The sequence below is a fragment of the Tumebacillus amylolyticus genome, from assembly GCF_016722965.1.
GTDB lineage: Bacteria > Bacillota > Bacilli > Tumebacillales > Tumebacillaceae > Tumebacillus > Tumebacillus amylolyticus.
Genome location: NZ_JAEQNB010000008.1, coordinates 1 through 57,671, shown reverse-complemented (window position 1 = coordinate 57,671; position 57,671 = coordinate 1). Strand labels below are relative to the sequence as shown.

Genomic DNA, 57,671 nt, shown 5'->3' with positions numbered 1-57,671 from the left:
GAGGTTGAAGGTGTTGGCTCCCGAAGCAATGCTGATTCAGAATCGCGGGTTTGATACGTTGCCGCTTGTAAAGTCATGGCTCGACGGCGTCCTCTGGGAAGACTGGCGGGGGGAGCTTTATCAGGATGCGTGGGTACAGGAGAGGCTACGGTTACTGCGGGATGTCCGAGTTTTTACCGTGTCGGCCAGCTCAGACCCCGTTCATGAAAAAACCTCGCGCAAGCTCGGGTTCACGCACTTGACCCGAGATACGGACTATCTTAAAAATCCCGTGTAACCGACAACAAAGAAACGCGCATACACGCCCCCGTTTGAGGAAACGTAATACCTAAGAAGAAACTTCCATCTCAGGAGGGACTATGGGAACTCCGACAAAATTCAAGCGTCTCCTCCACAGGCTGTATTCCACCACCGGTCCCGTCGATCGTTTCTCTCTGGGAGATCGGAAGGGATCGGAGGCACCTGAACTCTCCTCGCATCCTGAGCCGTCCTTTACTTCCAACGCCCGGGAAAATGCGAAGCTCTTGGAACAGTTGTTTCATTATCCAAAAAATAAAGGATTCACCTCCAGCACGCTCGCCCTGCCGAACAAGTCCGGACAATGGGGGGCTGCGTATCTTTTGTATGTCAAAGGGTTGGTGGATCAAAATTTCCTAAACGCACGGGTCGTTGAACCTCTGCAGAAAATCGCCTTGGATTGGGATCGAGACCGGACGAGAGCGGTTCAGACTTCGGTGCTCAAAACCACCTCCTCACTGCCAAGCCAGACGCTTCAGCAGGTACAGGAGATGATGCTGCGCGGTCATGCGGCCCTGTTTCTCCCGCACTCCCCCGTCTGCCTGCTCGTCGATGTGGCAAGTGTCATGGGTCGCAAAATCGGAGAGCCCAAGACCGAAATTGTCATCCGGGGATCGCATGAAGGGTTCGTGGAAAACCACGACCTGAACATCGGTCTGATACAAAAGGAAATGCTCAACCAGAATTTGATCGTGGAAAACATCATGAACAGCGGTACCGTGCAGGCGCGCCTGTCCATGCTGTACTTGGACAATCTCGCCAATCCAAAGCTGGTGGAGGAAGTCAGGAGACGTCTGTCTCTCATACAAGTCACTTCCTTGCTGACGTCCGGTTCGGTCGTTCAACAAATCGAGGATGCCCCGTATTCGTTGATGCCGACGTTGGCCGTCACGGAGCGGCCGGATCGTTCCTGCGCGATGATATTGGATGGACATGTCATCGTCCTCGTGGATCACAGTCCGTTTGCGATCTTATGTCCCACCACGTTTTGGACGATGTTTCACACGTCCGAAGAGTACAATCTGCGGATGTATTACGGAAATTTCATCCGCCTGATCCGCTTGCTTTCCTGTTTTTTCGCGTTGTACGCACCGGGCATCTACATCGCACTCACCAATTTTCAACCGGAGATGATCCCGACCGATTTGATGCTCGCCATCGCCGGGAGCCGGGAGACGCTTCCGTTTCCAACCTTCTTGGAAATTCTGATCATGGAATTTGCGTTTGAGTTGATTCGGGAAGCCGGGTTGCGCTTGCCTTCGGTGATCGGGTCGACGATTGGGATCGTAGGGGCGCTTATCTTAGGGCAAGCTGCGGTTCAAGCCAACATCATCTCTCCGATTCTCGTCATCTTGGTTTCGATTACGGGGTTGGGCTCGTTTGCGATTCCGAATCAAGACTTGAGCTTTGCCATTCGCATCTTCCGATTTGTTTTTCTCGCGCTGGGAGGTACGCTTGGCTTTCTGGGGATTTCAGTCGGTACGGTGTTTATGCTCGCCCATATCGTCTCTCTGCAATCGTTTGGAGTCCCTTTCATGGCTCCGCGTTTTCCCCACATGAAGTCCAATCGCGACTTTATCTTCCGGGGGCAAAATTGGCTGCAAAAAGTCTACGGGCAACACACGCGACCGCAACAGGAGGAGAGATTCCACAACGAGGAAGGCCGTCAATGGGATCATCCAAAGGAGGAGTAACCGGATGATACGCGATGGACATATCGGATACAAGGAATGGATGTCGCTTGTCGTGATCTCGGTTGCGGGGAAATTGTTCAATCCCAGTTCCCTCTTGATGATTTCGAGTGGGCAACGCGCTGCGTGGATGATGACGCTGCTCTCCGGATTCGTGAGCCTGGCCGTCGTGATTTGGATTCTTCAGTACATGGGTCGGCATCCGGGCATGAGTTGGTTTGAAATCTTGGAAATTCGGATTGGACGCTGGGCGGGGCAACTGTACATCGGGATGGCGGCGGTCGGGTTGATCATGAACGGGATGTTGAATCTGCGGCTGTTGGTGGATCAGATCAAGATCGTCACCCTGCCCGATACCCCCGTTTGGGCGCTCCTCATGACGACCCTTTTGATTATGCTGTACCTGTGTTACAAGGGGCTGGAGACCATCGCACGGGTGAGTCATATTTTTTTACCGTGGTTGCTGGGCGTCGTGGTCTCGTTGTTCCTCTTGCTGGGCAATCGGATCGAGTTCTCTCATTTGTTTCCCATCTTGGGACCCGGTGCCCCGTCTCTTCTGATCGAGGGTTTCAAACACTCCTTTTACTTCGGGGAGATTCTTGCGATGCCGTTGTTCGGTCATCTGGTTCGTGACCCTGCAAGTTTTCGAAAAGGCGTGTTGCGAGGCTCTCTCTACGCGGTGGGACTGACCGTGTCGTTGCTTTTTTTAGAAGTCACCGTGATTGGCTGGCCTTCGCTCGGGATGGTCTCGTTTCCCTTTCTGGAGTTGGCCCGCTTGATCTACTTGAGCCGATTCGTTCAGCACTTGGAGGGAATCTATGCGTCCGTGTGGCTGATGATCGCCTTCGTGCAGCTCGCTTTGGATCTCTATATGGCGTCGTACTTTTACGCCACGATGTTTGGGATCTCCAACTTTAAGCCGATGCTTCCCTCGTTCGCCTGCTTGATGTATATTCTCGCGCTGATCCCCACGTTTTTTTATCAGACGATCCAGTTCAAGGACACGTATCTCGTCCAGATGGGAGGAGCTGTCTTCTATGGCATGGTCGGATTGTTGCTTCTCCTGTTGGTCGTTCGGAAAAAAAAGACCTAACCCGTTGCTTGTGGGAGTCTTGCTGCTCGCGATCCTCTGCACGACCGGCTGTTGGGACCAAGAGGAACTCGAAGACTTGGCGTTCGTCACGATGATCGGGATTGAAGAAGGGAACGAAAAAGAAATGGTTCGCGTGACCTACGACATCTCGAATCCCAATGCGTACGGCCGACAGCAAGGAGGTGGGGATCGAATTTCCTCCTCCCAGATCATGACGCTTGAATATCCGAGTCTCACGGTCACGCGTGATCTTTTTAACATCACGATTCCCCGTAAGATTTCGCTCGTCCACACCAAAGTGTTGATCGTCTCCGAGTCGTTTGCGAGAAAAAATTCAGTGGTTCGGGCCATTGAGTCCCTCATCCGCGAACGGCAATTCAGACGTGACATCATCTTGATCACGTGCAAAGACTCCGCCGAGGAGTTCATCCGCAAAAACAAACGGGTGTTGTCGAAAGCGAACTACAAGTATTTTGATCTGATCTCGCAAACCGGGGATACGACCGGCTACATCCCCACCGCGCAGTTGCATGAGTTTCTGACCAGTTCTGAAGAATCGGGAGAGGTCGCGACCACGGTATACGCAGGGCTGAGGGAGAGCACGGACTATTCGGACTCGAAGAATCGAGATACGTTCTATGCGGGTGAACTCGTTTCGCATTACCCGAATCCTGTTCAATTGATGGGGACCGCCTTGTACCGCAGTGACGTGATGGTGGGCCGAATCGATGGCGCCGAGACCACCTACATGCGACTTCTGCGAGGGGATCTGAAACGGTACCATCAGATGTTTTCCGACCCTTTGAAAGACAAGAAGTACTTCGCCTGCTCGATTTTCCAGCAAGAAAAACCGGATATCCATGTCGATCTCTCTCATAAACCGTACCAAATCAAAGTGAAAGTTCCCATCGACGCAGACTTGGACGCCCAACAGTCCGATGTCAATTACGCCATGTCGGAAGATCGGATCAAACTCCTTCAAAATCAGATGAACAAATCGTTGGAAGCGGCATCCCAAGCCTTGATCCATAAAGCGCAGACCCAATGGAAAGGCGACATCTTTCGCTTCAATCAAAAAGCGAAACAGCAAGTCTGGACCGATCCCGAGTGGGACCGAGTGGATTGGGCGAACCAATTTCCCAAAGCGCGCATCACGGTGACGTTTGACTGCAAGATCCGACGAACCGGCAAGCAATTGGGGCCGTTTATCCCCCAACCCTAAGGAAGTTGAGGAGAGTTTCCTTTGAAAATCCTGGTACTCATCTTGCGTCTCTTGCCCCTCGTCGCCGTCCTCCTGTACACCATTGGGTACGGCGTTTCGTTGCATCGAAAAAAACAGAAGGGATTGTTCGCCTCCTGTCTTCTCGCGCTCCTCAATGTCGTGGCGGTCGTGCTGTTGTATTACATTCGTTCGTAACCGTACCGAGTTGGACGCCCTTGGATTTCAGTCTATCGAGAATACGAGTCCTGGCCTGTATGAGCGTCGTACAGGCTTTTTTGTCGTGCTCCTTCGACCTGTTGACGGTGAAGGTCGTGCAAATGCCTGGAAAGCTCTGCGCATTGGATGGCCTTGGGGTAGTTTTGCTTTTGGTGGAACTCTTTTGCGAGTTGGAGGCATCCGATTGAGTTTGGAGCAGTTCGATGGCTTTATGAACGGCACCAGTACGCATTTGTATTTTCGCAAGCTGGTGGATAAGTGAATCCTCCGAAACTCCACTGGACTCGAATATAAAGTCCACATTTACTCCCAACCGCTTCGCAATCTCAGACAGCATGTGAAAAGAGGGTCTCGCATTGTCCGATTCCATCCGGAAGATTATTTCATATGTGCACAGCCCGGTTGCCAATCCTCCCTGTGTCATTCCTGACCTTCCAGTAGTAAAGTAACTTCAAGCGTTCACCGACCACCGCCACCTCACGGCTCCTACGATCACCTTCGAACAAACTCGATGCATGGAAGCCGAAGGTAGCTGACGGTTATCCTCCAAATGGCTAACAAGAATCTTCGAGCAAATTCCTTCCGCAAGTTCAGTTTGCGAGAAGCCTTTTTCAATCCGAATATGTTTAAATCGCTGACTGATCGTCATCGTTTGATCCGATAACATTTGGCGTATAGTCTCCGCGAAACTCACATGAGTGAATTGTTTTTACTATATAAAAAAATAAATGGAGGTTTTTCTATTTCTCCGAGGAATGTTACTTGTATGCAATTCATTAATGACTAGGAGTGGTTCTTATGCTTGAAAAAAAATTCGTTATTCCAGCGGCATTACTTCTTATTTCTTTCAGTTCCTCAAGTACTTCTGCGAGTGAAGCAATTCAAGGGACACTTGAAGTAAAGGATAAGTACGTCACCGAAGGGAAAGGTCTTGAGGCTTCCTACCTGCCCCTTCCGGAGGATCAAGGAAAACAAGTAAAGAATCTTAAAGTCATGGTCGACAACACCTTCAAAGACAATATTCATAAACTGAGTGGAAAAAGCACAGATGGCAGCGTCCACAACAACTATATCCCCGAACCTGACCCTACGAGCTCACCTTACCTCAATACGAACGTAACGTGGAGCGGGAGTCACCAACTTGAATGGACTGTATCAAATGGACAATTCCTCTTTTTCAATCGTCCTGATACCTACTACTACACCCAAAATGCTACAACAACCGGCTTTGATGCCTTCACAGGTAAGGTTATGTCCACCGCCGCGAACGCAACCGGTACCTATCTGACGATGCGTTTAGCAACCGTATCCAAAATGGCACGATGGTTTGACTGGGCGAATGGCCTGGGAAAACCATTCAACTTCGGTGATTGGGCAGTAGGTGGTGCGAGTTGGGAGATCCAACAAAACATCCCGCTCCTTGGGAAGATTTGTACAGCTCCAGTACCCTATTCCGGTACTCAAACTGTGATTGTGTATGAGAGTAATGATGGTTCATACGGTAGCTGGCATGATCGGTATCAATTTGTAATAGATCCAACCGGAAAGGTTAGTATTACTACTTGGCAAGTATCTTAATGAAAAACGCCCCAACAGTCTAGAACTGGTTGGGCGTTTTTTTGCTTTGCTAATGAACCAAAAACTCTATCAGCCAAATAACAAAAGTAGTCATTGTAGCATCGAGTAAGAGCCCTACTTGTAAGATCGGTTTTTTGGAAAACCATCTCCTCGCGATGAAAACCAACAGCATACAGATAAACACGGTGACCACTTGTCCGATTCCCAATGTTGAGGTGCTCCTCCCATCAAATATTGTGGTACATGGATACTTCCTTATTTTCTTATTTATGTGTTACTTCCTTCTTTTTGTTCTAGGTCAAAAATTTTTTCAAAATCTTATGTGCACTTTTGGCCCTTGCGTGCATGGTAGGGGGTGTAAGGCCAAAACACCTCTGGAGGGATGCAACAATGATCAACACCAACCAAGGCTTAACGAGCATGGCGCTTCGTCTGCAAACCGGATTCGATGAGAAAGGCGCACCGCAGTTCAAGGACAAAACCTACTCCCGCGTGCTGCCGACCGCCACGCAGGACGACGTGTTCGCCGTGGGCGAAGCACTCGCTAGCCTCAGCTCCTACAAGCTCCACCACATCCAACTCCTCAGCCGTGAAGACCTGACCCGCATCTAATTTAAAACCACCCACTAGGAGGAACTCCCCCATGGAAAAACGCGATCTCGAACTCTACTTCACCACCAGCCTCAAGAAAAAAGTCAAACTCGTCATCCCGGAACCGAAGCCGGACATCACCACCACCGAAATCCACGCCGTCATGGACCTCGTGATCGAAAAAGGAATCTTCGGATTCCCCCAAGGTCTCGCCGTCGAGAAACTCTCGGCCCGCATCGTCGAGTCGAACGTGCAGAAGATCGAGATCTAGCACAACAGAACACCATGCGAAAAAAGAGACCCTCGACGTGAGGGTCTCTTTTTCATGCGGCGTTGCTCTCATGCGATTGCCGCTTACTGGTTCAAGATGCTGTCTTCAAGCACCGAGTGCTTGTCCCCATAGACTTTAATGATGTGCTTCTCTCCCCAATGGCACAGGGAATCGAGAATTCCGGTCAGACTCTGCCCGTACTCGCTGAGTTCGTACTCGACTTTCGGGGGAACTTGGTTGTAGGCGATGCGGTTGATGACGCCGTCGTGTTCGAGTTCGCGCAATTGCTGGGTGAGCATTTTTTGCGTGATTTTCGGCATGAGGCGGCGCAGTTCGCTGGTCCGTTTGGTTCCGTGGGTGAGGTGACAGAGGATGACCGTTTTCCACTTGCCCCCGATGACTTCCAGCGTTGCTTCGACGGAAATGTTGTATTTTTTCTGAGTCATGAAACATGCCTCCAGCTTCGTTTGAGGGAACTTTTTAGTACCTACCGTACAAAAAAGTACGTTCTTATCTTTTCGTACTCTCTCCTCCATAATACAGTTCATAGTTCATAACGACTAGGAGGGATTGAAATGGCTTTAGATAAAAAAGCAAGTACGTTGGCACTGCTCGCCTTGGCGGTCAGCGCATTTGCCATCGGCACCACAGAATTTATCTCCGTCGGCCTGCTGCCGCTCGTCTCTCAAGACTTGGGAGTCTCGATCACGACAGCCGGACTCACGGTGTCTCTATACGCTCTGGGCGTGACGTTCGGCGCCCCGATCTTGACGACGATGACGTCGGGGATCGCACGGAAAACGTTGCTCCTGTGGATCATGATCGTGTTCCTGCTCGGGAACTCCATCGCGGCGAGTGCGACCTCCGTTGGCATTCTCTTGCTGGGACGTGTGGTCTCCGCTCTGGCGCACGGTGTGTTCATGTCGATCGGCTCGACGATTGCGGCAGACCTCGTTCCGGAGGACCGCAGGGCGAGTGCGATCTCGATGATGTTTTCAGGATTGACGGTGGCGACGGTCACCGGGGTTCCGATTGGGACGTTCCTCGGACAGCAGTTTGGTTGGCGAGTTGCGTTTTGGGCGATTGTGGCGATTGGGATCGTCGCGTTGATCGCGAACCTGACGCTCGTTCCGTCCACGCTGCGCAAAGGCACGGCCTCGAAGTTCCGTGACCAACTCAAACTGGTGAAAAACGGCCGCTTGCTTCTGATGTTCATCATCACCGCGCTTGGCTACGGCGGGACGTTCGTTGTGTTTACGTACCTGTCTCCGTTGTTGCAAGAGATTACCGGATTCGGCGCTTCGACCGTTACTGTGATTTTGTTGGTGTACGGAATTGCCATTGCGATTGGGAACGTACTCGGCGGGAAAGCGGCGAACCGCAAACCGTTGAAAGCGTTGTTCTATATGTTTATCCTGCAAGCCGTTGTGCTCGCCGTGTTGAGCTTCACCGCGCAGTACAAAGTCGCTGGCTTGGTGACGATCCTCCTCATGGGCTTGTTCGCTTTTATGAACGTGCCGGGGTTGCAATTGTATGTCGTGTTGTTGGCAGAGCGGTATGTGCCAAGCGCGGTGGACGTGGCGTCGGCGATCAACATCGCGGCGTTCAATGCGGGGATTGCCATCGGGTCGTACTTCGGCGGGTTGATCACCGATTCGATCGGGCTTCGTCACACGCCTTGGATCGGGGCGTTGATGGTCGTGCTCGCGGTGTTGCTGACCGGCTGGAGTCTCGGTCTTGAGAAAAAAGCACAAAAAACGAATTCGGAGGTTTGATGATCATGACGACAAATCTGCAATCGACAACCACTTTGCATAACGGGGTAAACATGCCTTGGTTCGGCCTCGGCGTGTTCAAAGTAGAAGAAGGACAAGAGCTCGTGAACGCAGTAAAAACGGCGATTCAACACGGCTACCGCAGCATCGACACCGCCGCCATCTACGGAAATGAGCAAGGCGTGGGACAAGGGATTCGCGAAGGGTTGGGGGTCGCCGGAATTTCGAGAGAGGACGTGTTCGTCACTTCGAAGGTGTGGAATGCGGACCTCGGGTACGAAGAGACGAGAAAAGCGTTTGAGACCAGCCTGAGCAAACTCGGCTTAGACTACTTGGACCTCTACCTGATCCACTGGCCGAAAGCCGGGAAGTACAAGGAAGCATGGCGTGCGTTGGAATCTCTCTATGCAGAAGGCCGTGTCAAAGCGATTGGCGTGAGCAACTTCCAGATTCACCACTTGGAAGACTTGATGCAAGACGCGAAGGTCAAGCCGATGGTGAACCAAGTCGAGTACCACCCGATGTTGACACAAAAAGAACTGCAAGCGTACTGCACGGAGCAAGGCATTCAGTTGGAAGCGTGGTCTCCGCTGATGCAAGGGCAGTTGTTGGACAACCCGGTCTTGCAAGAGATCGCCGATGCTCACGGCAAGTCCATCGCCCAAGTCATCCTGCGCTGGGACTTGCAACACGGCGTCGTGACGATCCCGAAGTCTACCAAGGAACAGCGCATCGTGGAGAACGCGACTCTGTTTGACTTCGAACTGACGGCAGGCGAGATGCAGAAAATCGACTCCCTGAACCAAAACCACCGTGTCGGCCCGGACCCAGACAACTTCGACTTCTAAGACCCCAGCACATGAAAAAGGCGACCTGTAAACAGGTCGCCTTTTTTATTTAAGTATGCAAAAAACTTGTCTTCCATATATAAGGGTACTAAAATGGAAAAATATTGATGGTGTACAGAGATGAGATTCACTCGATGAGCTATGACATCTCAAGTACGCAACATACGAGGAGTAAGCGATAGCACAAGGAGGAGTGGGATTGAACAGATCACGCTGGTTTTTAGGTGCATTGGCAGGAGTTGTATTGGTTGTAGGTACTTACTGGGTTGCCGCGAATCAAGTCGATAAGCATCACCATCAGGAGTATTCTACTCATGTCTCCAAGGCGATAACGGATGTGAAAATGGCAGATCAAGCAGTACGAGACCTTCAGAGTCGTTGGGGAGACGTATCTCAACTGGAAGTCATGAATGCTCTGCTGAATGTTTCAAACTCCTTGAAAGCCGCAGAAGTTGAAGCTGACAGCCTGCAAGGGTACCTACTGTACCATGATGACCCAGATTTCGGTCCCAGTACCTCTTTTATTTCCGAACTATTCTTAGACTACAGAGAGGCTGTCGACTCACGATTGCGACAAACAGTAGATCTAGAAAAAGGGAGTGCAAAATGGAACACACTCCAAACAGATCTCAAATCGATGGGCGAAGACCTCCAGTACCTCTCAGAAGTTGATCCGTCCAAAATTCAAAACGCGAAGGCATCAGATATGCGTCAATACTGGTCGTCTTATACGGAGAACCTCAAGTTTCCGGAGGTCAAGAAACGTTACAAGGATACACATCCGCAATCGTAGACTGTACTCTCACCCTTTACGTAAAGGTAGGAGGCTCCCTTCCTATCGCTTGCGACAAAGGGTTTTTTTATAAAAAAAGACAGGCCCCGTTGAGACCTGTCTTTTCTTCCACGAACCAACTACTCCAACCTCTACACGACTTTCCCACCCAAGCTGGTCTTCCGAGCCATCGCTTCCGTGTAAACGAAGCACGACTCACACGACTTCCCGTGTGCTTGGCAGTTGTTGCGGTCCATCTCCCAGCAGTTCTGGTGAACTTGACCGAATGCCGGGCAGTTGGCGCAGACTTCGGCGGTGGAGCAGGTCATCTCCCAGCACGGGCCGAGCGCGCGGCCCGTGTTTTTCACCGTGCCCCGCTTGCGTTGGTACCAGCGGACCAGCGCGTCGACCACTTGCGGGTCGAGTTGGGCACCGGCGGAGTTTTTCAGGAGTTCCAACGCTTTGTCAAACGGCAACGGCGTGCGGTACTTGCGTCCATTGATCTTGGCGAGGAACGTCTGCACGACGGCGATGATCTTCGCCCCGACCGGGATGTCTCCCCCGCTCAATCCCTCCGGATAGCCGTGTCCGTCCATCCGCTCGTGGTGGTAGCGGATATACGAACCCACCGCTTGGTTCCCCAGCAACATCTCGATGATCTCCGCTCCGACTTCGGCGTGCAGCTTCATTTTTTCAAATTCGATCTCGGAGAACTTGCCTTCTTTGAGGTAGAGTTCCTCGGAGAGACCGAGCACGCCGATGTTGGAGAGATAAGCGGCGAGGGCGATGTCTTGAATCTCGCGCTGCGGCAAGCCCATCTCTTGGGCGATGATGATCGAGTACCGGCTCATCAACTCCGAATAACCGACCGTGTACGGGTTGAGATCGTCAATCGTCTTCGAGAGCAGTTTCAAGAGCTCGATGTAGTTGTTCGTCATCGGCTTGATCGTGTTCTGGATGCGCAACAGACGGCTCAGCGCTTTGGAAAGCGAACGCATCGACGTCGAGAACTGCTCTTCGGAAAGCCCCGTATCCACCGTGGTGTCCACCCGGCAAACCAAAAGCCCCGTGCGGATGCTGTCCGAAAACTTCCCGATCAACAGCACTTCATGCCCGCGAGCGTTCAAGAGACCGGACAGTTTCGGATACTGCGCGTTGTTGTGACGGATCACCACGTCCTCGCGTTGGGCAATCGCCCGCCAGAGCTGCGCGCCGACTTCACGGTCGCGGTAGATGGCGTTCTCTTGACTCGCCGACCACCCGAACGAGACCGGAATCTGGAACCCGCCCTTGGTTTGGAACATGATAAACCCGTCTGCGATGCCCATCGAGGTGGCGAACATCTCGATCGCTTTTTTCATCACGGCGTCGGAGTTGAGCGCCATCGAAGAGACGGAGCGCAGGGCGGTCTCCGATGTGACGACGATGTCCGTCTGGATCTTCATCCTGTCGGTTTCGACCAAAACGTCCACCACTTGCGGCAAGAGTTCATTTACGAACTCCAACTGTTTGCGAACGCGGCCGGGGATGGACGAGATCGGGCCGATCCGAATCAACCCTTTGCCGGTCCCGAGGGGGATCGAGAGCAGCGGAACCCGCCCTTCGTGGATCAACTCCATCGACTTGCCGATGCCCTCGTTTTGCAGAGAGATCGGGGGCTGGTAGGTTTCTTTTTTGTCGGGAGCCAAGCGGTTGTAAGATGGCGAGGCTTTTTTTCCCTTGTCGTCGTGCAGGTGACGGACCGACTTCAGAAGGTATTTGTTCTGCGCTTCATCGAGCAGGTAAAACGCATAGCCGTGCGCATCGAGGATGCCGCTGTAGGTTTCGAGGATGATGTTGAGGTTGTTCTCCACACCGGCAGAGGGCTTGATGTTTTTCAGCAGGCGGGTGGCTTGTTGCAGTTGCAAGGCATGACGGCGACGTACACGGCCCTGCCAGATGATGACGAGAAACGAAAGCACCAAGAGCACGCCCAACACACCAAGTCCAACGCTTGCGTAGGTGGTACTGAGGTTCAGGACACGAGACAACACGTGGCCGCCTCCTTTCTCTCTAGGAGTTTGTTTCTCCCTCCGACGCGGCGGCCGCTTGGGCGTGCTGCACCGGCGACTCGATGTCGAGGTGTTTTTGCACCGCCACATGCTGGGCGATCTGCCGCAGTTTCGATTGGAGCGCCGAGATTTGAATCGATTGGTACAGGACCAGAACCAGCAAAACCAGCGTGGAGAGCATGAACAGAAGCGACGGCGGGTAGTCGATGCCGAGGAACTTCGCCGCACCGTCCACCCAATTCGGGTTGGCGGAGATCAAGAGGATGACGAGCGCGCCAAGGCCCCACGCGATGACGTTCCACTCGGTGATCTTTTTCTTCAAAAGCAAGTTCAGCACGACGAACGCAAACGCGAGGCCGCAGCAGACGAGGAAAATTTTCAGTTCAAGATGCATGTTTGGCCCCCCGCTTCGTCAGTTTGGATTGCAACAGGACGACGCAGATCGCCAGCGACACTTTCATCATATACAAGATCGGCTTCAAACCTGCATGCATCGAGACGCCCGCTTCCCGGTGACGCATGTGCGCCGGAATTTCGCGGATGCGGTAGTCTCGGAAGATTTGCTCGATCAACATGTCCGCATCCGGGAAGTCTGCCGGAAAACGGTCGCGAACGGCGTAGTAGTTGAACACGGCCGCCGAGATTCCGCGAAGTCCCGAGGTCGGGTCGGAAATTTTCAAGCCGGTGGTGGTTTGGATCATGCGGCGGAAGAACTGCACGCCGACTTTTTTGGCGGCCCCGGTTTGAAACGAGGTCCCTCCTTCAAGATAACGCGATCCGATGACGATGTCCACGCCGCCTTTTTGCAGCTCGGCGATCAAGTTCACCAAGTTGATCGGATCGTGTTGCCCGTCTCCGTCAAATTGCAGGACGAATTGGTAGCCTTTGGCGGTGGCGTACTTGTACCCCGTTTGCAAGGCCGCCCCGTATCCCAAATTGTACGGATGCGAGATCACCGTCACCGGATAGGAAGAGGCAATTTGTGCGGTTTTGTCCAGCGAACCGTCGTCAACGACGAGGATGTCGGCGGGCAAATTCTGAGCCAAGATCCCGGTTAGGACTTTGGCGATGTTCTGTTCTTCGTTGTACCCCGGTATGACGATGAGAAAGGAATTCATAGCGATGCACCCTTAGCCCCAGTTTTTTGTAAATCCCTTGCGAGAACCAGCAGGAGAAGTCCTGCGTTCACCCAAGCTCCGCAAGCCGCTCCGTACCCCAACGCAGCCGGCCCAAATCGCGGAGCCCCGTATAGATCACATCCGATATTGACCGCCATCGCCGCCAATCCGATGAGAAGCGGCGCTTTCATACGCTCAACCGCCATGCAATAGCGCAGTCCGACGTTGGTCAGCGCCACTCCGATGATCGCCAGCGAATACCCGGCCATGATCTCGGAGGTCGTCTCCAACGATTGCCGGTCAAACGACCCGTGTTGAAACAACAGCGAGAGAATCGGTGTTCGGAAGAAAAAGAAAATCAATGCAACCGGCACGGTCACCAGCAACGTCACTTGCAGAGCGTTCCTCATTACGTTTCGAAGATCGCCCGTATCCCGAGCGGCGACCGCCCGAGAAAGAGCAGGCAACATCACCGTCGTCATCGCCGACACGAACACCCAGTTCGGAAACTGCGAGAGACGAAACGCGTAGTTCAGCCCCGCAATCACCCCGCTGCCAATCGTCGACGCCACATGTCGCTCGACCATGAAGACAAACTGCTGCGCGAAGAGAATGATCAGATACGGAGCGAACGCCCGCCACACGCGCTTCAAATCGTCTGCGTGCTCCAAACTCCGCGCCAATCTCGGTCTGCTCACTCTCTCTGAAAAAAGTGCCCTGGCAAGCAAGGCCCCCATCAAGAGCACCCCGACGACGATCCCCATCGCCGTCCACCAAGCGCCCGTCTCTTGCGCGGGCCGCACGATCAAGATCAGCACCAGCCCCGCGAGATAGCCCGCGTTTGCCAAAACCGGCCCGAGCGCCGGAATTTTAAACGAACCTCGCGCCTGCAATGCCCCCGTCATGATCGTGCAAAGCGGGAACATCAGCATCGTCGGCAACAACAGCCTCAACAACCCGTGCGTCAAACTCGCAACTTCGGGCTCCATGCCGCTTCCCAACAGTTCCAAAAGCGACTCTTGAAACCAGTAGATCGCCAGCAACAGCGCGCTTGAAATTCCGAGGGCATAGAGGCAGAGCTGACGAAACATCCGCCGAAACCGATCGGCCTCCCCCGCCGCCAGCAATTTGGCGAACATCGGCACACAGGTCACGCCAATCGCAAACGCCAAGATGTTGTTTCCCACCGTATCGGGGATAAAAAACGCCAGCGTCAATGCATCCGCTGTCGGCGACGTGCCGAAGACCGCCGCTTGCAGCAGGTCTTTTCCAAACGCGACGAACGCCAGCAACAAGTTGATCAGCGCGACGACCCCGGTATCCGTTTTGGCAAACTGAATGCCGCGAGCCGTCCAGAGGCGAATCGTGGTCACGCCAGACGCCCTTTCGGTTGGAGAAGTGCGACGGGCGGGTAGTTCGGTTGCAAGCCGATGATCTCGCCGAGCGTCGTGAACTGGAACGTCTGGAGCAGGCGTTCCAGTTTTTTCATCGTGCCGTTCAAGCCGTAGTAGTGGATGAATTTGATGTGGGGCGCTGCGTCGAGACGCGGTTGCTCCGGGTCGAACTCCCACGGATGCACGTAGATCAAGCCGGAGCGTTCGGCGTTGACTTGTCGCAAGGCCCAAATTAAAAACCAAGTCGGCAACGTCCGCAGGTAGAACCCGCCGCAGAACGGGATCGTCATCCCCGCTTTTTTCAAAACGGTCGGCGGGAACTCCAAGAGTGACAGAGTTTCATCGTTCAGCACCGGCTGAAACGGCGTGTGCGGAGAGCCCGAAACGCCGGAGAGCGGCGTGCGAAACGGTTGAAGGCTCGAATCGACGTGGAAGCCTTCCTCTGCGAGAATTCGCAACGCTTCGTAGCGGTCCGGCGTAATCGACCACGACGGAGCGCGGAACAGGCGAACCGATTTGCCCGTGATGCCTTCGAGCACCTGCTTGGAATAGCGCAGGTCGTCTCGGAACTCCTCCAGCGACATCCGATTGATCATCTGGTGCCAGCCGCCGTGCGAGGCGATCTCATGCCCGCGGCGCGCGATGGCTTCGACCAACTCCGGATGACGCTCCGCCACACAGCCCAAGATGAAAAACGTCCCTTGGACTTTGTAGTGGTCGAACAACTCCACCAAGAGCATCGTGCTCCCGACCACACGGTCTTCGTATTGGTTCCACGTCGAGACGTCGAAGGAAAAATCGGATGTCATGTACCAATCCTCGACATCGACGGTCAGCGCATTTCTCATGATTCAGGTACCTCCTTGCCCCATTAGGACTTGCCCCAGACTTTCTGCTGCTTCTCTTCTTCCGTCTCTTGCTTGTGCAAGTGGTAGATCACGAGATGATCGTCTTCGTAAAAAACGTCCGGCTTGCCGTTCGCCGCCTCGTACGTTTTCATCCAAGCGTCGAGTTGTTGATTCTGCTCTTTGCGCTGGGCGTATTTCTCGGCGAGCAGGGTGTAGACGCTGTTTGATTTGTCCACTTCAAAGACTTGCTTCTCGTGGTAGAGGAAGACATCCGGCGGGATCGCCGGGTCCGGCCCTGTCCATCCGAAATGAGTCAGCGGCGGCAGTGCGGGGTCGTAGTTTTTCAAAAAGTCTTCTAAGTAGAGATGATAGCCGTTGCCAAGCACCAGCGAATAGCCCTCGCTCTGCGAGACGATCATCCATGTTTTTGGACGGTACTCTTGCGAGATCTGGAGGTATTGCTCGACGCCTTCCTTCCATTCCATTTTGTACGGATGGATCGCTTCGAGGTGCGTCGTGACCACGCAGTTGGAAAAAAGGGCCGCGGCAGACACCGCTTGAATTGTGGTGCGAACGGGGTTCCACCGCAACCAAGCCACCAGATGATGAACCCCCATCCCGATGGCAATCGGCAGCGTCAACGCCCAGAAGATATTGACCCGGCTTGCCAAGACCAGACTCTGCGTGATCGTCGGGGCCCAATAATACATCACAAACGAAGCAGCGAGGAAGAGGATCGCGATGAAATCCATCCCTTTTTCCCGAAACGGCTTGCGGCGCAGAAGCCAAGCGAGCGTCAAGACAGCAAGACCTGCCAACGCCATGTAGTCCCAGATCCGCAAGTCGGGCGGCGACACTTGCACCCGCTCCAACAGGAAGTCCTCCGACGAACTGTGCACTTCCCGTCCCAACAGTTTCCCGATGCCAAAGGGAGCGACGGCGCATACGATGGAGACAACCCCGACGATCGTCATCGGCCACAATCGTTTCAGATAGGGCCGTGCCCGCATCAGCAGTCCGCCAAACATCGCGACGGCGAGCCCCATGCCTCCGTACGCAAACACCAGCGTATGAACGAATCCTGTAATCGACAGCCCCGCTCCGCCGGTCAGCAAGTCTTCCCGCTCGCCCTCCATCATGTATTTCGCGAAAAAATACAGGGACGGGAGCAAGAACACCAGCGCAAACTCCTGCGAATTCGTCGAGGCTTGGCGCGCCCAATCGGCCCCGTGCAACGACGTGCCGCCGATTCCGAATGCAACCGCCGCGAGCAGTCCCGCCCAACGGTTTTTCGTCCACCTTGCAGTCGTCCAATAGACGCTGTAGGTGATCATCACGCCGACGAACGGCCCCGTCCAGTTCAAGATGTAGATTTGATCGACCGCGGCGAACTTGTGCAGATACGCCAAGATCATGTGGAAGCCCTGCGGATAGATGCCGTCATGGAACAACACGCGCTGTTCGATGTACTTCATCCACGCAAGCGTCACATAGCCGTCCGACATCGAAGGCGCGGCATCGAGGACGGCGTATCTCAACCGGACAAAGGCGGAGGAGAGAAACACCGTGGCAAAAGCTCCGGCAAAAAGCCAACTCCCGAACCCTTTGTTTTGGAACGCGAGACGCAGGCGTGCGCGAGCTTTTTTGCCGAGGTCTTTGCCGAATTTTTTCAACTGGGAGCCGGTGTCCAACGCTTCGTAAAACATCAGCCCGATCATCGTGAACAGATTGTTGCGGGCGGCCTGCGCGGTTTTTTTCAAATAGCCGCGCGATGCGTACAGCAAGATGACGCCGAGGATCGCCATCACTTCGAAGAGCTGGGTCAACACCAGGGCGTACGCGAGGACGATGTAGAAAAAAACCACCCGCAGCAAGTACGCCATCGGCCGTTCCACGCTCTCTTTCAGCGAAAACAGCAACCTCGGCACCCACACCATCAACAGCAAGATCGCGAAGGCCATGTGGAGAAACACATACACGATGTTCCAAAAGGAGCCGTACAAGTCTCCCCCTCCCTTCTAGGAAGCCGCGTAGACGTAATAATCGAGGTTGTTCAACAGGCGGCGAACCTGTAGATACGAGAGAACCGAGAAGAGGATGCACCCGAGCAGCAGTCCGAACACCGCCCACGAATAGTCCCCCCACCGGCTGAGCAGAAACGAAACCACCACATTGACGGCTGCGGCGGGAAGCATCGATTTGTTGACCATGTTCGGTTGCGAGATCGCAAACAGGATGACGGCGTTCATCAAGCCGATGGAGAGGATCAGATAGGACACCACGGCGATGAAATAGACAAAGTACGTGCGCTCCGTGGAGATCAAGTACTTGCCGGAATTGTGGAAATAGACTTGGTTCAAAAAGAACATCGCGAGGATGACCAACACGCCGCTGATCAGCGTCGTGCCCCCCATGATGCCGAGCCATTTGTGGTAGATGCGTTTGAAGTGCTGGTTGAGTTTCTCCGTCTCAAATCCCCAGAACCCCTTTTGACTGGCTTCCAAGTCGAGCATCATGCGGTTGACCACGACTTCGGAGACCCCGAGCGGCAACATGAGCGCCACCAAGGCAAAGTCGAGACCCAGTTCATACTCCCCGCGAAACCAGATGAAGTACGGCATGAACTCGTCGTTCGCCGACCATGCCATGATGCGGTCTACATAGAGGAACAGGAAGTAGAGAAACCCGTACGTGAAGTACGGCATGATCGAGTAGACGATGATCGAGAGACGCGGCAGTTTGGGCGCGATCCCTTTGTCTTCCTTTTTCTCTTGCTGGACGAAAAAGTAGATCGCAAGCAGCATGCCGAGCACCGCGACGACGAGGATGGAAATCAACTGGGCGAGCAGGATGTCGAGATGAATCCATTCGAACAGGATGTAGACGACCAAAATCCCCAGTGCGATGAGACCGGAGAACGTCAATTCCTTGCGCAAAATGTACATGATCGTGACCGACAACCAGATCGAGGTCAAGAACGTGAAGTACAAGACCATGAGCAAGTACAGATCGGTTGGAAACACGTTGAAGATCATGTTGAACAGGTACGCCAAGACGCCGAACGCGAATGTGACGATGTAGCCTAACCGGATGAAGTAAAACGTGATCCGTCGTCCCATGTTGTAGTAGCCCTGAAACAGATAGAAAAACCCCCGCCTCGCGATCGCTTGCGTGAAGCCCCCGACGACGAGGAAACTCAAGATCGTCCCGATCGCAATGACGGTGGCGAGGTCGACGGAGAGAAACTCATACGACCAGAGCGAGAACTTCAAGACCAGCATCGACTCGACGGAGATCGCCATCGGCAGAGCGAAGATCAGACCGCGCAAAAAACTCGTGATCATCTCGATGGCGAGTTGCATCTTGGTCCGCTCTTCCGGTTTGGAGAAGCCGGCGTAGACGATGTTCTGCTGAATCATCTCCCAGAGCTCTTCGGCGAGTTCGAATACGTTCTCCACGCCGTACAAGTCGCTGACTCGGCGGTCGTTCAGTCCCAAGGACTCGATCAACGCGGCGATTTCATAGCGGTCTTGGGGCGCGATGTTGCGTTTGAGAATTTCTTGGAGCAGAGCTTGCACCTGCTCTTGACGGGAGCCGCCCATCACTTGTCGGTTCCCGCTTCCGGCAGTTTCATGTTGAGGATCAGCTCGGGCAGACTCCCCGCTTTTTCCGCAAGGGAGGCGACTTCCTCGGTGATCTTGGCCCCCTTGGAGACGAGGAGACGGCCGTTTGCGTCATGGAGGTCGGCCCCGGCGATCTTGCCGACGATGTAGCGGTTGCGAATGGACAGAATTTCAGAGGAGACGGCGCTGGACTCGCGAGATTCCACAGGTTCGTAGGCGACTTCGGGCTCGCGTTCCGGTTGGAGATGCGGAGTTTCCTCCGCCGGGGCGGTCTCGTCGTGGTGCCAGTCGGGAGTTTCGGAGGAGATCGAAACGGACTCCGACTCTTCGGAGGAGCCTGACACGTAGGAGCCGATGTTGCCCCAGAACGCGAAGTTGGTGTCTGTGGAACCCGCTCCTGCGGCCTTGGCTTGCAGGGGCGGAGCGGTGACTTGCGGTTCTTGGTGCTTCGCTTTGAATTGGATGACGTTCTCGTGCTTGATTTCAGCGGCGGGCACGGCGGGAGCGGGTTGTGCAGACGATGCGGATGCAGGGACTTCAGTCGCCGTTTTTTCTTCTGCAACCTCTTCGGTCGCCTCTTCTGCCGTTCCCTCGGGTTCCACAGTTTCGGTCACCGACTCCGGCTGGAAGTTGTCGAGAACATCCAAGAGTTCAAACGAGGACGACGTGAATTTGTGCATCGTCGCCCCGAACTCTTGGAGCATCGAGTTCAAGACATCGTTGTAATGATCGGTCTGGAGTTCGATGTTCGTCACTTTGCGTTGATGCTCGACTTGTTTCTGCTCCAATTGTTCGTGCAAGCCCTCAATCTCCGCTTGGGTGTGTTGGTGCATCACGTGCAACACGTCGTTGGCACGGGAGAGCAACAATTCTTGGAGATACAACTGCTCCGCTTGCAGTTGCTGTTGCAGCAACAGTTCGTCACGCTCTTGGCGCAGACGCACTTGCTCGGCGCGTGCCTGCTGGACTTTGTTCTCCAACTCGATACGCTCGATCTCTTGCAGATGCTTGAGTTGTCGCAGATACCCTGAGACTTTCTGGGGGCTCAGGCCAAATATTCCGCTTTTAAGTTCCGGACGTTCCTCCATGCTCCCCCTCCTTCACGTGGTTTTGCAAGTTGAGTTCCAACTGCTTGAGTTTATCCAAGACCAGATGCACCACCGATTCGCGATGCAACTGGCTCATCTCCAGCACTTCTTCTTGCTTCTCTTCCGACAACTTGATTTCTTCCAGCGTCTGGTACACCTCGCGGGTTTGTTCGAGATGCGCTTGCCAGAACATCGCCGCGATCCGTTCGTCCGCGGCGTTTTTTTGCACCTCTTGCAAAGTGGCGATCTCCGCTCGCAACGAATCGTTGGATTGGGTCAAGAAGGCCAGTTCTTCTTGCAGTTGGCTCATCTTGGTTACGTGATTCGTTTGCAGCTCTTGAATGACTTGATCGACAGACTCGGGAGCGTAGCCCCACACGGAACGTTTGGTGATCTTCGGCATGCTGACCTCCTCGCAATCTCGGGAAATGGGTTACGCACTATCTTGTACGCGCAGATCGAGCAGGCGGATCAAGGCATCCGCTTTTTCCAGCTCCAAAAACGCTTGGTCGTATTCGCCCAAATGGTTGTAAGCGGTGGAGAGTTCCGTCAAAATCATCGGCGTCATCGGCGAGTTGGGCTTGATTTGCAACGCCTCTTGGAATTGAAGAGAGGCTTCGCGGTAGAGTCCGCACGCCATCAACGCCATGCCTTTGTCGAACAGAAGCTTCTGATTGGTAAGCGATTCCTCGCGACGGCGCACGACCGGCACACGCTCTTCGGCGCGAACCGCCAGTTTGACGTAGCTTTTCAGATGCAGGTCGATCATCTTGTTTAATGTAAAAAAGTTCAACGCCCGCTCGCGGGCTTCCTTGCCAAGCGACATCCGCAACTCCGGGTTGTTCGCCAATTGCAAGATTGCGTCCGCCACTTCGTCCGCACGGCGCGGCGTCACGACGAGACCCGTATCGGCCAGCGCTTCGGTGACGCCCCCGACATCGGTTGCCACACAGGGCTTGCCGGTCATCATCGCTTCAATGACCGAATACGGGAACGCTTCCGAGATACTCGTCAACGCGATGATGTCACCGCTCGAATACGCCGCCGACATGTTGCTCGTATGTCCGGCAAAAACAAAACTGTCCTCCAAGCCAAGCTCGGCATGCAACTCCATGCACTGCTCGTAGTAACTTGGAACGGAAACCGATCCGTAGACGACGAAGCGAATGTCAGGGAACTTCTTTTTGACCAGCGCTGCCGATTCGAGGAACGTCAACACGTCTTTGAGCGGGTCGATGCGGGCGACCATGACGACGGTGAGCGTGTCGTTGGTGGACGGCGGTGCTTCGACGAAAACGTTCGGGTCGATGCCGTTGTAGATGACACGGATGCGGCTCTCCGGCACGCCGAAGCGAGTTTCCCAGCGCGTGTTGTACGAGCAGACCGGAGAGACTTGGTCGGCATACGCATAATTCGTCGTGGCAAGCGACTGGATGAAGCGAATCAAAAATGTCGTCATGAACGACGAATACGGTTGTTTCGACAACGCCAGATATTGTTCACGGAGATAGACCCCGTGTTCGGTAAGCATAAACGGAGTGCCGTACTTGATCTTGGAGATCACGCACGGGATGCCGCAAAACGCGGCGGCTGTGGAATGGGTGACGTGGACGTCGGGAACGGGCGTGTTGACGATGTTCAAAAAGCGATACACCCACCCGAGCGTTTGCACCAGACCGTAGACGTCCGGTTCGCTGAGCCGATTTTGTTTTTGGCTGGCCAGTTGCAAGATCAGCTCTTTGTACACGCTCCACGTCAGTTCCGATTTGAACGAGACTTTGTAGTCGTGTTCTTGGAAATAGTCGTACAACGAGACGAGCAAATTCCCGAACTTCTTGGGGCTTTTCACTTCGCTGATGATCTCGTTGATCAACTCGACGAACAGCGGGAGAAAACGCTCTCGCACCTGCTGCTCGGTCGTCGTTTTTTTGGGCAAATAGATTTTGGAAAAGGGAATCTCCAAGTGTTCCTTGGGTTCTTCCGTGCCCCACAGCGGGACGTTGATCATCTCGGCGTGCGGGGGCAGGCCGAATTTTTGTGTGATAAACGGGTTGGCAGTGATGGCATAGACGACGAAATCGACCATGTCCATTTTCTGTACCAACGTCTCACACCAAGTGGAAACTCCACCCTGATGATACGGATACGTTCCCTCCGTGGAGAGAAGGATTCGAATTCGATCCGACATGCCCTCACCCCCTTCGTTCAAATTAAACATAAGTACGTTCATTGTAGCATCTAAGCTCGTGGCGGTATATGAAAAACAGCACATAGCGGCACGCCAATATTATCTATATTTAACGAGTAAATATCGCTGTTATTCTTCTGGTGCTTTTATTTAGAATCATTCCAGTATATGTTGACGATAGGACTAATGTACCAATTTGTTTGCACCTTGTCGATTCTATTTTATGTCAGAATCGAGTCTTTTGACCTATTTGAAAAAAAACAACCCGCTGCAGGACGCAACGGGTTGTTTTTAGCGGGAGATGACGAATTTCCACATCTTCGGGTTCCACGCGAATCCCAGCGCGCAGAGCAGGAATCCAACCGTGGGCATCGGGTCTTCCTTGGACAGCGTGTCATCCGGGGTGGAGAAATCCCAGAATGAAGGCTGCATCTCGCGGCGCTTCGGGTTGCTGAGGTAATGAAGCGTATCTCCGGGGAGCAAGGCGCGGCCTACGACGCCCAATTGGTACGTGTACGCGGGGTCTACAGGCAGGTTCAGCGCGTGTTGGTGCAACAGATACGGGAAGTCGACACCGCAGCGAATCGGCAAATGGACGGAACTCCAGAAGCGCGGGTTGATCTCCAGCAGCTTCAACTGCCCGGAGCGCGGGTCTTGGATGTATTCGACGTCCACGACGCCGTACCACGGCAGATGCTCCATCAGGCGCAGCGCTTCTTGGATCGCTTCCGGGAACTCGACGCTCTCGTGGACGGTGCTCGGGCCGCGAGACACCGGGTAGTTGCGGATCTGTTTTTGCACGAAGGAGCCTGTCAGACGGTTCTCGGAATCGAAGCTCAGGCAGACGTCGTACTTCGTGCCGGGCGGGATGCATTCTTGGAGGAGCGGGTTCGGGTATTCGGCGTGAACATCCGGATAGAGTGACAGCAACTCCTCCATCGTCTGAACGAAGCGGATGCCCCGGGAGCCGGAGCTCATGCGGGGCTTGATGACGACAGGGAACTCAAGCTTATGGGCAAGTTCGCGCAGAACGTCGAGGTTGACGGTGTCTTCGAAGATCGGCTGAAACGTCTGCGGGCAGGAGAGGCCGGCTTTCATCGCGAGTTTCATCGTTTCGCCCTTGTCGCTGGCGATCAAGTAGTTTTCCAGAGACGGGATCGGCAGATGGCAGAGGCCGCGCAGTTCCTCTTGGCGGTGGACGACGATGTCCAGCGTGTCGTCGTCCGTTGGGTAGAGGACGTCGACTTTTTCCCGAATGATCGTCTCGCGCAACCAGTTGAACCATTGCTCCGGGTCATGCTTCGGGTCGGGGTAGACCAGAGTCTTCGCCGTGTATTTTGAAAAACCGGCCGAGTGGAAGCGGACCGTTTCCCCGACGAGGACGGTGTTCCCGCGTCTGCCGAGGCTTCGGGCGACGGCGAGCGATTTGCTTTGCATTCCGTTGGTGACGAGTACGGTCGTCATGCGAGGTCCCCCTAGTTCACGAAGTTTGTCTGGGACTAATGTACCAAGTTGGAGGATGCCTGTCGAGTTGAAAAAAAGACCCCTTTCTCGGAAGAAAGGGGTCTGGTTCTGCTTACGGCAGGGTGATCCACGTTGCGCTCGGAGCGCCCCATGCGCCGGTGTCGTCTTGGGACTCGACGAGTACGAGGTGCTTGCCGGACGCAAGGCCCGTCGTCGGGAGTTTCGCCGTGAACGAGGTGATCGCGCCTGAATTGGTGGAGGAGCCAAGAGTCGCTTGGGTTCCGGTGCCGCGCGCGCCGAGGTTGTCGAGGAAGACTTCGACTCCTTTGTTTTTGTTGGAGCCAGACTTGGCATCGTCTGCAGAGCCGGTGACGGTGAGGAGTCCGTTGGCGACCGTTGCGCTTAGCGTTGTGGAGTCCGGACCGCCGGCACGACCGTAGGGGTCGTCGGTGATTTTGATGCCGTTGAGGAACGGTTGGCGGTTCTCGGCGATCTGCGTTTGCAGGTCTGCGCTCGTCGGCCAGAACGTTTTGCCGACTTCGATCGTGAACGACGGGATGCGGTGGAAGCCGTATGCCCAGTCGGTGGTGTCGCCGGTCGTGTAGTACATTTTCGCGCCGATGTAGGATTTATAGGTGTTGGTGGTAGCCCATTTGTCGCCGATCATCTGCATCTTGGCGATGTCGTTTTGCGCGCCGTATTGGTTGACGTCGAACGTCCAGTTCCACGGCCACATGATGTCGTTGCCGTAGGAATGCATATCCACGACGAGTTTAAACCCGTTCGGGACGGTGGCCGGCGTGCCGGACGGCCCCATAACCGAATCGATGAAGTTTTTCACAGCGGCGGTCTCAGGTTCCGAGAAAGCGGTCGGGCCGCAGTATTCGATGGAGAACGGGTTGGTCGACGTGCCGTAAACCGGGTTGCCCCAGACGTCGGTTCCGATCTCGTCGTAGTTGCGGTTGAGGTCAACGCCGTCGGAGCCCCAGCGAGTGTCGGTGTTTTTGCGCCAGTTTTGAAGTTGTTCGGCGCGGTTGTGGCCGTCTTTGTTCAAGATCGGGATGATGTAGATTTCACGGTTGTCGACCATCCAGGTGACATCGGGGTCGGTGCCGTAGTTGGTAAGCAGATAGTCCATGTTCGACAGCATGATCTCCGGCGGCGAAATTTCACGGGAATGCGTGCCTCCGATGAACAGCGCTTTGGACTTCTGGCTGGATTTGAGTTTGTTGGAAGAGATCTTGATCACTTGGATCGGGCGGCCTTCGAAGGTGTTGCCGATCGTGGTGACGGTGGCGATGTTTTTGAATTTCGCGGCGCGGTCGGCGAGGATCTGCTCGACGGCGGTGTTGGTGTGGTAGGAGGAGTCAAATACCGGCCCCGAAGTTTGGCGGCTCATCGTGTAGCTCCAGCCGTTGGCTTGCAACCAGTTGATCTGGTCGCTGGTCAGCGGGGCTTCGGCGAAGTTCGGTTGCGTTTCCCAGACGTCGATGCCTTGCGCTTCGAGTTGCGTCGCGGTGTGGGTGGCATCGGTGTAGATGCGGAACAGCGTGATGTTCGCGGCGTGTGCAGCTTGGGGCGGGATGACAGCCGAAGCGGTCGCGCCGGTCAGCAGCAGAGCGGCGAGGGTGAGTTTGGCCCAATTGGTTTTCATAAGTGGGTGACCTCCGTTTTATTATCTGATTTGATTTGTGAAGATTCGGAAACTTTCTAGATTATGGGGGAGTTTTCCTGCTTATGAAAAAAAGACTCCGTACTCGGGAGAGAGTCGGAGTCTTTTTTATCCGGTGGTTAGTGCGGGACGTACGTGCCGAGGTCGTCGTAGGAGGACTGGTCGGCGTGGTAGTAGAGGACGTCGCCGTCTGCAATTTGGAACGTGTTGCCGTCTGCGTCGGCGAAGCTCGACCGCATGCCTTCCATGTGCCATTGGTTGTCGAGCGGACCGTGGATGTATTGGAGGTGCGGAGCTGACGTGTTGCCGTTTTGGATCGTTTCGATGTTGAAGTTGACGATGATGTAGCCGTTTTTCAGCCAAATCGGCGAGTGGTCGTCGAGAGAGTTTTGGCTTGAGAGGTCTGTGCCGGAGCGCACGACTTTTACGGCGGCGGGGAGGCTGTATTCGCCGTACCATTTTTGGACCGAGGCATTGGCGAGGGCAGCGTCGCCCGCGTCGGGGTTGTGCGTGCCGATGAACGTGCGGACTCCACTCGCGAGCAGTTGCCAGGAGTAAGCGGTGCCGATGGCGGTTGGCTTCTCTGCTTTGTACAAGTAGTTGGAGATGTACAGCGTTCGGTCTCCCGCTTTCGAGCGGCCCAAGTCGTTGAAGACGCGGTCGTAGAGAAATGTCGCGGTGTCGGTGAATTCGGTGGGGGTGACATTTCGCAGCGGCGTGTTCAGGACGAGTTGGCGTTGCTGGGTGTCTTCGGGGGAGCCGATTTTGATAAAGGGGTTCGAGTTGGTGCTGTAGTAGAGGTCTACGTTGTCATATCTCGTCTTGCCGTCCTTGGTTACAAACGAGAAGGTCGGCGTAATTCTTACGCCGTCGGTAAGTCCGTACATGTTGCCGACGGTTTTCATGTCGAATTTGAAGTGATAGCCGGTTTTGACGGCGTTGTACCCGTAGCCTGCAAGCGGTGAGGAATTCGGCCCGAGCGGGAGTTCAAACGGCGGGGCGACGGTTGGGTTGCGCTTGTCACCGTTGAAGTCTTGGTCTCCGATCCAGTAGCTGCGGTTCGGGAGGATGTCACGGCTTCCCTTGGCCGGGCGGAAGACCAGTTCCCAGTTGTAGTCGGCGACGTCTGTGATTTTGAAGTCGAAGAGGCGCCCGATGACTTTCACGGGGAGGACTTTGGTCGCGATGTGGTGTGCGAGATTCAGGTTCGCTTGGTTTTCCTCTTGGCTCGGGTTGTTGTACGTGGTGTCCGTTTCCTTGATCGGGCTGTTTTCAGCGAGGGAACGGAATTTGACGTCGTAGTCGCCTTCGTTGACCCAGACGGGGAGAGTGAAGGTGTATTCTTGGTAGGCTTTGGGGATGGTCAGCCACTGGCCGGCTTTTTTCCATTGCTTGTCCATGTAGACGTCAAACGGGAACCAGACTTGGCGTGAAGCGATGTACTCGGCGTAGTCGCGGTTGCCGTAGTTCTGGTAGGTTTGGTGCTGGCCGTTCGTTGGGACGAAGACCTTGAAATCGCGGGTCAAGATCAGGGAACGGCGGGTCGTATCCGGTACGGTCATCTGGTTGTGCGGGCGGTCGTCGGCGACTTCAAAGTACGCCACGGTCGGAGTGTGGACGGTGACGGGGTTGATGTTGTCGATGTTGTCCACGACGTCGGGAGCGGAACCCGGGATCGTGGTGCCGGTGGGAGTGTAATGGACGTTTCCGGAACTTGGTTGTAGGAGCTTGTTGATTTTGTACGTGTCGATGTAGAGATGGTTTTGGTAGAACTTCCGGTCTGCGTCTGTGTACTGTGCAGGTGCCGGGATGTCGAGCGGTTTTTGCGTGGTTTCGTCCTGCCATGCGCTGTCCATGCGCTTTTGGGGCAGGTTGTCGAAGGAGAAGTCGTCGTTGCGGACTTTGATTTTCAAGATTTGTTTTTCTGCATCGCCACGCCAATCTTCGGTGGGCGGGTTGGGTTTGCCGTTCTGCCCGCCGGAGACTTCCTCGACATCGGGAATCATGTAGGGATTTGGGTATTTCGGTTCGGTGAGATGCCACGCTTCGTCTGCGTGGTGATCTGCGACGACGGACGGCGCGTTGTAAGTCTGTGGGTACATGGTGACGGTGCCCGGAAGCGCGTAGTTGTCCATCGTGGCGTAGGACATTTTGAAGACGTTGAGGGAGTCCACCATCCAGTAGGAGTAGTTTCGCTTGATCGTGTAGGGCTGGGAGATGACTTGGGTGTCTTCTCTGGGCTGCCATTCTGTTATTGGATTGCCGTCAGGGTCGGTGCCCGTTTCCACTTCCTCTTCCCAGGTGAGATGGAACGTTTTTTGGACGGTGATCGGGTAGTCTTTGGTCTTGCTGACTTGTTGGTAGTGATAGTCGTACAGGTAGCGTTTGCCGCCTGCTTGGGTGTAGAGAGTTTCGTGGGTCGGGATGCCTTGGGTGACGTTGAATTTATCTGTCGTGCCGCCCGGAACGGGATCGGCTCCGATCTTGCCGGTTGAGTTGGGGTCTACATCTCGGCCACCGCCTGATTCTGCGGGGGCGGGGGCGTTGAAGAGGACGACGGTGTGCTCGGCGGTGGTTTGGTCGGTGCCGTTGTTGACGTCGTACGCTTTGATCGTGATCGAGGCTTTGGTGCTGGCGGCGCCGCTGAGTTGGATCTTGATCGGGAGGCCGCCTCGTCCGTCCGATTTGCCGGAGAGGGGGCCGTTTTTGTCGCTGGTTTTGACGAAGTAGCAGTTGACGGTGTTGGTGATTTCGTACTTGCTCAAGTCTGCGCCTTTGGAGATTGCATCAAAAGAGAAAGTTCCGTCGACTTCGGTCGCTTTGGAGTCCGCTTCGGTCGGGCCGTCGATGATGCCGGTGACGGAGACGGTGGATTTGGGCTTGTACATGCCGACGATTTTGTTGCCGCCGGGGTCTGCTGTGATGTTGCGGGTGAGTGGGTCGTTGCCGTCCACGACGCTGTCATGCTGGTCCCAGTTGTCGAAGGGGGTGATGTAGCTTTGGTAGAGCACGTAGTCGTTGCCGTTCCACGTGATTTGGTTTTGAAAGGAGAAACTGGCCGTGTCCCCGACGTGGAGGGAGCCCGGTTTGATGTGGTTGACGTAGTAGCCGCTGACGACGGTGCTGCTGTTGTTGCACGGGACGGTGGTACCGTCCGAGAGGAAGCACATGCCGTCTACTTTTACGGGAGAGATGGGAGTTTCGATGTCGTAGTACTGGCCCATGGTTCCGATCGCCTGCCAAGCGGCCGCGCCGAAGATGTCTTGGGGGGAGTAGTAGGCTTTGGACTCAATCTCTCCCGTTTGTGGGTGGTAGATGTGAAAGATTGAATTGAGGTACACGTGATGGGTGTAAATATAGCCACCATAACCAATTGATTTCAAAGCCTCGTTCACTTGATCGATGTTGACACGAAAATACGTTGTCACATTACCAGCGCTCTTGTCCTCTTTCGCATCAAACTCTACTTTTCGATTCTCCTCCATTATTACGTGCGGCCCTGATAGAGGGTCGCAATTTTGATTTAAGCTCCCGGTACAAGTTATGTTTAGATTGACCACCCAACCAGTGGTGAGATAATACGTGTTGTTATTACCCCCTTTTGGATCTGTCATGTTAAAGCCCCAAAAGTCAGGAGCGCTGGGCTCCACTAGCGCGTAAACCAACGGGTCGGCTTCTGCTGTATTTGGAAAAAAGGCCCTGCCAATAATGAAAAGAAGTACTAAGAAGACTAGGCAAAGTCTGCGAACTCTTTTAAGATGTGCCATTTGGCAAATCCCACCTAATTCGTAGCTGGAACGATCCAACTGTGTTCTTGCAGTGTAGCGTTATGGTCTACAAAACGAGTGTAGGGAGTTTTATCATCCATCAGCCCAACATATATCGGAACGTCCACATAACCAGTGTACAAGACACCCATTTCACAAGGCGGAAGATTGTATAAAGCATCGTACAGAACTTTCTTTTTTTCATTGTAATGCAAGACCTGATATTTGATTTTCGTGCGAACATACCACATTCCATTTTGGCTGTAAGTCATCGTAGACTCTGGTTCTACAGAACCTTGAATTTGAATTTGATTGCTTTTTACCCAATCAACATACCCATGCAAGTTAAAGGGCTTGAGTCCACCGTGTGCCTCTGCAATTTGGTTCTCCCAATCGTTAGTAATGGTATGGCAATCAACATTCAGTACCAATCCATAGAACTTTCTGATGAGAGCATCCCATTTATCGAGTTCTTCTTTACGGAATACTTCTTTAAACTCGTTCGATAACTGTTTAGTCGATTCAAACGGTCGGTCTTCAAGAACATTTTTCGCATATTGCATCTCGTACATCTCGTTGGGGACGTCTTGGAGGATGTACGGGAAGTCGGCGGCGTTTTTGGGGAGGTTGGTGGTGCGGACCGGGCGACCCCAGAGGTCGGTTCCTTTGGCGGCGGCGTCGATCAGGTAGCCAGGGTCGGCGGGGGTCGGGATTCCGCCACCACCGCCGTTGTTGGTCGGGTTTTTGTAGGTGATCAGTACCGCGTTGTTGGGAGCGTCCCATTTGACGTCGGCACCGAGGTTTTCACTGACGAAGCGCAGCGGGACGTAGGTGCGGTCGTTGGTCATCACCGACTTGGTGTCGAGCATGACGGAGGCGCCGTTGACGCTCGCTTTGGTTTCGCCAACGCGCATACGGATGTCCTTGCCCGGCAATTTGATCACCACGAATTGCGTATTCGGCATCCAATCAACCGTCGCCCCCATGCTCTCCGCGACGAAACGCACCGGCACCATCGTCCGGTCGTTTTCATCGACGAACGGCTTCGCATCGGGGAAAGCAATGACTTTGTTGTTCATCAAAACTTTGATCTCTTGCGGTGTATCGGCAAGCGTTGCGGTCGTCGGCGTTACACCGAGCAACACGGCGGTCGCTGTCAGGGTCGTGAGGGGAAGCATCCACTTTTTCACTGGTTTTCGACACTCCTTCGTTATGCTGTAAGTCTGAGGTTTATCCAAGATTTAGTATACATGAAAAAGACCACTCCTCCCAAGGGAAGAGTGGTCTTTTTTTAAAAACGTATTAAATTTCCCGGCGGCCTTCGAGGGCTTTGGAGAGGGTGACTTCGTCGGCGTATTCGAGATCGCCGCCGACGGGGAGACCTGCTGCGATGCGCGTAACCTTGATCCCAACCGGCTTGAGCAGGCGGGAGAGGTACATCGCGGTCGCTTCTCCTTCGATGTTCGGGTTGGTCGCCATGATGATTTCGTTGACTTCCAATTCCGGGTCTTGCAAACGGCGCAGCAATTCGGCGATGCGGATCTGGTCCGGGCCGATGCCTTCGATCGGGGAGATCGCGCCTTGCAAGACGTGGTAGAGCCCGTTGAATTCACGGGTCTTCTCCATCGCAACGACGTCCTTGGCTTCTTGCACGACACAGAGAATGTCGCGGCGGCGGGATTGGTCGTTGCAGATCCGGCAGGGGTCAATGTCGGTGATGTTGCAGCAAACGGAGCAATGGTGGAGATGACGCTTGGCGTTGACCAGTGCTTTCGCCAGCTCCATGACGTCGTCTTCCTTCATGCTCAGAACGTGGAACGCGAGCCGCTGAGCGGTCTTCGGCCCGATCCCCGGCAGACGGTTGAAACCGTCGACGAGGTTGGAGATCGCTTCCGGGTAGAACAGCATCGGGAGAGGTCTCCGCTTCCTAGAACAGGCCCGGCATGTTCATGCCTTTGGTGTACTTGCCCATTTCGGATTGGGTCATCTCGTCGACTTTTTTCATCGCTTCGTTGATCGCAGCGAGTACGAGGTCTTGGAGCATTTCGACGTCATCCGGGTCAACCGCTTCCGGCTTGATGGTCACGGATTGAACTTGCTTGTGGCCGCTGACCACGATGGAGACGACGCCGCCGCCCGCGGTGCCCTCTACCGTTTTGGTGCCGAGTTCTTCTTGCGCCTTCATCATTTGCTCTTGCATTTTTTGTGCTTGCTTCATCAGTTGTTGCATGTTTTTCATGGAAGTTTCACCTCATGCTAGAATATGTTACTCCAGAACCGTTACATGCTCGGGTCCGAAGAGATACTTGGCTTTTTCGACGAGATCGTCGATTTTGTCCACCGCGATGGGCGGCGGAGTCGGGGCACTTTCAGTCGCCGAATCGTCGTGCTGCTGCGGCGTTGACGGGTTCGAAGTCGGGGACTCTTCGGCAGGAGTTGCCTCCGGGCTTGGAGCCTCCTCCTGCTTCGGTTCCGATCCCACCGTCGCAAGGGTGGCGAGCGTGGGGGTGAAGCGTTCCCAGTCGGTTTCCATCACGGCGTAGAGCTGACTCGGCGTGCCGTTCATCAGTTGGGTGAACACGGCGTCGATGATTTCCTTGTGAATCGGTTTCATAATCGTCTCTTTGTGAATCGGAGACTTGAAAGCGACGATGATAAAACCGTTGGACACCGCCACCGGATTGCCTGCGAGCAGCCAAGCTTGGGCGGTGATTTTTTGCTTCTTCACTTCTTCGAGCACGCGGGGCCAATAAGTCTGGACGTGCGCCAACGCTTCCGGGTTCGGAGCGGTGACGATCTTGTCGAGAGAGGCGGATGCAGAAGGAGTCGAAGCACTCGGAGCCGGACGGGCAGGTTCCGGGGTTGGAGCAGGTGCTGCGGGTTGCGATTGAGCTTGAACTTGCGGTTTCGAGACGGGCGCAACAGGCGCTTCGTCACGAGGAGTATGAGAAGGAGCCTGTCTCGACGGTTGGTGCGGGGCGGGAGTTGCTGCATGGCTCGTCCCACCTCCGGACGCAACGCGGTGTTCGAGTTCGGCGAGTCGGCGCAAGATGTCTTGCGGCACTTGGGCCGGGGCTTGCGGGGCCCCGCCGAAGTTGCCGCCAAGCGGAGCGCCGCCGGCGATTTTTGACTCCAGTTCTTGAATGCGTTTGAGCAGGTCTTCCGGCTCGATCGACTGGATGTTGCAGAGGCGCACCATCAGCATTTCGAGCAACAGGCGGCCTTGCGACTGCCATTTGAGTTCATTTTGCACGTGGGTCATCTGCTCGATCATCTGAATGAGCAGGGGCGTTTCGAACAACCCCGCCACGTCGGCAAACTGTCGGTCGTAGTTGGCGCGGTCTTGGATTTCCTCCAGATGCGGGACCGTTTTCATCATCAGCAAGTCGCGGAAGTACGTGACCAAGTCGTGCATCAGTTGGACGACGTCTTTGCCGTTGTCCATGAGGGTGCCGATGTGCCCCAAAACTGCGGGAGGGTTCCGTTGTGCGACGGCACGTGCAATGTCAGCGAGAATTTCAGACGAAATCGAGCCGACCATTGCGATGATGTCGTCTGCACGAACGCCGTCTCCGCCAAACGAGATCACTTGGTCGAAGATCGACAGCGCATCGCGCATCCCGCCCTCTGCAGCGCGAGCGATGAGCCAGAGGGCTTCTTCCTCGACTTGAACGCCCTTCTCATCGGCGATGGATTGCATATGGTCGACGATCTGACGCCCCATGATGCGGCGGAAATCGAAGCGTTGGCAACGCGAGATGATCGTGGCGGGCAGTTTGTGCGGTTCGGTGGTCGCGAGGATGAACATGACGTGCGGCGGCGGTTCTTCGAGCGTTTTGAGCAACGCGTTGAAGGCCTCCGTTGTCAGCATGTGTACTTCGTCGACGATATAGACCTTGTAGCGCACTTCGGTCGGCGCGAATTTGACTTTGTCGCGCAGGTCGCGAATTTCATCAACGCCCCGGTTGGAAGCGGCGTCGATTTCGAGGACGTCCATGATGGAGCCCTTGGTGATGCCGATACAAGCGTGGCACTCGTTGCACGGCTCCTCGGCGGGGCCTCGTTCACAGTTGATCGCTTTTGATAAAACCTTCGCAGCCGAGGTTTTCCCCGTGCCGCGCGGTCCGTTAAAGAGGTACGCATGGGCGATGCGATTCTGGCGCAGTGCGTTTTGCAACGTCCGCGTCACATGCTCCTGACCCACAATATCTCGAAAAAGTTGGGGTCGCCATTCCCGATACAGCGCAACGTAACCCATAGTCAGCGAACCCCTCCTTTCCATGTCCATAGATGTTCATTCTAAAGAGTATCATAGTTCAAGTTCGAAATCAAAAGCGCGATCTTACATAGAAAAAAAGGGACTGCTCCACGTGAGCAATCCCGTTTTTTTTCACAAAGCCAACCCCGGCAACAGCACCGACACGGTGGTGCCGTAGCCCTTGGAGGTGACTTGGATTTTCCCGCCGAGGTCGTTGACGAGGCGTTGGCAGATCGGGAGACCGAGGCCGGTGCCGGTATCCTTGGTGGTGAAAAAGGTGTCGAAGATTCGGTCCAGCATGTAGTGTGGAATCCCCGGGCCGCTGTCTCGGATGTCGATGCGCACCAAACCGTCCCGCTCTTGGAACGAACTTCTGATGATCAACTTGCCGCCGTCCATCTCAGACATCGCTTCGATTGCGTTCTTGATCAAATTCCACAACACCTGCTTCAACAACTCCCGATCCGCATACACGGGCGGTACGGGCTCCAACTGCATCGAGAACTCGATGTTGTGCAAGATCGATTCGCTGGAGATCAACGGCGAAATCACCGTAATCAACTCCTCGACCTCCAAGTCTTCCATTTTCAACTCCCTCGGTTTGGACAACAGCAGCAATTCGCCGACCAACCCGTTCACGCGCTCAATCTCCGAGAGCATCACGGTCGTGTAGCTGTGTTCCTTCTCCATCCCTTGCCGCTCCAACTCATGGCGCATCATCTGCAGAAACCCTTTGATCGACGTCAGCGGGTTGCGAATCTCGTGCGCAACGCCCGCCGCGATCTTGCCGACCGTCGCGAGCTTCTCATGGTGATGCACTTGCCGCTCCAGCGACACCAAATTCCCAATGTCCTTCAAAAAGAGAACCAACCCCGCGTTCTCCCCGTCCGATCCACGCAAAAAGTAGCTGTCCGCGAGCAACGTGCGCTCCTTGCCGTTTCGCATCACCCGCACCACATGGTTGCGGTAACAGATGCGCTCCCGCACCATCTCCTGCAACCAGTCGTACTCGTGGGACACGGGCAGCACAAACGAATCCAGCTCACACGGAAACACCAACCCCTCGGCGTCTCCTGCGAGCAGTTCGACTGCCGCTCCGTTTGCGGCCAAGACGTTGAGTTCAAGATCGAGCGCCACCACTCCATCCCGGTACGCTTCGATCGCAAGGCCCTCTAAACTCAATCCCTGTTCACCAGATGCTGAGGATTGTCTCGTCATCACGCGGTCTACCCCCTTCCACGCACTCTTTACATGGAAAGTTCTGCTACTCATCTGTCGAATCCTTCGGTGAACGCTGTCTGTTCCTGTCGAACTGTATTTTTACTTAAAATAAATCAAAAAAACAGACCCGTGCGGACAAGGCACAGGTCTGTTCTCCCTACTTCGGTATAAACTTGTAGCCGTGCATCCGGCTTCGAAACCCCGGGGAAAGCGAAGTTGAGTCGTTAGCTCAGACCAGGCGATCCTGCGGCACACGCAACGATTCCCTTAGTGCTGCTTCCTTCCGGACCTGACACGGTTCAGGAGGTTGCGTTGCGCAGGACCCAATCCTCAACACCACGTGCTCACCTTCAAACTCTCCAAGGAAGCCCCTCAGCCGAACATCGACCCCGCTATAGCGGATTCGCGGGTTACAAGGCGCCGCTACTGCCCCATCTAGCACGACAAACTTTCTCATGGCGGAGAGAAGGGGATTCGAACCCCTGAGACGGTTTCCCGCCTACACGATTTCCAATCGTGCTCCTTCGACCAAGCTCGGACATCTCTCCATGAAGGTTGTAAAAAAGTAAAGTGGCGGAGAGAGTGGGATTCGAACCCACGGGACCCGTTAAGGCCCACTCGCTTTCGAGGCGAGCTCTTTCGGCCACTCAGACATCTCTCCGTATAGGCAATCAAAACTTACTTGCGTCTCAGCTTGCGGAAAAAATCCTTCAGCATCAGACTGCACTCCTCCGCCAGCACCCCGCGAATCACGGTCGGCCGGTGGTTCCAATCGTCCGTCTCCACGAAGTTGACTTTCGATCCGACAGCCCCACCCTTGGGGTCCATCGCACCGATGATCACTTCGTCTACACGGGACAACAAAACAGTCCCGGCGCACATCGGACACGGCTCCAATGTAACATAAAGCTGACAGCCTGTCAACCTCCAGCCCCCTGTTACGCGGGCTGCTTCGCGGATGGCGATCAGTTCGGCGTGGGCCGTCGGGTCCTTCCACATCTCCCGCATGTTGTGTCCGCGGGCGATGATTTCGCCCTCGCGAACGACGACGGCACCGATCGGAACTTCGCCGTAGGAACCGGCAATCTCCGCTTCGCGCATCGCCTCTCGCATGAAGAACTCATGATCCCGAACTTCCCGCACGAACAGCTCCTCCATCCATTGCGTCACATCTTACGAATAGTATGGCGCACCCGGAGGGATTCGAACCCCCCCAAGACGTCGTTTAGGAAACGACCGCTCTATCCACCTGAGCTACGGGTGCAAAAAGAACTCCATACGCAAAGCGTCGGAGTTCACTTGATGGCGGAGGGGGAGGGATTCGAACCCTCGATACTGTTTCCAGTATACTCCCTTAGCAGGGGAGCGCCTTCGGCCAGCTCGGCCACCACTCCGGAACGTCTCTAATACTACACAAAAGCCGCCTCTTTCGCAAGTGGCGACTTTTGTAAAAAAAACTACTTTCTGCCCTTGCGACCTTTCATGCGGCTCCACGCGTAGACCGTCATGAACAGCGTGTACGCCCAGGTCAAGAGGAAGATGATCCAAACCAGCACACGCGGTGCGTCCGGCGAGATGTACACCAACCCGGTGAAGAAAAACATCGCGACGGTAATAAACATCGCGCGGCCAAACGCAGCGCGGTGAAAAGCCAGGTACTGAATGACAACGCAGATCACGAAAAGGATCACGCCCGCGGAAAAAAGAGCACTTGGACTCATGGTAAAGTTCCCCTCTCTGCCTTACAATCTATCTCGAACCTCATTATACAACAAACTTCTACAAGTTACGATTCAACTCGATTGAGGATCAAAACTATGATACAATGCAACTCTGACTAGTAATGTGCAGGAGGGACTTCGATGTCGCCAACCCAGTTCATCACAGTTGAAGGGCCGATCGGGATCGGGAAAACGTCTTTGGCGCGAGCGATCGCCGCACGATACGGTTTTCAACTGCTGCAAGAGATCGTCGAGGAAAACCCGTTCCTTGGCCGTTTTTATGAAAACATCGAGGAGTGGAGCTTCCAGACCGAGATGTTTTTTCTGTGCAATCGTTACAAGCAATTGGCCGATATCTCGAATGACTATTTGAAGCAAGACCGTTCTGTCGTTTCCGACTACAACATCTTCAAGAACACGATCTTTGCGCATCGGACGTTGCATATGGGTGAATTGGACAAGTATCTGAAGATCTATGACATTATGACCTCAGACATGCCCAAAGCCACGTTGATCATCCATCTGACGGCGAGTGTGGAGACGATTATGGGCCGCATTGCCAAGCGCAACCGCGAATTTGAGACGAACATGGACCCGAACTACATCCGCCACTTGCGCGATGATTATGAGTTGTTCCTCACCCGCTACCGCCTGGCGAACCCTGATGTTCCGGTGCTGCAGCTCGATGGGGACAAGCTGGATTTTGTGAAGAATCCGGGGGACCTCCAATACATCTTTGACCAAATCGATGGAATTCTTACAAAGGAGCAACGCTCACATGCCTAATATCGACGTTCTCGACCGCTACGGAATTCCGCGCGACGCGGTGATTACCATCGGCGGTACGGTTGGCGTTGGCAAGTCCACGATCACGATGGCGCTGGCCGAGACCTTGGGCTTCCGCACGTCGCTGGAGAAAGTAGACACCAACCCGTATCTGGACCTCTTTTACAACGATTTTGAGAAGTGGAGCTTCCACTTGCAGATCTACTTCCTCGCCGAGCGTTTCAAAGAACAGAAGCGGATCTTTGAATACGGCGGCGGGTTTGTGCAAGACCGTTCGATCTATGAGGACACCGGGATTTTTGCCAAGATGCTGTTTGAGCAAGGCAAGATGAGCACGACCGATTACGAGACGTATACCTCGCTGTTTGAAGCGATGGTGATGACGCCGTACTTCCCGCACCCGGATGTGCTGATTTATCTGGAAGGCAGTTTCGAGGATGTCATTGAGCGCATCAAGGAGCGCGGTCGTCCGATGGAGCAGAACACCGACACTTCGTATTGGGAAGAGATGTACCGCCGCTATGAGGACTGGATCAACAACTTCACGGCGTGCCCGGTCATTCGCATCAACATCAACGAGTATGATGTTGTGCAGGACCGCGATTCGATCCACCATGTGCTGGAGAAAATCTCGCAACGAATTTCGCAGAACAACCGCCGCGTGCGCGCGTAGGTTTTTGGAGAGAAAGCATCGGGATTGTGCCGGTGCTTTTTTTGGTGGGAACTTGCAAGGAGTGCGGGAGAGTTGGTATCATAAGGGTATCAACGAGCGTACACTAAAAAGAACCCTAGCTGCGCCAACAGCTAGAGTTCTTTGGACAAAGAGTCGGTGGACAACCGCGGTGCGAGAATTACCTTACATGTAAAGCAAAGCAAAACCCACCGTAGGTCGCCTAACCTTTGAGCGGTGGTTTCCGTTTGAACAGCTTTCTACGAACCCATCGGTACAGTTTTCTGCTACTGAACCAAAGGCCCAGCAGAGTTCCCGTAACTTTCAGGATTGCATAAAGCGTTGCAATCGTTGCCAGGGCGATCACCCCCTCTCTGAAGGGATGTCACCGCGGCGGTCCACCGCACTCTTGTCTGTTTCAATTTTACCAATGAATCCAGATTACGTGAAGATAGCAGGTAGTAAAAAGCATCGGTCCCGCACATGCGGGGCCGATGCTTTTTTTACGTGGTGGGAGCTTTGCGTCCGGTGAAGAAGCTGAACAGGGGCATGCCTCCCCATGCTCATCATTTCCTCATAAAAAAAGGTCCTCCCACGGTCGGGAGGAGCCTTCACTCCTTGCAAGCTGTCTTGCTTCTGACAGGTTGCGAGGGTTGTTCGCGTTTTTGCTTAGATGTTACTTGTTTTTGCCGTGTTCGTTGTGGTCGTCGCCTTGATTGTGATCACGGTTTTGTTGCTTGTCCCAGCCGTAGTGGTTGCCGTTGTCATGGTGCTCGGTGGTGGTTTTGGCTTGGACGGTGGGTTTCGCTTCGTCGATGACCGGCATGGTCGGGGCCGGAGTCGTCGGGGTGCTTTCGACCGTACCCGTCGTGGTGGTGCTGGTCGTGGTCGCCTCTACGCTCGTGCTCGTCGTAGGAGCCGTCGTCGTCTCACTCGGAGTGGTCGTGCTGTCCGTAGTGCCCGTTTCGGTCGGAGTCGTGGTTTCTGCGTTGTTCTCGTCATCGCCTTGGGTGTCTTGCTCGTCTTGGTGCTTGTGCTTTTTGTGCTTCTCGATGTTTTTCTCAAGGTGCTTGATGGCGTTCTCGACACCCTTGCGGCCGGATTCCGGGAGCTTGTCCAAGAGAGATTGCAGAACGAGAAGTGCATGTTCCGGGCCCATTTGCTGTGCTTCGTCTTGCGTAGTCTCGGTGGTCGTCGTCGGGGTGGTCGTCGTCGGGGTGGTCGTGGTTGTGTCGGCCGTTGTTGTGTCCGCCGTCGTCGAACCGTTCGTTTCAGTGCCCGTGGTTTCCGTTCCGGTCGTGGTATCTGTGGAAGTCTGGGTTTGGGTTTCTTTTTCTTTTTCTTTTTCATCCATCATGGTGTTGACTTGCGTGAGGAGGTCTTCGATCTGCTTCATTTGCTCTTCGTCGTACTTCGTCACGCCCTTGTCGGACAGAGCTTTCAGTTCAGCAGCTTTTTCGTTCGCGTATTGGAGGAGCAAGTCGGCTTTCTTGTCATCGTTGAACGTGACCATCAAGTTGATGTCGCGTGCCAACTGCTTAAAGAAGTAGAAAAACGAATCCGGCGTCATGCCCGGCTGTACCTCATCGGCAGTTGTCGTCGTCGTCGCAGTTCCGCTCGTCGTCGTAGAAGTGGTGGTGTTCGTCTGCCCGTCTGCAAACGCAGCAACCGGCGCAAGCGCCAATGCAGCGATCAGTGCAGAAGAAGTCAGAAGTTTTTTCGTCATTTTCATTTTGGTGGCATCCCCTTTTGTCTGTGTTGTGCTTTTCTGCTTAGACAATACGGGTACTTCTTGTCCCTTATGGGTGTCCTTGTCGAAAAAAAGAAAAAACCCCTCGCCTCATCGCGAAGGGTTTTTTCTCACAAACACATACGCTCCGTACAAAAAGACGAACGGGAGCAACGGCAACGCGTACCTCGGACTCGTCACATAGACCATGTGCAAAGCTGTAAAATACGCCATCCACAACGCCATCATCCACGCATACGTCTCGCGTCGTTTGAACGCCCAGAGCAAACCGACCAGCGAGAGAGCGAGCAGGATGCGATGCAAGATTTGCAACGATCCCTTCCACGGCTTGAGCAAATCCGCCCAGTCGAAAGTTCCGTCCCAGTAGGCTTTGAATTTGCCGTAGGTGTACCATTTCACCATCGCCCACGGGTTCTGCTGGAACTGCTCCTTCAAATGCTGCTTGCCCTTCGCCATGAGGAGGTCATCCGTGGCGAGCAGATCTCCGGGGACTTTTTTCCATCCTTTGGGATAGTCTTTGAATTCTTCGTCGTGTCCGTTCGCCCAGACGTCGTGGTTGATGTACGTGCCCGTCAAAAAAGGATTCCCACTCGCCTTCGTCAGCGGGATAAAGAGGTGGAAGTCCACATAATTGCGCACAATCCACGGACTCAACACCGCAAACAACATCGCCACCAAAACCGTCCCCACCAAAAACGCCTGCTTGAAGCGAAAATCGCGGCGGAACCACAGATACAAACCCACCGCAATCGGCAACAACGCAATCGTCGGTCGCGCATACGTCGCCAATCCGAGCAGAAGCCCCGCAATCACGAAATCGCGCCACTGCTTCGACTCCACGGCCCGGAACAAGCGAATGAAAAACCACAGCGCAAAAAGCGTAAACATCGTCTCCGTCAGCAACGCGCAGTTCGCCAAGATGTACGGCGGGTACACCGCAAGGACGCCTGCCGCAATCAGCCCGGCGTTGATCCCGACTCCCGACTCTCCCGCATCCACCACGGACCGCGATCCGAACCATTCTCCCTGGGACTGCAAATTCATCCGTCCAAACAACATCCCGCCAAGCCTTACGACCAGCGCCAACGACCCCACGCCCATCAGCGCCACGCAAATCCGCGCCACTGTCAGTCCGATTTCACCGGAACCGAAGATCGCAAACAACCCCGTCAGCACCAACGGGAACAGCGGCGGGATGAACACCGTCGGTTGGTCGATATAACTGCCAAACGTAAACGTCCCCGATTCCAGCAACCGCACCGCACTCTGCACGTACATTTTGTCATCGTAGACTGTCATCAACTTGTCCCCGAGCGCGAAGATCATCCACAGCCGCAAGCCAAGCGCCACGGCGAGGATGATCCAGAAGACGAGGCGTTGTCTCATCGTCATGTCTAAATTCCCTCTCCTCTTCCTTCTTGCCAAAAAACCCCCTCAACAGGAGGGGGTTGCAACGTTCATTATTGGGGCTTCGCGATCTTGGTCAGTCCGCCCATGTACGGAACGAGTGCGTCCGGCACCGTTACAGAGCCGTCTGCTTGTTGGTAGTTTTCCAGAATCGCCGCCACGGTACGACCGATCGCAAGACCCGAACCGTTGATCGTGTGCACGAACTCCGGCTTCGCTCCCGCTTCCGGACGGTAGCGAATGTTCGCACGGCGCGCTTGGAAATCTTCGAAGTTCGAGCAGGACGAAATCTCGCGGTAGGTGTTCGCTTCGGGCAACCAGACTTCGAGGTCGTTTTTCTTGGCAGCGCCAAACCCGAGGTCCCCGAAGCACATGTCGAGCTTGCGGTACGGCAGGTTCAGGCGTTGCAGGATGGTTTCCGCATCGCGCACGAGTTTCGCCCACTCGTCGTAGGACGTCTCCGGCGCAACGAACTTGACCATCTCGACTTTGTTGAACTGGTGCTGACGAATCAAACCGCGGGTATCGCGGCCCGCCGAGCCCGCTTCGGAGCGGAAGCACGGGGTGTACGCTGCGAAGTACACCGGCAGTTGGTCGGCCGACAAGATGTCGTCGCGGTAGTAGTTCGTCACCGGAACTTCTGCCGTCGGCGCGAGGAAATAGTCGGTGTCCTTGAGTTTGAACGCGTCCTCTTCGAACTTCGGCAAGTTGCCGGTGCCCGTCATCGACGCACGGTTGACGATGAACGGCGGGAGCACTTCGGTGTAGCCGTGCTCGGTGGTGTGGATGTCGAGCATGAAGGAAATCAGGGCACGTTCAAGACGAGCACCTGCGCCCTTGTAAAAAGCAAATCGTGCGCCCGTGATCTTGGCGGCCGCTTCGAAGTCGATGATGCCAAGCTCAGACGCGATCTCCCAGTGCGGTTTCGGTTCGAAATCGAATTGACGCGGTTCGCCCCAAAGTGCGATCTCGACGTTCTCGTCTTCGGTCAGACCCTGCGGCACCGATTCGTGCGGCATGTTCGGGATGACGAGCAAGAGATGGTGGGTGCGCTCTTCGACGGTGCGGAGTTCTTCGTCGAGTTCCTTGATGCGGTCGCCGACTTCGCGCATTTCGGTGATGATGTGGTCGGCGTTCTCGCCGGCTTTTTTCATCTTGGCAACTTCTTGGGAAACGGCGTTGCGGCGGGCTTTCAGTTGCTCGACTTCCACGAGCAGTTCACGGCGGCGCTTGTCCAGATCGAGGAACTCGTCGAGCGCCTCGGTCGATTCGCCTCGGTTGTTCAGCGCCTGACGAACACGGTCCGGTTCGTTGCGCAGAAGTTTAGGGTCCAACATGGAAAATTCATCCTTCCTGTATGTAAACGTTTCGAGATTTATGCTGACAAAATCGTTTCTAGTGTATCACAATTTCTCCCACAAATTCAAACGAACCCTTATGAAAAAAGCACACGCGCCTCAGCGACCGTGTGCTTGAAGTTCCTTGTGCAAGACCACGTACATCGCATGCGACCACAAAAGCGGCTTGGCAGGCAGGCCCCATCGCTCCACCCACTCGCCATACTTCTCGGGAAAAAGGAGCCCGTGAGGCACCTGTTCGGGTAAATCGCCGTTGGCGTCCGCTTGTTGCTCGATCCACGAGAGCAGTTCGCGAGCCCGCACGAAGTTCCCCGCACGAGCGTAGTACCAGCCCAGCCACGCAGAGAGCAAGACCCACTCGCCCCCGCCGTAGAACGAGTCCTCCGGGTAGCGATGCACCCCGCCGCCGTTGGTCACCAACTCGCGCTCAATCGCCTCCACCGTGCTCACCATCCGCGGGTCGTGGACATCGAACATCCCAAACGGCACCGCCAACCACAGCAAATTCGCATCCACCGCCGAATTCCCAATCGACTTTGAAAAACGCCCGTCTACGCAAGCGTGACGTTCGATATACTCCCGTAGTTCATCAATTCCGGCATACCTGACTGCCTTCAATCCCCCATACACCGCCGCCAACGTACTCGGGTGAACCTCTTTCCCCGCCTCCTCCCAGCAATCAAAGCACGGCCCCTGCCAAAACTCCGCGAGATACTCCGTGACCAACTCCACACTCTCCCGGACTTCCTCCCAAAACCCCGCATCCCCGCTCCGCTTCACATGCTCCGCAACTCCCCAGAGGTAAGCCCCGTACCCATCCAACTGGTGGTTCCCCCACGGCTCCACCCCTTCGTGTCCATCCACCGTGTACCTTGTATGCAAAAAGAAGTCCGGGCCGGGCACGGCACCGGACTTTTTTTTCGCAAGCAAACTCTCGACTTTCCCCCGATGCCTCAGCACCGCCGCATGCACCCACTTATAAAAAGCGGCCGCTTCGCGATGCGCGCCCGCTACATCCATCGCATACGCCACAAACGTCCCGTCGCGCAGCCACGCATACCGATACGTCGCAAACGAAGGACTTCCCAAAAAAGCCCCGCTCGCCGCCTGCCCACGCCGCATCACATCCACACTGTGCCCAAACATCCGATCCCTCCTCTCCCCTGTTGCCTCCAAATATATAAAAAAAGAGGCGTCATCATGACGCCCCTCTCTCTTACACAGATGCTTTCTTCGCTTCCTCGACCATCGTGAGGAAGTATTGATGCAAACGCACATCATCCGTCAATTCCGGGTGGAACGACGCGCCGAGGATGTGACCTTGGCGGGCGGTGACGACGCGGTCGTTGAAGGTGGAAAGCACCTCGACTTGGTCGCCGATTTCCATGATATGCGGCGCACGGATGAACACCGCGCGGTACTTCTCTTGACCTTCCATGCCTTTCACATCGAGATCGGTCTCGAAGGAATCGACTTGGCGGCCAAACGAGTTGCGGTCGACGAGCACGTCGAACACGCCGAGGTGGGACCAGTCTTGGCCGTGGATGCGTTCGGCGAGCAAGATCAAACCTGCACAGGTGCCAAACATCGGCACGCCGCGTTTCGCCATCTCACGAACCGGCTCCATCAACTCGTACTTGTTCATGAGCTTGCCAATCGTGGTGGACTCCCCGCCCGGCAGGACGAGGCCGTCGAGACCTTCGAGATCGGCCGGCCATTTGACCGCGACGACTTCGTCGGCACCCGCTTGTTCCAAGCTCTTGATATGTTCTGCGACAGCTCCTTGCAACGCCAGTACGCCGATTTTCATGGGAGCTCCGATTACCAGCCGCGTTCTGCCATGCGGTCAGCTTGCGACAGGGTGGAGAGTTCGATCCCTTTCATCGCGATGCCGAGGTTCTTGGAGAGTTCGCCGATCAGCTTGAAGTCGTTGTAGTGCGTGGTCGCTTGGACGATCGCTTTTGCAAACTTCTCCGGGTTGTCCGATTTGAAGATACCGGAACCGACGAAGACGCCGTCAGCGCCGAGGTGCATCATCAGAGCTGCGTCAGCCGGAGTTGCGACGCCGCCTGCTGCGAAGTTTACGACCGGCAGTTTGCCGTCGCGACGAATTTGCAAGAGCAATTCAACCGGAGCACCGATGTTTTTCGCTTCTGCGATGATTTCGTCCTCTGCCATCGAGGTGACTTTGCGGATTTGCGCTTGTACGGTGCGCATGTGCTTCACAGCTTCGACGATGTTGCCGGTGCCCGGTTCGCCCTTGGTGCGGAGCATGGACGCGCCTTCTGCGATGCGGCGAAGTGCTTCGCCGAGGTCGCGGCAGCCGCAAACGAACGGAACGGTGAATTCGCGCTTGTTGATGTGGAATTTATCGTCAGCCGGGGTGAGAACTTCGGATTCGTCGAGGTAGTCGACGCCGAGTGCTTCCAGGACGCGTGCTTCTACGAAGTGGCCGATACGAGCTTTCGCCATAACCGGGATCGAGACTGCGTTCATAACATCTTCAATGATGGTCGGGTCTGCCATACGAGCAACGCCGCCAGCCGAACGGATGTCAGCCGGAACGCGTTCCAGAGCCATGACTGCGACTGCACCTGCTTCTTCTGCGATTTTCGCTTGCTCAGCGTTCACGACGTCCATGATTACGCCGCCTTTTTGCATTTCCGCCATACCGCGTTTGACACGAGTTGTACCGGTTTCGATCATTGGGTAATTGCGCCTCCTGTATATGGAAAAAAGATAGTGGTGAACAAGGTTATACCTTTCAAGTATTCATTGTAACGCAGTCGTACAAGCGTGACAAGAATAGGCAAAAAACCAGGGAGTTATCCCTGGTTTTTGTTATTCTCTTGATTCTCCGGGGCCATACGCCGCAAAAAAGCACGGAACATAAAGAAGCCGCCGGGGATCAAGATGATGAACAGCACGATAGACGAGATGAGATACCAACCGGGTGCGCTCACAGAGATTCCCTCACTTCAACTTAGTTAAAGGCATTGCCGATCGAGGAGAACAATCCGCCGAAGAAATGGCCGATGCCGCGGAACATCAAGCGAATCCACGAGCCTTTCTCCACGTCTTGTTTCGCGACGAGCGGAACAGACGCGACGACCTTGCCGTCTTGGAGAGCTTGCAGTTCACCGACGACTTGGTCTTTGGTGACCGGAGCGGTGACGTCCTTGTAGACGGCTTTTTTCTCCAAGTCGGGGGAGCCGTTTTTGGTGGCGATGACGAGGTCGCTTTGGGCGACGGTTTGAATTTCCTTGTCCACGCCGGAGGTGATCGGCGCGAGGTCTGGCGCGGCGTCGCCTTTTTTGATCACGGTGACCGGTTTGTAGTTCGAGAAGCCGTACTCCATGATCTTGATCGAGTCGTTGACGCGCATGTTGTCGTCCTTGGCGCCCAGTTCAATCCCGATCAAACGCATGCCGTTGCGCTCGGCGGTGCCGACGAGGTTGTTGCCCGCTTCGTCGGTGAAGCCGGTTTTCAGACCGTCCATGCCTTCGATCTTGCCGAGGACGTGGTTGGTGTTTTCCAGTTTGAACTTGCCGTCGCGGATCGTTTTGCTCTGGGTCTTGGTGACTTCGAGCACTTGCGGGTATTTCGTAATCAGTTCGCGGGCCATCAGCGCGATGTCGTACCCGGAGCTGTAGTGGTTCGGGTCATGCAAGCCGTTGGAGTCGGCGAAGTGGGTGTCCTTCATGCCGAGTTCTTGGGCTTTTTTGTTCATGCGGTCGACAAACGCTTGCTCGCTGCCGCCGATGAATTCTGCGGTCGCCACGCAGGCGTCGTTGGCCGACGGGATGGCGATGAATTCGATCATGTCTTGCAGGGTCCATTTTTCCTTCGGGTCGAGCCAAACGGAGGAGCCTTCGACACCGTACGCGTTGTTGGAGATCGGCACGACGTCGGTGAGTTTTTTCTCGCCTTTTTCCACCGCTTCGTAGGTGAGCAGGAGGGTCATGATCTTGGTGACGGATGCCGGATAGCGCTTGGCATGCTCGTCCTTCGACCAGAGCAGTTGTCCGGTCTTGGCATCCATGAGGAGACCAACCGGTGCGTCGATTTTGAGATCGGTGGCCGCTTGTTTCGCATCTTCCGCATGCGCCACCGACAACCCGAATTGCAGCGGCCCAACCGTCGCGGTCGGCACGTTTGCAGCCATCAACAACGCAACCACCAAAGCGCTCGAGGCGGTTTTCGTCCAGAAACGTTTCTTCATTAGTTTGTCTCTCCTCCAGTCCCTTGGGGTTCTATCGCACAATTGCGTGATTGCTCGTCCTGAAAAGACACTTGGAATTATACCATAGTTGGAGGATAGAGGCATGGGGCGAATGTATGACAAAAGCCGCATCCAGTCCTGGATGCGGTTTTTTGCTTACTTCCCATACCCAAACACCTGACAGATTCGCCTCGTCAGCGGCACCAACCTCCCGGAAAGCTTCCAAGAAATACGGCTGGCGATGAACCCGACGATCACACTTGCGAGCACATCGGTCGGGTAATGAACGCCGCAGTACACCCGCGAAATCATCACGAGCACCGCCAAGATCGCAAAACTCCGCGACACCCAATTCGCCGTCCGATCGGCCGACCCAAACGCAAACCCGAAACTCCCCGATGTATGGTCGCTGGGAAACGACGCATCCGGATCATGCGGAATCAATTTCGTATACGTCCCCTCCGGCAGTGTGACGAACGGGCGCGGCCTGTACCAGACGTGCGAAATCACGAAATTGATCAAGAGCGCCAACACCCCCGCCACTCCCGCGAGCAACAGCCCGTGCCGCTTTCCCACCTCTTGCTTTGGCAACGTAAACCACGCCATCACAAACAACACCGCGTACATCTCCAACGAATACTCCGCGATCTTCGAAAAAAACCAATCGAGCACAGGCACATGCCCCGCAAATTGATTGAAAAAATGATACACGAGCACATCCCAATCCATCTCCCCAAAAACCTCCTTCCCTCCTCTCCAGTATGATCAACTCCTTCGAATACTTGATCTCCCCGACAAATAAAATAAGCAAAGAAGTTTTTTCGCGAAATTCATCTTTCCTCGATAGAATGCCTTGTTGGATCACATGTTACTGGAAGAGGAGGAGAAAACGATGACAACTTCCGTGTTGATTCTGACCAGTGATTTCGGCGAAGGCCATCAACAGGTCGCTGAAGCGATTCACCAAGTCCTTGAGGCCGATCATCCCGATCTCGTCTGCCGTGTCGTCAACGTGATGGAATGTCTGCACCCGCGCCTGCATCTAATCGGGCGCACCGTTTTTTTGCAGGCGGTCAAAAAGTTGCCTTCGCTGTACGGCTTTCTGTATCGAAAAACGTACGGGCCGACTCTTTCCTCCCATTTTCTAAGCGAACTCACCAACTTCGGACTCAAACGGTTGGAGCACTTGTTGCAGGAGGAACAGCCCTGCCTCGTCGTTTCGACCTTTCCCTTTGCATCGGCTGCCATGTCCCACCTGCGCAAACAGCTCGTCACACAAGTCCCGCTCGTCACCTTGATCACCGACCATACGTTCCACCAAGCGTGGATTCATCCGGAAACCGACCTCTACCTTGTCGGCTCCGAGCGGGTCTTGGAAGGCTTGGTCCAGTGCGGCATCCCCGCGTCTGCCATCCAAGTCACCGGCATTCCGCTGCGCCCCGCTTTTGAAAAAAACTACTCCAAACACCATCTCCGCATGCTCCACGGCTTGAGTCCGACCACGCCGACCGTCCTCATCCTCGGCGGGGGCTTCGGCCTGTTCGGAGAGGAAATTTTCGACCCTGCCCTGCTGGAGAGCCTGCCCGCTCCCGTGCAACTCGTCATCATTTGTGGCCACAATGAAAAAGCGAAGGCCCACGTCGAGCGAGCCTTCGCCCATCGCCGCGACCACGTCAAAGTCTTGGGATTCGTGGACAACATGCACGAATGGATGGCGATGGCCGATCTCGTGCTGACCAAACCCGGCGGCGTGACGACCGCCGAAGCGATGGCGCTCCAACTTCCGATGCTCCTCTACAAACCGATCCCCGGCCAAGAGGAAGACAATCTGCGGTATCTGGTCGAGTCGGGCGTAGCGCTTGCCGCCACGTCCAAAGCGATGCTCTGGGAGAAGCTCCACACCCTGCTTTCGAACGACGCCGAGTTGGCGCGCATGAAAACGTGCGCCAAACGAGAGGGACGCAAGCACTCCGCACGGGATGCGACGGCGCTGCTGGAACCGTATTTCGCCCGCATGCCCCTCTACCAATAGAGAAGAAAGGAGCCATCGTATGCAACCACGGCGAGACCCTGTCGTCCTCATCCTCTATGCCCGCTACGGAGCCGGTCACATCCAAGTCGCAGAAGCGTTGCAACAAGCGTTTGAAAAAAACGGCGCGGCCCGCGTCGTTCTCCTGGACTTGTTTCGCGAATCCCATCCGTGGGTGGACGCCGCGTCGAAGTTTCTGTACCGCAAATCGTTCACCCTGTTCCCCACGCTGTACGGCTGGACCTACTACCGCACGAAAGACATGTCGCACGACCGCTTGATGTCGCGCCACTTCAATTCCTTCGGCCTTCCTACGTTAAAAAAGTCGATCGAGGCTGTCCAGCCCGATCTCGTCATCAACACGTTCCCGATGCTCGCCATGCCTGAATTCAGGCGGCAGACGGGACAGCGAATTCCGACGTTTGCCGTGCTGACCGACTTTGTGTTGCACAACCGTTGGATTCATCCGGAGATCGACAAATACTACGTGGCGACGGATGACTTGGCGGAGCAACTTTTTCAAAAAGGGGTTCTCCCGCACCAAGTGGTCGTCAGCGGAATCCCGATTCGTCAGGGATTCCAACGAGCTCAAGACCTCCTGGAGGAAAAACACGAGTTGGCACGCCGCTACCAACTCACGCCTCAGAAACGAAAAGTTCTGCTCTCCGCCGGCGGCTACGGCGTTTCGTGGAACTGGTTGGAGATCATCCAATCGTTTGCCGAGCAAGACTGGGAAGTTCTCGTCGCCTGCGGGAACAACGAAGCGATGCGATCGGACTTGCTTTTGAAAACGGCACCTCTCGCAGACGTTCACATCTTCGGCTATCTCCCTCACATCGAAGAGTTGATGAAAACGGCCGACCTGCTCGTCACGAAAGCGGGCGGCATCACACTGGCCGAAGCGCTGAGCCTTCAGCTTCCGATCTTGATCCTCTCCCCCGTGCCCGGTCAGGAGTTGGAAAACGCGCGCTATCTCGAAGCCAAGGGAGCCGCCCGCGTTGTTCGAACACGAGAAGACCTCGCCGAGATCAAACACCTTTTACAAAAAGACGAGCTGCTCTCCTCGCTCGTGCAAACAAACCACACACCCCTCGGTCAGCAAAACTCGGCCGAACGAGTCGTCGCCGATATGAAAACTTCATGGAAAGAAGGGATGACCTCCCGTGTCCTCCACCAAGCACTTCCTGCACATCCCTAAATCCATGCTGCGAATGCTGTTGATGCTCTTGCTTGTGGAGTTCGTGCGGGCGGCGTTTCTCATGAGTTATTTGCCGGCGTACGGTGTGACGAAGCTCGGTTTTTCCGTCTCGATGGTCGGCGTCGCGGTGACCGCTCATTATGCCGCCGACACGATTTTGAAGATCGCGAGCGGGTATTTACTGGATCGTTTTTCGTTTCGGTTGATTCTGCCTGCGGGGTTGGCGCTTGGGTTGTTGAGTTTGCTGTCCTTGCAGGTTTTTTCGAGTTCGTGGTGGTTGGTCGTCGCATCGACTCTGTACGGGGTCGGGCTCTCTCCGGTTTGGTTGGTCTGTGTGTCGTACTTGCAAGAAGACCGGCGCGGAACGCAGATGGGCGCGATCTATACGGCGTGGATGGGCGGCATGGGGGGCGGTCTTTTTTTGACGAATTTTTTGCTCGATCGCTTTGCGCAGCAGGCGTTTTGGCTGTTGCTCGGCTTGGCGGGGCTGTCTTTGGTGCTCTCGCTGATCTTGCCGAAGCAGGAGCGGCACCAAGCTCTCTCGGCGCCGCTTCGGGAGCAACTGCGCGACATGGGAGATCGTTTGAAAAAAATCGGCCCCCTGCTCCCCGGCATGATTCTGCAAACGCTTGCGGCGGGGATGCTGGTGCCCGTCTTGCCTTCGTTTGTGACAAAGTTGATGGGGCTTACGTACTCGCAATACTCTCTGCTGCTGTTGTTCGGCGGAGTTTGTGCGATTCTCGGGTTGATTCCGATGGGTCGCTTGTCGGATCACTTCGGGCAAAAATGGTTCCTCGTCGGCGGATTTGCGGTGTTTGCCGTGGCGTTGTCCTGCTTGGGTGGAAGTCGTTCCTTGCTCGCCGGATGCCTGTGGGCGGTGGTGCTCGGGCTTTCCTACTCGGCGGTGCTTCCGGCTTGGAATGCGTTGCTGGCCTCGCAAGTCTCCGAACAGCAGCTCTCCGTCTCATGGGCCGTTTTCTCCAGTGTGGAGGGCATCGGGGTGATGCTCGGGCCGATTCTGGGCGGTTGGATCGGGGATTTGCTGTCCGCAAGGGCGACGCTTTGGATGAGCGCGGTCGTGATGGGGGCGATTGCGATTTTTTACGGAGTCTATCCTCTGCAGGCGTTGCTGACAAGGGCGAAATCAGTCTCGTAGAAAAAGGAAGTGGATGCAATGGGGCTTTGGGTTCTGGAAGCTGTGCTCACCTTGGTGATTCTCTACAGTTTGCTTCCCTTTTTCCTGAGTCGTGTGGCGGGGATCGGCGTCATGCGTTCGGTGCGGGGCAGCACTTCCACGGCCTTGACGTTTGACGACGGGCCACACCCGATCTATACCCCGCTCGTGCTGGATGTGTTGCAGAAGCACGGGGTGAGAGCGACGTTTTTTGTCATGGGGTCGCAGGCGGAGCTCCATCCGGAGTTGATTCGGCGCATGCATCGAGAGGGGCATGGGATTGGGGTGCATGGGTATCGGCATCGCCCGCATTGGTTGATGTCTCCTTGGAAAGTTCGGCGCGAGGCACAGCGGACGGCGGAGGTTGTGGAGAGATTGACGGGGGTTCGACCCACGCTCTTGCGGCCGCCGTGGGGATTGTTGAATTTGCTGGATTTCGTGGTGCTGCGGGAATTTCGGATTGTGCTGTGGTCGGGGATGGTCGGCGATTGGCGCAAGCAGAGTGTCGCACGACTTTCCCGGCGGTTGCAAAAATCTCTGCGTGCGGGGGCGGTGCTTGTGTTGCATGATTCGGATGAGACGGTGGGAGCCGAGCATGGGGCTCCGCTGGTGATGGTGGAGGCTTTGGAGAAGTTGTTGCGCGAGACGGCGGCTTCCGGTATGGATTGGGTGCGAGCGGAGGAGCTTGAGAGGGAGACGGGGGTGGATCAGGGGTCGAGGTCGGGCAAACTCCCTTGGGTCACGCGGGTTTGGCTTGGCTGGGAGCATCTGTTCCAGCGGTTGTTCCACGTGCAGACATTGCGGTCGGATCGAGATCTGCTGTTCGTGCGGTTGTGCCGGTACAAGGGTCGGGAAGCTATTGAATTAGACGATGGCACCGTGATTCAGCGAGGCGATCAGTTGATGGAGATTCATTTGAACAACGAGCAGTTGCTCGCTCTGCACGGGCAAGCGAATTCCGAGATGCAGTTGGCGAAATTATTATTGAAGGAAATGAGAAGAGCGTTGCGTGTGGTGGCCTCTCATCTCAACCATCCGGATCATGAAGCGGTGAAGGCCTTGTACGGAATTTCGCTGATCAACCGCGGGATCGGACCCTTGGGTTTTCGCAAGATCTCGATGTCCCGGGGGTTGTTCGCCTTGGCGACAAAGTGGTATCTGCGCGTGCTCCTCAGGGTCCTGCATCCCCAAGGACGAGAGCGGATGAAGATCAGGACGGACGCCCTCGTTCCCCAGCAGGTGGTGCTGTCGAGGCAGGAGCTTTTTGCGAGGTATTTGTGAAAAAAAGACCGGACCCGGGGTGGGGTCGGTCTTTTTTTGCTTAGAAGCTGTAATTCGGTGCTTCCTTCGTGATCTGGACATCGTGCGGGTGGCTTTCTTTCAAGCCCGCACCCGTGATGCGGATGAAGGAGGTTTTGGATTGCAGGTCGGAGATCGTCGCGACGCCGCAGTAGCCCATGCCGGCGCGGATGCCGCCGACGTTTTGGAAGATGATGTCGGCCAGGGACCCACGGTACGGGACGCGGCCTTCGATGCCTTCGGGGACCAATTTTTTCGCGTTCTCGGTGTTCTCTTGGAAGTAGCGGTCGCTCGAGCCTTCCTTCATCGCACCGAGCGAGCCCATCCCGCGATACACTTTGAAGTAACGGCCTTGGTGAATTTCCATCTCACCCGGCGATTCCTCCGTACCTGCCAGCAACGAACCGACCATGACGCAGTCGGCACCCGCCGCCAGCGCCTTCACGATGTCGCCCGAATACTTGATCCCGCCGTCTGCGATGATCGGGATGTTGTACTCACGCGCCACCGTCGCGCAGTCGTAGATCGCCGTAATCTGCGGCACACCAATCCCTGCCACAATGCGGGTGGTGCAGATCGAGCCCGGCCCGATCCCAACTTTGACAGCCGATGCGCCCGCTTCGATCAGATCGCGAGTCGCTTCGCCCGTTGCGACGTTGCCTGCGACGATTTCGAGGTCCGGGTACTTCTCGCGAAGTTCACGCACGGTGTTGATGACGCCCAGCGAATGGCCGTGTGCGGTGTCAACGGTGATCAGGTCTACTCCCGCGTTCACCAGCGCTTCCACGCGCTCGAACGTGTCTTTGGTGACGCCGACTGCGGCACCGACGATCAGGCGGCCTTTTTCATCCTTGGCGGCGTTCGGGAAGCGAATCGCTTTCTCGATGTCCTTGATCGTGATCAGGCCCTTGAGGTGGAAGTCCTCGTCGACGAGAGGGAGCTTCTCCACTTTGGAGCGTTGGAGAATTTCCTGCGCGTCTTCGAGCGTGGTGCCGACCGGTGCGGTCACGAGGTTTTCCTTGGTCATGACATCGCCGATTTTGTGCGAGAAGTTTTTCTCAAAGCGCAGGTCGCGGTTGGTGATGATGCCGACCAGTTTGCCGTCCGGCTCGATGATCGGGACGCCGGAGATGCGGTACTTCGCCATCATCTCTTCGGCGTGGTAGAGCTGATGTTCCGGAGTGAGGTAGATCGGGTTGGTGATGACGCCGGACTCGGAACGCTTGACGCGGTCCACTTCCTCGGCTTGTCGTTCGATCGGCATGTTCTTGTGAATGATGCCGATGCCGCCTTCGCGCGCCATCGCGATTGCCATCTTCGACTCGGTGACGGTATCCATCCCAGCTGAAACGATCGGGGTGTTGAGTTTGACTTTGCGGGTGATGCGAGACGCTACAGACACGTCGCGCGGCAAGATTTCCGATTTCGCAGGAATTAACAAGACGTCGTCAAAAGTGAGCCCTTCCTTGGCAAACTTGTTCTGCCACATTCCGATATTCCCCCCAAGAAGTTACGTATAGATTGTCCCTTGACCGTGGATATTAGTGACTAGTTTAGCAATAGGCTCTAGTGAGGTCAAGCACGTTGTGAAAGAGGGGTGTGAAGCTCGATGCAACCGCAAGTTCGCATTCCGTCGGAACAACCGTATCGCAAGCTCTGGGATACGTTTGTCTATTACGAAAACGAGCAGACGACAAGCGACTATCTGCGCCGCCAATACGAAGCGCAGGGTGTGGAGTCGGTGCCGAAGTGGGTGTACCAAGCGACGCCCAAGTTTATTTTTTCCATCAAGCAAGCACGGGAATACTACCGCGCCGCTGAAGCCTGTGATATTTTGACCAAACCGCTGCTGCTCTATTACGGCATGATGGCGCTCGCCAAAGCGCTGATCACCTCGCGCATCCCGGATTATCCCTCGACGACCTCCGTCTTGAAGCACGGACTCTCCACCCGCAAGCTCAAGCGCGACGGCTATTCGTTTGCGGATGATGAAGTCCGCGTGCAGAAGGACGGCATTTTCCAGACGTTGCACAACACGCTCGGAGGCCCGGAGTTTCAGCCGCTGCAACCGTTTCGCATGAAGGAATTGCTCAGCGTCATCCCCGAGCTCATGCACGCCTACGAGCGCCTGTACGGGTCTGCGCAAGTCTGCCCGCTCAACTACCAAACCGCTTCGGAAAAACCGCACTGGCACGTTCCCCGCGCGTTCGTTGCCTCTGCTCAGAAGACACGCGACGAGCTGTTGGAGATCTTGAATCGACACGGGGAGGAGCGGTCGCGTTTTTCCTACGGGGAGGAGCCCGGTGAAACGGGGCTTTTGCGAATCGAGGTCGACGGCGACCCTTTGCACCATCGCTTGTTGTTGCATGACTTCTCGGGGCGGCCGCATCTGCGCTTTCCGCATGAGAGCGACTTGGTGCTACCGGAGATTTCGGTGCATTTCATGATCATGTTCGTGCTGGGGATGCTCTGCCGGTATGAGACGGAGCGTTGGGGCGAGATGATCTTGACGTTTTCGTCGCACGATACGTTTTTGATCAATGAGTTTTTGAACGTGTCGATGCGCAAGTTTCCGAATCTGATCTTGGATGAGTTGAATCAGGAACAGACGATTTTTTACACGCCGTGAGACAGGCATCGCAAACGGGAGGGAGATCGATGGCGACACGTGAACACGTGCTGTGGCGGGAGATCTCCGCGGCGCTGGTCGAAGCCCCAAACGTCACCAAGACATTGGTCGAAGCCGTCCGGGAACGCGCGGGTCTGCGCTCCGGGCTCTTGGTCCGACTGTCCGGCGAAGCGGCAGGTTCCGTCGAGAAAAAAAAGCTCGGCTGTGCCTCCGCTGCGTTGGAGCTTCTCGAACTGTCTCTGTGCTTACAGGAAGAGACGAGCTTGGCCGGCATGGGAGTCCGTCCATTGGAGCAGTTTCGGGTGGCAGATTTCCTCTATGCCAAAGGTCTGCGCATGGCGACAGAACTGCCAACGGATGTGGCGCGTGAGATTCTGGATGAAGCCTGCCGTTTGAAGTCCGACCGCCTGCCGGGGCGCGATCTCGACTGGGGCGAGCATGTGAAGGATTCGGAGCATGCGGAGTTGGAACAGGCGTATCGCAAATGGGGTCGCTTTGCGGGCGTCTGTTGCAAGGTGGGAGCGATGCTGGGTCGATGTGAGGAAGAGATACGGGAAGCGTTGATCGAGTATGGTTATTGTGTGGGGATGGCCGTCGCGTCGGAGGCGGGATCGGCCGTTTTTTACCGAAAAAAGGCTGTGTCGTGTCTGTCCGCACTGCCGGAGAGTGAGGCGAAGTCCCTGCTTCTGGCGGTGCCGGATGCCTTCATGTTGGGCAAAGGGAGGGAATTCCTCGATGTCTGATGGATCTGGATCTCATGGAATGAATCGTGTCCGCCGCACGCCGTGGGGGTTTTGGCGGATGAGTGTGTGGGCCGTCTGGCTGGCGGCGTTGCCGTCGGTGGGCGGCTGGTTGCTGGAAGTGTATCTGTCTTGGACGCGCTCGTGGGAGCCGCTGATCGGATGGGCGGTGATCTTGCATTCGCTGCTGTGCTTGGCGTGGTGGGTGCAGAGTCGGTGGAGTGCCTTGGCAGAAGGACGCGAGCGTGGGCGTGGCTCTGTTCGCAAGGAGTCCGCAACGGGGCGTTCCAAGCGATGGGCGGGAGCGTCTCGGCAGTTGCCGGCGGGGTGTTTTTTGCTGCTCGTGCTCTTGGGTACGATGGCGACGTTGCAGGTGGCACATGTGTTTTTGGTGACGGTGCTCTGCGGGTTGCTGGGGGCGATCCGGGCTTGGAACGTCAACGTTCGCTCCAAGAAATCGATCCGGCGGAGTCGGGCCAATACGATTTTGATGACGGTGTTTCACGGGTTGGTGTTGACGGTGTGGATCGCCGTTTTATGAGAGCCTCGTTTTGAAAAAAAGCCTCCGTTCCGGTGGGAAGGAGGCTTTTCCGTATGGGTTTAGAGCACGGGCAAGGCATAGTAGTCGATAGCGCCAATCTCTTCGAAGCCGACAGATTGGTAGAGGCCGAGGGCACGCTTGTTTTCGCAAGCGACTTCGAGTTCAACAGATTGGAAACCGTCTGCGAGGAGTTCCTGCACGACTTCGGAGAGCACTTGACGTCCGTAGCCTTTTCCTTGCGCAGATTTCTGGATGCAGAAGCCGTAGATGGCCGACCGGCTGTCGTTTGAGAAGAGAATGGTGAAAAGAGTCCCGACGCGCTCCCCGTCTGCCTCGAAGATGTAAATTCGACGGGTGGGATGAGCAAAGTACTCCGCGTCATGCGGCGGGCGTTTCGGGTAGCCGAACGCATCTGCCGTGACGTCGGAAATGAAGTTTGCGTCCTCGACCGCCCCACGGCGGACCGAGAGGTTTGGATGGCGTTTCGGTTGTGCCTGTACCGTCTCAAGTTCCATGCGGTACTCGGAGTGGGCGTACGTGGCTCCGAGGTGCTTTGCGACCGCTGTGGCGCTTGCAGACTTGCTGTCCACGACAAACAAGAGCTTCGGGATGTTGCGTTGTCTCATCTGCTGAAGCGCTGCATCGAGCAGGTGGCGGAAAATGCCCTTGCGACGTGCATCCGGATGAACGGCTGCGATCATCTCCGCTTCGGTGGACTGGAAGGCGAACAGAGCGAAGTATCCGATCAACCGGCCGTCTTCGTAGTAGAGGAAGTCGTCGGTTTGATTTCCTTTGCGAGTTTCGAGATTGTCCCAGTTCATCTTCAACTGGATGCCTTCGAATTCATTGCAAAGCTCGACCAATTCACGTATTTCAGTCAATTCTTGTTGGGACAAAGTTTGTTTCGCTACGAGCAACGTCATCTCTCCTTTGTTGGAAAAAAGGCTCGATCCTCTGCTGAGAATCGAGCCTTTCGGTTTGCCTCGCGACGTCCTACTCTCCCGGGACCCTGCGGTCCAAGTACCATCGGCGCTGGAAAGCTTAACTTCTGTGTTCGGGATGGGAACAGGTGTGACCTTTCCGCCATCATCACGAGACATG

Annotated in this window: 51 protein-coding genes, 4 tRNA genes, 1 rRNA gene and 1 other RNA gene (1 of these 57 running past the window's edge); 20 read left to right on the top strand and 37 right to left on the bottom strand. The window is 55.2% G+C overall.

The window, feature by feature from the left end:
* The 8 genes from JJB07_RS20755 to JJB07_RS20720 form a co-directional block, all read left to right on the top strand.
* A protein-coding gene (locus JJB07_RS20755) for a glycoside hydrolase family 191 protein (protein ID WP_201638026.1) crosses the window boundary here: on the top strand, positions 1-277 show its final stretch. 416 nt of this gene lie to the left of the window's left edge; only the last 277 of its 693 coding nucleotides appear in the window; its start codon lies off the left edge, out of view; its stop codon occupies positions 275-277.
* Positions 278-359: 82 nt separating this feature from the next.
* A complete protein-coding gene (locus JJB07_RS20750) occupies positions 360-1,991 on the top strand; it encodes a spore germination protein (protein ID WP_201638025.1) in 1,632 nt (543 codons plus the stop codon).
* Positions 1,992-1,995: 4 nt separating this feature from the next.
* Positions 1,996-3,081 (top strand): GerAB/ArcD/ProY family transporter, encoded by a 1,086-nt coding sequence (locus JJB07_RS20745; RefSeq protein ID WP_201638024.1) that lies wholly within the window; start codon positions 1,996-1,998, stop codon positions 3,079-3,081.
* Positions 3,026-4,303: a Ger(x)C family spore germination protein gene (locus tag JJB07_RS20740; RefSeq protein WP_201638023.1), complete on the top strand. Its 1,278-nt coding sequence runs from the start codon at positions 3,026-3,028 to the stop codon at positions 4,301-4,303. The genes JJB07_RS20745 and JJB07_RS20740 overlap by 56 nt, the downstream gene beginning before the upstream one ends.
* A 21-nt stretch (positions 4,304-4,324) precedes the next feature.
* Positions 4,325-4,498 (top strand): hypothetical protein, encoded by a 174-nt coding sequence (locus JJB07_RS20735; RefSeq protein WP_201638022.1) that lies wholly within the window; start codon positions 4,325-4,327, stop codon positions 4,496-4,498.
* An 819-nt stretch (positions 4,499-5,317) separates the two neighbouring features.
* On the top strand, positions 5,318-6,097 hold the full coding sequence (locus JJB07_RS20730) for a hypothetical protein (protein ID WP_201638021.1): 780 nt from the start codon (positions 5,318-5,320) through the stop codon (positions 6,095-6,097).
* A 390-nt stretch (positions 6,098-6,487) separates the two neighbouring features.
* On the top strand, positions 6,488-6,709 hold the full coding sequence (locus tag JJB07_RS20725) for a DUF1659 domain-containing protein (RefSeq protein WP_236588273.1): 222 nt from the start codon (positions 6,488-6,490) through the stop codon (positions 6,707-6,709).
* 31 nt (positions 6,710-6,740) lie between these two features.
* Entirely contained in the window at positions 6,741-6,959 is a 219-nt protein-coding gene (locus JJB07_RS20720) for a DUF2922 domain-containing protein (RefSeq protein WP_201630347.1), read from the top strand.
* A gap of 83 nt (positions 6,960-7,042) precedes the next feature.
* Here JJB07_RS20720 and JJB07_RS20715 read toward each other — a convergent pair whose 3' ends face one another.
* Positions 7,043-7,405, bottom strand: coding sequence for a winged helix-turn-helix transcriptional regulator (locus JJB07_RS20715; RefSeq protein WP_201638020.1), 363 nt, complete (start codon positions 7,403-7,405; stop codon positions 7,043-7,045).
* Between the two features lie 129 nt (positions 7,406-7,534).
* Between JJB07_RS20715 and JJB07_RS20710 the strand changes: the two genes are divergently transcribed.
* The 3 genes from JJB07_RS20710 (at position 7,535) to JJB07_RS20700 (ending at position 10,375) form a co-directional block, all read left to right on the top strand.
* Positions 7,535-8,734 (top strand): MFS transporter, encoded by a 1,200-nt coding sequence (locus tag JJB07_RS20710; RefSeq protein WP_201638019.1) that lies wholly within the window; start codon positions 7,535-7,537, stop codon positions 8,732-8,734.
* Positions 8,735-8,739: 5 nt separating this feature from the next.
* Positions 8,740-9,582 (top strand): aldo/keto reductase, encoded by an 843-nt coding sequence (locus JJB07_RS20705; RefSeq protein WP_201638018.1) that lies wholly within the window; start codon positions 8,740-8,742, stop codon positions 9,580-9,582.
* Between the two features lie 199 nt (positions 9,583-9,781).
* Positions 9,782-10,375, top strand: a complete 594-nt coding sequence (locus tag JJB07_RS20700; protein ID WP_201638017.1) for a hypothetical protein — start codon at positions 9,782-9,784, stop codon at positions 10,373-10,375.
* A gap of 131 nt (positions 10,376-10,506) precedes the next feature.
* On the opposite strand, the gene JJB07_RS20695 is transcribed toward JJB07_RS20700, so the two are convergent.
* The 25 genes from JJB07_RS20695 to JJB07_RS20575 form a co-directional block, all read right to left on the bottom strand.
* Positions 10,507-12,387, bottom strand: coding sequence for an HD domain-containing phosphohydrolase (locus JJB07_RS20695; RefSeq protein WP_201638016.1), 1,881 nt, complete (start codon positions 12,385-12,387; stop codon positions 10,507-10,509).
* Positions 12,388-12,406: 19 nt separating this feature from the next.
* Positions 12,407-12,799 carry a DUF2304 domain-containing protein gene (locus tag JJB07_RS20690; protein WP_201638015.1) on the bottom strand — a complete coding sequence of 131 codons (393 nt, stop codon included), beginning with the start codon at positions 12,797-12,799 and terminating at the stop codon, positions 12,407-12,409.
* Positions 12,789-13,523 carry a glycosyltransferase family 2 protein gene (locus JJB07_RS20685; protein ID WP_201638014.1) on the bottom strand — a complete coding sequence of 245 codons (735 nt, stop codon included), beginning with the start codon at positions 13,521-13,523 and terminating at the stop codon, positions 12,789-12,791. The genes JJB07_RS20690 and JJB07_RS20685 overlap by 11 nt, the downstream gene beginning before the upstream one ends.
* Positions 13,520-14,896: a lipid II flippase MurJ gene (gene murJ / locus JJB07_RS20680; protein WP_201638013.1), complete on the bottom strand. Its 1,377-nt coding sequence runs from the start codon at positions 14,894-14,896 to the stop codon at positions 13,520-13,522. The genes JJB07_RS20685 and murJ overlap by 4 nt, the downstream gene beginning before the upstream one ends.
* On the bottom strand, positions 14,893-15,765 hold the full coding sequence (locus JJB07_RS20675; RefSeq protein WP_201638012.1) for a DUF3473 domain-containing protein: 873 nt from the start codon (positions 15,763-15,765) through the stop codon (positions 14,893-14,895). Before JJB07_RS20675 ends, murJ begins: the two co-directional genes overlap by 4 nt.
* Before the next feature lie 23 nt (positions 15,766-15,788).
* A complete protein-coding gene (locus JJB07_RS20670; RefSeq protein ID WP_201638011.1) occupies positions 15,789-17,768 on the bottom strand; it encodes a hypothetical protein in 1,980 nt (659 codons plus the stop codon).
* 15 nt (positions 17,769-17,783) lie between these two features.
* Positions 17,784-19,367 (bottom strand): hypothetical protein, encoded by a 1,584-nt coding sequence (locus JJB07_RS20665; protein ID WP_201638010.1) that lies wholly within the window; start codon positions 19,365-19,367, stop codon positions 17,784-17,786.
* Positions 19,367-20,476, bottom strand: a complete 1,110-nt coding sequence (locus JJB07_RS20660; protein ID WP_201638009.1) for a hypothetical protein — start codon at positions 20,474-20,476, stop codon at positions 19,367-19,369. The genes JJB07_RS20665 and JJB07_RS20660 overlap by 1 nt, the downstream gene beginning before the upstream one ends.
* A complete protein-coding gene (locus JJB07_RS20655; protein WP_201638008.1) occupies positions 20,454-20,879 on the bottom strand; it encodes a BAR domain-containing protein in 426 nt (141 codons plus the stop codon). The genes JJB07_RS20660 and JJB07_RS20655 overlap by 23 nt, the downstream gene beginning before the upstream one ends.
* 30 nt (positions 20,880-20,909) lie before the next feature.
* The gene (gene pelF, locus JJB07_RS20650) at positions 20,910-22,664 is read right to left on the bottom strand and encodes a GT4 family glycosyltransferase PelF (RefSeq protein WP_201638007.1); all 1,755 of its coding nucleotides are present in this window, start codon (positions 22,662-22,664) and stop codon (positions 20,910-20,912) included.
* A gap of 291 nt (positions 22,665-22,955) precedes the next feature.
* A complete protein-coding gene (locus JJB07_RS20645) occupies positions 22,956-24,128 on the bottom strand; it encodes a carboxylate--amine ligase (RefSeq protein ID WP_201638006.1) in 1,173 nt (390 codons plus the stop codon).
* 112 nt (positions 24,129-24,240) lie between these two features.
* A complete protein-coding gene (locus tag JJB07_RS20640; RefSeq protein WP_201638005.1) occupies positions 24,241-25,782 on the bottom strand; it encodes a M14 family metallopeptidase in 1,542 nt (513 codons plus the stop codon).
* Between the two features lie 137 nt (positions 25,783-25,919).
* A complete protein-coding gene (locus JJB07_RS20635) occupies positions 25,920-29,228 on the bottom strand; it encodes a DUF5704 domain-containing protein (RefSeq protein ID WP_201638004.1) in 3,309 nt (1,102 codons plus the stop codon).
* A gap of 353 nt (positions 29,229-29,581) precedes the next feature.
* Positions 29,582-30,757 carry a stalk domain-containing protein gene (locus tag JJB07_RS20630; protein WP_201638003.1) on the bottom strand — a complete coding sequence of 392 codons (1,176 nt, stop codon included), beginning with the start codon at positions 30,755-30,757 and terminating at the stop codon, positions 29,582-29,584.
* 112 nt (positions 30,758-30,869) lie between these two features.
* Positions 30,870-31,472 (bottom strand): recombination mediator RecR, encoded by a 603-nt coding sequence (gene recR, locus JJB07_RS20625; RefSeq protein WP_201638156.1) that lies wholly within the window; start codon positions 31,470-31,472, stop codon positions 30,870-30,872.
* 22 nt (positions 31,473-31,494) lie between these two features.
* Complete coding sequence (locus tag JJB07_RS20620; protein WP_201638002.1) at positions 31,495-31,806, bottom strand: YbaB/EbfC family nucleoid-associated protein; 312 nt, start codon at positions 31,804-31,806, stop codon at positions 31,495-31,497.
* 27 nt (positions 31,807-31,833) lie between these two features.
* Positions 31,834-33,825, bottom strand: a complete 1,992-nt coding sequence (gene dnaX / locus JJB07_RS20615) for a DNA polymerase III subunit gamma/tau (protein ID WP_201638001.1) — start codon at positions 33,823-33,825, stop codon at positions 31,834-31,836.
* 132 nt (positions 33,826-33,957) lie between these two features.
* Complete coding sequence (locus JJB07_RS20610) at positions 33,958-35,043, bottom strand: two-component system sensor histidine kinase NtrB (protein ID WP_236588280.1); 1,086 nt, start codon at positions 35,041-35,043, stop codon at positions 33,958-33,960.
* Positions 35,044-35,225: 182 nt separating this feature from the next.
* An RNA gene (gene ffs, locus JJB07_RS20605) (signal recognition particle sRNA large type) lies at positions 35,226-35,490 on the bottom strand.
* A 12-nt stretch (positions 35,491-35,502) separates the two neighbouring features.
* A tRNA-Ser gene (locus tag JJB07_RS20600) sits at positions 35,503-35,594 on the bottom strand.
* 23 nt (positions 35,595-35,617) lie between these two features.
* Positions 35,618-35,707 (bottom strand) — tRNA-Ser (locus JJB07_RS20595).
* Between the two features lie 17 nt (positions 35,708-35,724).
* Positions 35,725-36,189, bottom strand: coding sequence for a tRNA adenosine(34) deaminase TadA (gene tadA / locus JJB07_RS20590; RefSeq protein WP_347338381.1), 465 nt, complete (start codon positions 36,187-36,189; stop codon positions 35,725-35,727).
* A gap of 42 nt (positions 36,190-36,231) precedes the next feature.
* Positions 36,232-36,310: transfer RNA gene (locus tag JJB07_RS20585), tRNA-Arg, on the bottom strand.
* Positions 36,311-36,349: 39 nt separating this feature from the next.
* Positions 36,350-36,440, bottom strand: a tRNA-Ser gene (locus JJB07_RS20580).
* Positions 36,441-36,503: 63 nt separating this feature from the next.
* Positions 36,504-36,767 (bottom strand): hypothetical protein, encoded by a 264-nt coding sequence (locus JJB07_RS20575; RefSeq protein ID WP_201637999.1) that lies wholly within the window; start codon positions 36,765-36,767, stop codon positions 36,504-36,506.
* A 141-nt stretch (positions 36,768-36,908) separates the two neighbouring features.
* On the opposite strand from JJB07_RS20575, the gene JJB07_RS20570 reads away from it, so the two are divergent.
* On the top strand, positions 36,909-37,553 hold the full coding sequence (locus JJB07_RS20570; protein WP_201637998.1) for a deoxynucleoside kinase: 645 nt from the start codon (positions 36,909-36,911) through the stop codon (positions 37,551-37,553).
* On the top strand, positions 37,546-38,226 hold the full coding sequence (locus JJB07_RS20565) for a deoxynucleoside kinase (protein ID WP_201637997.1): 681 nt from the start codon (positions 37,546-37,548) through the stop codon (positions 38,224-38,226). The genes JJB07_RS20570 and JJB07_RS20565 overlap by 8 nt, the downstream gene beginning before the upstream one ends.
* 673 nt (positions 38,227-38,899) lie before the next feature.
* On the opposite strand, the gene JJB07_RS20560 is transcribed toward JJB07_RS20565, so the two are convergent.
* The 8 genes from JJB07_RS20560 to JJB07_RS20525 form a co-directional block, all read right to left on the bottom strand.
* Positions 38,900-39,955, bottom strand: a complete 1,056-nt coding sequence (locus JJB07_RS20560) for a DUF5667 domain-containing protein (protein WP_201637996.1) — start codon at positions 39,953-39,955, stop codon at positions 38,900-38,902.
* Positions 39,956-40,063: 108 nt separating this feature from the next.
* Positions 40,064-41,365 carry an ArnT family glycosyltransferase gene (locus tag JJB07_RS20555; RefSeq protein WP_201637995.1) on the bottom strand — a complete coding sequence of 434 codons (1,302 nt, stop codon included), beginning with the start codon at positions 41,363-41,365 and terminating at the stop codon, positions 40,064-40,066.
* A gap of 68 nt (positions 41,366-41,433) precedes the next feature.
* Positions 41,434-42,717 (bottom strand): serine--tRNA ligase, encoded by a 1,284-nt coding sequence (serS, locus tag JJB07_RS20550; RefSeq protein ID WP_201637994.1) that lies wholly within the window; start codon positions 42,715-42,717, stop codon positions 41,434-41,436.
* A 120-nt stretch (positions 42,718-42,837) separates the two neighbouring features.
* Positions 42,838-43,884: a glycoside hydrolase family 15 protein gene (locus JJB07_RS20545; protein WP_201637993.1), complete on the bottom strand. Its 1,047-nt coding sequence runs from the start codon at positions 43,882-43,884 to the stop codon at positions 42,838-42,840.
* Between the two features lie 70 nt (positions 43,885-43,954).
* A complete protein-coding gene (pdxT, locus tag JJB07_RS20540) occupies positions 43,955-44,548 on the bottom strand; it encodes a pyridoxal 5'-phosphate synthase glutaminase subunit PdxT (protein ID WP_201637992.1) in 594 nt (197 codons plus the stop codon).
* Positions 44,549-44,559: 11 nt separating this feature from the next.
* Entirely contained in the window at positions 44,560-45,444 is an 885-nt protein-coding gene (gene pdxS, locus JJB07_RS20535; protein WP_201637991.1) for a pyridoxal 5'-phosphate synthase lyase subunit PdxS, read from the bottom strand.
* A 277-nt stretch (positions 45,445-45,721) separates the two neighbouring features.
* The gene (locus JJB07_RS20530) at positions 45,722-46,960 is read right to left on the bottom strand and encodes a D-alanyl-D-alanine carboxypeptidase family protein (RefSeq protein WP_201637990.1); all 1,239 of its coding nucleotides are present in this window, start codon (positions 46,958-46,960) and stop codon (positions 45,722-45,724) included.
* Between the two features lie 156 nt (positions 46,961-47,116).
* Positions 47,117-47,689, bottom strand: coding sequence for a phosphatase PAP2 family protein (locus tag JJB07_RS20525; protein WP_201637989.1), 573 nt, complete (start codon positions 47,687-47,689; stop codon positions 47,117-47,119).
* Between the two features lie 163 nt (positions 47,690-47,852).
* Between JJB07_RS20525 and JJB07_RS20520 the strand changes: the two genes are divergently transcribed.
* From JJB07_RS20520 to JJB07_RS20505, 4 genes are read left to right on the top strand one after another with little or no spacing between them, the layout of a single operon-like run.
* A complete protein-coding gene (locus JJB07_RS20520) occupies positions 47,853-48,992 on the top strand; it encodes an MGDG synthase family glycosyltransferase (protein ID WP_201637988.1) in 1,140 nt (379 codons plus the stop codon).
* 19 nt (positions 48,993-49,011) lie between these two features.
* On the top strand, positions 49,012-50,187 hold the full coding sequence (locus tag JJB07_RS20515) for an MGDG synthase family glycosyltransferase (protein ID WP_201637987.1): 1,176 nt from the start codon (positions 49,012-49,014) through the stop codon (positions 50,185-50,187).
* Positions 50,153-51,343: an MFS transporter gene (locus JJB07_RS20510; protein ID WP_201637986.1), complete on the top strand. Its 1,191-nt coding sequence runs from the start codon at positions 50,153-50,155 to the stop codon at positions 51,341-51,343. The genes JJB07_RS20515 and JJB07_RS20510 overlap by 35 nt, the downstream gene beginning before the upstream one ends.
* An 18-nt stretch (positions 51,344-51,361) precedes the next feature.
* Entirely contained in the window at positions 51,362-52,642 is a 1,281-nt protein-coding gene (locus JJB07_RS20505) for a polysaccharide deacetylase family protein (protein WP_201637985.1), read from the top strand.
* Positions 52,643-52,682: 40 nt separating this feature from the next.
* On the opposite strand, the gene guaB is transcribed toward JJB07_RS20505, so the two are convergent.
* Positions 52,683-54,149 carry an IMP dehydrogenase gene (gene guaB / locus JJB07_RS20500; protein ID WP_201637984.1) on the bottom strand — a complete coding sequence of 489 codons (1,467 nt, stop codon included), beginning with the start codon at positions 54,147-54,149 and terminating at the stop codon, positions 52,683-52,685.
* 120 nt (positions 54,150-54,269) lie between these two features.
* On the opposite strand from guaB, the gene JJB07_RS20495 reads away from it, so the two are divergent.
* Genes JJB07_RS20495 through JJB07_RS20485 form a run of 3 tightly spaced genes read left to right on the top strand, consistent with a single transcriptional unit; the run spans position 54,270 to position 56,570 of the window.
* Complete coding sequence (locus JJB07_RS20495) at positions 54,270-55,289, top strand: YaaC family protein (RefSeq protein ID WP_201637983.1); 1,020 nt, start codon at positions 54,270-54,272, stop codon at positions 55,287-55,289.
* Between the two features lie 29 nt (positions 55,290-55,318).
* Positions 55,319-56,032 carry a polyprenyl synthetase family protein gene (locus JJB07_RS20490; protein WP_201637982.1) on the top strand — a complete coding sequence of 238 codons (714 nt, stop codon included), beginning with the start codon at positions 55,319-55,321 and terminating at the stop codon, positions 56,030-56,032.
* Positions 56,025-56,570, top strand: a complete 546-nt coding sequence (locus tag JJB07_RS20485) for a hypothetical protein (RefSeq protein WP_201637981.1) — start codon at positions 56,025-56,027, stop codon at positions 56,568-56,570. The genes JJB07_RS20490 and JJB07_RS20485 overlap by 8 nt, the downstream gene beginning before the upstream one ends.
* A gap of 59 nt (positions 56,571-56,629) precedes the next feature.
* On the opposite strand, the gene JJB07_RS20480 is transcribed toward JJB07_RS20485, so the two are convergent.
* Positions 56,630-57,493 carry a GNAT family N-acetyltransferase gene (locus JJB07_RS20480; RefSeq protein WP_201637980.1) on the bottom strand — a complete coding sequence of 288 codons (864 nt, stop codon included), beginning with the start codon at positions 57,491-57,493 and terminating at the stop codon, positions 56,630-56,632.
* A 57-nt stretch (positions 57,494-57,550) separates the two neighbouring features.
* Positions 57,551-57,667, bottom strand: a 5S ribosomal RNA gene (gene rrf, locus JJB07_RS20475).
* Positions 57,668-57,671: the final 4 nt, after the last annotated feature.

Excerpts from the sequence above, each read along its gene's own strand:
- JJB07_RS20750 (WP_201638025.1), top strand. The coding sequence starts at position 360 with ATGGGAACTCCGACAAAATTCAAGCGTCTCCTCCACAGGCTGTATTCC.
- JJB07_RS20745 (WP_201638024.1), top strand. The coding sequence starts at position 1,996 with ATGATACGCGATGGACATATCGGATACAAGGAATGGATGTCGCTTGTC.
- JJB07_RS20740 (WP_201638023.1), top strand. The coding sequence starts at position 3,026 with ATGGCATGGTCGGATTGTTGCTTCTCCTGTTGGTCGTTCGGAAAAAAA.
- JJB07_RS20730 (WP_201638021.1), top strand. The coding sequence starts at position 5,318 with ATGCTTGAAAAAAAATTCGTTATTCCAGCGGCATTACTTCTTATTTCT.
- JJB07_RS20725 (WP_236588273.1), top strand. The coding sequence starts at position 6,488 with ATGATCAACACCAACCAAGGCTTAACGAGCATGGCGCTTCGTCTGCAA.
- JJB07_RS20720 (WP_201630347.1), top strand. The coding sequence starts at position 6,741 with ATGGAAAAACGCGATCTCGAACTCTACTTCACCACCAGCCTCAAGAAA.
- JJB07_RS20715 (WP_201638020.1), bottom strand. The coding sequence starts at position 7,405 with ATGACTCAGAAAAAATACAACATTTCCGTCGAAGCAACGCTGGAAGTC.
- JJB07_RS20710 (WP_201638019.1), top strand. The coding sequence starts at position 7,535 with ATGGCTTTAGATAAAAAAGCAAGTACGTTGGCACTGCTCGCCTTGGCG.
- JJB07_RS20705 (WP_201638018.1), top strand. The coding sequence starts at position 8,740 with ATGACGACAAATCTGCAATCGACAACCACTTTGCATAACGGGGTAAAC.
- JJB07_RS20690 (WP_201638015.1), bottom strand. The coding sequence starts at position 12,799 with ATGCATCTTGAACTGAAAATTTTCCTCGTCTGCTGCGGCCTCGCGTTT.
- JJB07_RS20685 (WP_201638014.1), bottom strand. The coding sequence starts at position 13,523 with ATGAATTCCTTTCTCATCGTCATACCGGGGTACAACGAAGAACAGAAC.
- JJB07_RS20675 (WP_201638012.1), bottom strand. The coding sequence starts at position 15,765 with ATGAGAAATGCGCTGACCGTCGATGTCGAGGATTGGTACATGACATCC.
- JJB07_RS20665 (WP_201638010.1), bottom strand. The coding sequence starts at position 19,367 with ATGGGCGGCTCCCGTCAAGAGCAGGTGCAAGCTCTGCTCCAAGAAATT.
- JJB07_RS20660 (WP_201638009.1), bottom strand. The coding sequence starts at position 20,476 with ATGGAGGAACGTCCGGAACTTAAAAGCGGAATATTTGGCCTGAGCCCC.
- JJB07_RS20655 (WP_201638008.1), bottom strand. The coding sequence starts at position 20,879 with ATGCCGAAGATCACCAAACGTTCCGTGTGGGGCTACGCTCCCGAGTCT.
- pelF (WP_201638007.1), bottom strand. The coding sequence starts at position 22,664 with ATGTCGGATCGAATTCGAATCCTTCTCTCCACGGAGGGAACGTATCCG.
- JJB07_RS20645 (WP_201638006.1), bottom strand. The coding sequence starts at position 24,128 with ATGACGACCGTACTCGTCACCAACGGAATGCAAAGCAAATCGCTCGCC.
- JJB07_RS20640 (WP_201638005.1), bottom strand. The coding sequence starts at position 25,782 with ATGAAAACCAATTGGGCCAAACTCACCCTCGCCGCTCTGCTGCTGACC.
- JJB07_RS20620 (WP_201638002.1), bottom strand. The coding sequence starts at position 31,806 with ATGAAAAACATGCAACAACTGATGAAGCAAGCACAAAAAATGCAAGAG.
- dnaX (WP_201638001.1), bottom strand. The coding sequence starts at position 33,825 with ATGGGTTACGTTGCGCTGTATCGGGAATGGCGACCCCAACTTTTTCGA.
- JJB07_RS20610 (WP_236588280.1), bottom strand. The coding sequence starts at position 35,043 with ATGACGAGACAATCCTCAGCATCTGGTGAACAGGGATTGAGTTTAGAG.
- JJB07_RS20575 (WP_201637999.1), bottom strand. The coding sequence starts at position 36,767 with ATGAGTCCAAGTGCTCTTTTTTCCGCGGGCGTGATCCTTTTCGTGATC.
- JJB07_RS20570 (WP_201637998.1), top strand. The coding sequence starts at position 36,909 with ATGTCGCCAACCCAGTTCATCACAGTTGAAGGGCCGATCGGGATCGGG.
- JJB07_RS20565 (WP_201637997.1), top strand. The coding sequence starts at position 37,546 with ATGCCTAATATCGACGTTCTCGACCGCTACGGAATTCCGCGCGACGCG.
- JJB07_RS20560 (WP_201637996.1), bottom strand. The coding sequence starts at position 39,955 with ATGAAAATGACGAAAAAACTTCTGACTTCTTCTGCACTGATCGCTGCA.
- JJB07_RS20555 (WP_201637995.1), bottom strand. The coding sequence starts at position 41,365 with ATGACGATGAGACAACGCCTCGTCTTCTGGATCATCCTCGCCGTGGCG.
- serS (WP_201637994.1), bottom strand. The coding sequence starts at position 42,717 with ATGTTGGACCCTAAACTTCTGCGCAACGAACCGGACCGTGTTCGTCAG.
- JJB07_RS20545 (WP_201637993.1), bottom strand. The coding sequence starts at position 43,884 with ATGTTTGGGCACAGTGTGGATGTGATGCGGCGTGGGCAGGCGGCGAGC.
- pdxT (WP_201637992.1), bottom strand. The coding sequence starts at position 44,548 with ATGAAAATCGGCGTACTGGCGTTGCAAGGAGCTGTCGCAGAACATATC.
- pdxS (WP_201637991.1), bottom strand. The coding sequence starts at position 45,444 with ATGATCGAAACCGGTACAACTCGTGTCAAACGCGGTATGGCGGAAATG.
- JJB07_RS20530 (WP_201637990.1), bottom strand. The coding sequence starts at position 46,960 with ATGAAGAAACGTTTCTGGACGAAAACCGCCTCGAGCGCTTTGGTGGTT.
- JJB07_RS20525 (WP_201637989.1), bottom strand. The coding sequence starts at position 47,689 with ATGGATTGGGATGTGCTCGTGTATCATTTTTTCAATCAATTTGCGGGG.
- JJB07_RS20520 (WP_201637988.1), top strand. The coding sequence starts at position 47,853 with ATGACAACTTCCGTGTTGATTCTGACCAGTGATTTCGGCGAAGGCCAT.
- JJB07_RS20515 (WP_201637987.1), top strand. The coding sequence starts at position 49,012 with ATGCAACCACGGCGAGACCCTGTCGTCCTCATCCTCTATGCCCGCTAC.
- JJB07_RS20505 (WP_201637985.1), top strand. The coding sequence starts at position 51,362 with ATGGGGCTTTGGGTTCTGGAAGCTGTGCTCACCTTGGTGATTCTCTAC.
- guaB (WP_201637984.1), bottom strand. The coding sequence starts at position 54,149 with ATGTGGCAGAACAAGTTTGCCAAGGAAGGGCTCACTTTTGACGACGTC.
- JJB07_RS20495 (WP_201637983.1), top strand. The coding sequence starts at position 54,270 with ATGCAACCGCAAGTTCGCATTCCGTCGGAACAACCGTATCGCAAGCTC.
- JJB07_RS20490 (WP_201637982.1), top strand. The coding sequence starts at position 55,319 with ATGGCGACACGTGAACACGTGCTGTGGCGGGAGATCTCCGCGGCGCTG.
- JJB07_RS20485 (WP_201637981.1), top strand. The coding sequence starts at position 56,025 with ATGTCTGATGGATCTGGATCTCATGGAATGAATCGTGTCCGCCGCACG.
- JJB07_RS20480 (WP_201637980.1), bottom strand. The coding sequence starts at position 57,493 with ATGACGTTGCTCGTAGCGAAACAAACTTTGTCCCAACAAGAATTGACT.